41 protein-coding genes and 1 pseudogene (1 of these 42 running past the window's edge) are annotated in these 57,671 nt (G+C 55.7%); 13 read left to right on the plus strand and 29 right to left on the minus strand.

What is annotated here, in order from left to right:
* The 5 genes from KHU33_RS08560 to KHU33_RS08580 form a co-directional block, all read right to left on the minus strand.
* Positions 1-427: hypothetical protein (locus KHU33_RS08560; RefSeq protein ID WP_211462424.1), on the minus strand; the 427-nt coding region annotated here is incomplete at its 3' end.
* 298 nt (positions 428-725) lie between these two features.
* Positions 726-2,156, minus strand: a complete 1,431-nt coding sequence (locus KHU33_RS08565) for an IS1182 family transposase (protein ID WP_211462425.1) — start codon at positions 2,154-2,156, stop codon at positions 726-728.
* 239 nt (positions 2,157-2,395) lie between these two features.
* Positions 2,396-3,082 (minus strand): SDR family NAD(P)-dependent oxidoreductase, encoded by a 687-nt coding sequence (locus KHU33_RS08570; protein WP_211462426.1) that lies wholly within the window; start codon positions 3,080-3,082, stop codon positions 2,396-2,398.
* 283 nt (positions 3,083-3,365) lie between these two features.
* Entirely contained in the window at positions 3,366-4,184 is an 819-nt protein-coding gene (locus KHU33_RS08575) for a DMT family transporter (protein ID WP_211462427.1), read from the minus strand.
* A 4-nt stretch (positions 4,185-4,188) separates the two neighbouring features.
* Complete coding sequence (locus KHU33_RS08580) at positions 4,189-5,004, minus strand: putative hydro-lyase (RefSeq protein WP_211462428.1); 816 nt, start codon at positions 5,002-5,004, stop codon at positions 4,189-4,191.
* 108 nt (positions 5,005-5,112) lie between these two features.
* On the opposite strand from KHU33_RS08580, the gene KHU33_RS08585 reads away from it, so the two are divergent.
* A complete protein-coding gene (locus KHU33_RS08585; RefSeq protein ID WP_211462429.1) occupies positions 5,113-6,042 on the plus strand; it encodes a LysR family transcriptional regulator in 930 nt (309 codons plus the stop codon).
* Between the two features lie 205 nt (positions 6,043-6,247).
* Here the strand turns inward: KHU33_RS08585 and KHU33_RS08590 are convergent, their stop codons facing one another.
* Positions 6,248-7,750: an arabinofuranosidase catalytic domain-containing protein gene (locus tag KHU33_RS08590; protein ID WP_230414136.1), complete on the minus strand. Its 1,503-nt coding sequence runs from the start codon at positions 7,748-7,750 to the stop codon at positions 6,248-6,250.
* 248 nt (positions 7,751-7,998) lie between these two features.
* Entirely contained in the window at positions 7,999-8,595 is a 597-nt protein-coding gene (locus tag KHU33_RS08595) for a hypothetical protein (protein WP_211462431.1), read from the minus strand.
* A 671-nt stretch (positions 8,596-9,266) separates the two neighbouring features.
* Here KHU33_RS08595 and KHU33_RS08600 point away from each other — a divergent pair.
* Positions 9,267-10,226: an alginate lyase family protein gene (locus KHU33_RS08600; protein ID WP_211462432.1), complete on the plus strand. Its 960-nt coding sequence runs from the start codon at positions 9,267-9,269 to the stop codon at positions 10,224-10,226.
* A 317-nt stretch (positions 10,227-10,543) separates the two neighbouring features.
* On the opposite strand, the gene KHU33_RS08605 is transcribed toward KHU33_RS08600, so the two are convergent.
* Genes KHU33_RS08605 through KHU33_RS08615 form a run of 3 tightly spaced genes read right to left on the minus strand, consistent with a single transcriptional unit; the run spans position 10,544 to position 13,112 of the window.
* Positions 10,544-11,386, minus strand: a complete 843-nt coding sequence (locus KHU33_RS08605) for an SDR family NAD(P)-dependent oxidoreductase (RefSeq protein ID WP_211462433.1) — start codon at positions 11,384-11,386, stop codon at positions 10,544-10,546.
* Between the two features lie 46 nt (positions 11,387-11,432).
* Positions 11,433-12,206, minus strand: coding sequence for an SDR family oxidoreductase (locus KHU33_RS08610; RefSeq protein ID WP_211462434.1), 774 nt, complete (start codon positions 12,204-12,206; stop codon positions 11,433-11,435).
* Between the two features lie 24 nt (positions 12,207-12,230).
* Positions 12,231-13,112, minus strand: a complete 882-nt coding sequence (locus KHU33_RS08615; protein ID WP_211462435.1) for an alpha/beta hydrolase — start codon at positions 13,110-13,112, stop codon at positions 12,231-12,233.
* 160 nt (positions 13,113-13,272) lie between these two features.
* Between KHU33_RS08615 and KHU33_RS08620 the strand changes: the two genes are divergently transcribed.
* The gene (locus KHU33_RS08620; RefSeq protein ID WP_211462436.1) at positions 13,273-13,941 is read left to right on the plus strand and encodes a TetR/AcrR family transcriptional regulator; all 669 of its coding nucleotides are present in this window, start codon (positions 13,273-13,275) and stop codon (positions 13,939-13,941) included.
* A 234-nt stretch (positions 13,942-14,175) separates the two neighbouring features.
* Here KHU33_RS08620 and KHU33_RS08625 read toward each other — a convergent pair whose 3' ends face one another.
* Positions 14,176-15,087: a LysR family transcriptional regulator gene (locus KHU33_RS08625; protein ID WP_211462472.1), complete on the minus strand. Its 912-nt coding sequence runs from the start codon at positions 15,085-15,087 to the stop codon at positions 14,176-14,178.
* A 166-nt stretch (positions 15,088-15,253) separates the two neighbouring features.
* Between KHU33_RS08625 and KHU33_RS08630 the strand changes: the two genes are divergently transcribed.
* Together KHU33_RS08630 and KHU33_RS08635 are read left to right on the plus strand one after the other, a co-directional pair.
* Entirely contained in the window at positions 15,254-16,018 is a 765-nt protein-coding gene (locus tag KHU33_RS08630) for an SDR family oxidoreductase (protein WP_211462437.1), read from the plus strand.
* A 111-nt stretch (positions 16,019-16,129) separates the two neighbouring features.
* Complete coding sequence (locus KHU33_RS08635; protein ID WP_211462438.1) at positions 16,130-17,059, plus strand: alpha/beta fold hydrolase; 930 nt, start codon at positions 16,130-16,132, stop codon at positions 17,057-17,059.
* A gap of 200 nt (positions 17,060-17,259) precedes the next feature.
* On the opposite strand, the gene KHU33_RS08640 is transcribed toward KHU33_RS08635, so the two are convergent.
* On the minus strand, positions 17,260-17,610 hold the full coding sequence (locus KHU33_RS08640; RefSeq protein WP_211462439.1) for a helix-turn-helix domain-containing protein: 351 nt from the start codon (positions 17,608-17,610) through the stop codon (positions 17,260-17,262).
* A 263-nt stretch (positions 17,611-17,873) separates the two neighbouring features.
* Between KHU33_RS08640 and KHU33_RS08645 the strand changes: the two genes are divergently transcribed.
* Positions 17,874-18,656, plus strand: coding sequence for an SDR family NAD(P)-dependent oxidoreductase (locus tag KHU33_RS08645; protein WP_211462440.1), 783 nt, complete (start codon positions 17,874-17,876; stop codon positions 18,654-18,656).
* 191 nt (positions 18,657-18,847) lie between these two features.
* Here the strand turns inward: KHU33_RS08645 and KHU33_RS08650 are convergent.
* Positions 18,848-19,105: pseudogene (locus tag KHU33_RS08650) on the minus strand (gallate dioxygenase); the annotation flags it as partial.
* Positions 19,106-19,249: 144 nt separating this feature from the next.
* Positions 19,250-20,293 (minus strand): LacI family DNA-binding transcriptional regulator, encoded by a 1,044-nt coding sequence (locus KHU33_RS08655; RefSeq protein WP_211462441.1) that lies wholly within the window; start codon positions 20,291-20,293, stop codon positions 19,250-19,252.
* 112 nt (positions 20,294-20,405) lie between these two features.
* Between KHU33_RS08655 and KHU33_RS08660 the strand changes: the two genes are divergently transcribed.
* Positions 20,406-21,602: a phytanoyl-CoA dioxygenase family protein gene (locus tag KHU33_RS08660; RefSeq protein ID WP_230414137.1), complete on the plus strand. Its 1,197-nt coding sequence runs from the start codon at positions 20,406-20,408 to the stop codon at positions 21,600-21,602.
* Complete coding sequence (locus KHU33_RS08665) at positions 21,584-21,775, plus strand: hypothetical protein (RefSeq protein ID WP_211462442.1); 192 nt, start codon at positions 21,584-21,586, stop codon at positions 21,773-21,775. Before KHU33_RS08660 ends, KHU33_RS08665 begins: the two co-directional genes overlap by 19 nt.
* 42 nt (positions 21,776-21,817) lie before the next feature.
* Here KHU33_RS08665 and KHU33_RS08670 read toward each other — a convergent pair whose 3' ends face one another.
* Entirely contained in the window at positions 21,818-22,735 is a 918-nt protein-coding gene (locus tag KHU33_RS08670; protein WP_211462443.1) for a LysR substrate-binding domain-containing protein, read from the minus strand.
* A 114-nt stretch (positions 22,736-22,849) separates the two neighbouring features.
* Here KHU33_RS08670 and KHU33_RS08675 point away from each other — a divergent pair, with 114 nt between their 5' ends.
* From KHU33_RS08675 to KHU33_RS08685, 3 genes are all read left to right on the plus strand, one after another.
* Positions 22,850-23,947 (plus strand): tartrate dehydrogenase, encoded by a 1,098-nt coding sequence (locus KHU33_RS08675; RefSeq protein ID WP_211462444.1) that lies wholly within the window; start codon positions 22,850-22,852, stop codon positions 23,945-23,947.
* A gap of 163 nt (positions 23,948-24,110) precedes the next feature.
* The gene (locus tag KHU33_RS08680; RefSeq protein WP_211462445.1) at positions 24,111-25,439 is read left to right on the plus strand and encodes a glycerate kinase type-2 family protein; all 1,329 of its coding nucleotides are present in this window, start codon (positions 24,111-24,113) and stop codon (positions 25,437-25,439) included.
* 77 nt (positions 25,440-25,516) lie between these two features.
* Complete coding sequence (locus KHU33_RS08685) at positions 25,517-26,827, plus strand: MFS transporter (RefSeq protein WP_211462446.1); 1,311 nt, start codon at positions 25,517-25,519, stop codon at positions 26,825-26,827.
* A 33-nt stretch (positions 26,828-26,860) separates the two neighbouring features.
* On the opposite strand, the gene KHU33_RS08690 is transcribed toward KHU33_RS08685, so the two are convergent.
* From KHU33_RS08690 to KHU33_RS08715, 6 genes are all read right to left on the minus strand, one after another.
* Positions 26,861-29,779: a sensor histidine kinase gene (locus KHU33_RS08690; protein ID WP_230414138.1), complete on the minus strand. Its 2,919-nt coding sequence runs from the start codon at positions 29,777-29,779 to the stop codon at positions 26,861-26,863.
* A gap of 646 nt (positions 29,780-30,425) precedes the next feature.
* The gene (locus tag KHU33_RS08695) at positions 30,426-32,696 is read right to left on the minus strand and encodes a TonB-dependent receptor (protein WP_211462448.1); all 2,271 of its coding nucleotides are present in this window, start codon (positions 32,694-32,696) and stop codon (positions 30,426-30,428) included.
* Between the two features lie 171 nt (positions 32,697-32,867).
* Positions 32,868-35,957, minus strand: a complete 3,090-nt coding sequence (locus KHU33_RS08700; protein WP_230414139.1) for a sensor histidine kinase — start codon at positions 35,955-35,957, stop codon at positions 32,868-32,870.
* Positions 35,958-36,138: 181 nt separating this feature from the next.
* On the minus strand, positions 36,139-37,092 hold the full coding sequence (locus KHU33_RS08705) for an SAM-dependent methyltransferase (RefSeq protein WP_211462449.1): 954 nt from the start codon (positions 37,090-37,092) through the stop codon (positions 36,139-36,141).
* Between the two features lie 181 nt (positions 37,093-37,273).
* Positions 37,274-37,684, minus strand: a complete 411-nt coding sequence (locus KHU33_RS08710) for a CesT family type III secretion system chaperone (RefSeq protein ID WP_211462450.1) — start codon at positions 37,682-37,684, stop codon at positions 37,274-37,276.
* A 56-nt stretch (positions 37,685-37,740) separates the two neighbouring features.
* On the minus strand, positions 37,741-40,134 hold the full coding sequence (locus KHU33_RS08715; protein WP_211462451.1) for a hypothetical protein: 2,394 nt from the start codon (positions 40,132-40,134) through the stop codon (positions 37,741-37,743).
* 1,102 nt (positions 40,135-41,236) lie between these two features.
* Between KHU33_RS08715 and KHU33_RS08720 the strand changes: the two genes are divergently transcribed.
* The gene (locus tag KHU33_RS08720) at positions 41,237-41,761 is read left to right on the plus strand and encodes a hypothetical protein (protein WP_211462452.1); all 525 of its coding nucleotides are present in this window, start codon (positions 41,237-41,239) and stop codon (positions 41,759-41,761) included.
* A gap of 720 nt (positions 41,762-42,481) precedes the next feature.
* Positions 42,482-43,261: a response regulator transcription factor gene (locus KHU33_RS08725; RefSeq protein WP_211462453.1), complete on the plus strand. Its 780-nt coding sequence runs from the start codon at positions 42,482-42,484 to the stop codon at positions 43,259-43,261.
* 48 nt (positions 43,262-43,309) lie between these two features.
* On the opposite strand, the gene KHU33_RS08730 is transcribed toward KHU33_RS08725, so the two are convergent.
* From KHU33_RS08730 to KHU33_RS08765, 8 genes are all read right to left on the minus strand, one after another.
* Positions 43,310-44,653 (minus strand): type III effector protein, encoded by a 1,344-nt coding sequence (locus KHU33_RS08730; RefSeq protein WP_211462454.1) that lies wholly within the window; start codon positions 44,651-44,653, stop codon positions 43,310-43,312.
* Positions 44,654-44,786: 133 nt separating this feature from the next.
* The gene (locus KHU33_RS08735; RefSeq protein ID WP_211462455.1) at positions 44,787-45,590 is read right to left on the minus strand and encodes a hypothetical protein; all 804 of its coding nucleotides are present in this window, start codon (positions 45,588-45,590) and stop codon (positions 44,787-44,789) included.
* 574 nt (positions 45,591-46,164) lie between these two features.
* Positions 46,165-47,244 (minus strand): SET domain-containing protein, encoded by a 1,080-nt coding sequence (locus KHU33_RS08740; RefSeq protein WP_211462456.1) that lies wholly within the window; start codon positions 47,242-47,244, stop codon positions 46,165-46,167.
* A gap of 26 nt (positions 47,245-47,270) precedes the next feature.
* A complete protein-coding gene (locus KHU33_RS08745; RefSeq protein WP_211462475.1) occupies positions 47,271-47,723 on the minus strand; it encodes a lytic transglycosylase domain-containing protein in 453 nt (150 codons plus the stop codon).
* A gap of 216 nt (positions 47,724-47,939) precedes the next feature.
* Positions 47,940-48,134: a hypothetical protein gene (locus tag KHU33_RS08750; protein ID WP_211462457.1), complete on the minus strand. Its 195-nt coding sequence runs from the start codon at positions 48,132-48,134 to the stop codon at positions 47,940-47,942.
* Entirely contained in the window at positions 48,124-48,366 is a 243-nt protein-coding gene (locus KHU33_RS08755; RefSeq protein WP_211462458.1) for a hypothetical protein, read from the minus strand. The genes KHU33_RS08750 and KHU33_RS08755 overlap by 11 nt, the downstream gene beginning before the upstream one ends.
* 170 nt (positions 48,367-48,536) lie before the next feature.
* Complete coding sequence (locus tag KHU33_RS08760; protein ID WP_211462459.1) at positions 48,537-53,327, minus strand: hypothetical protein; 4,791 nt, start codon at positions 53,325-53,327, stop codon at positions 48,537-48,539.
* A gap of 112 nt (positions 53,328-53,439) precedes the next feature.
* A protein-coding gene (locus tag KHU33_RS08765) for a coiled-coil domain-containing protein (protein ID WP_211462460.1) crosses the window boundary here: on the minus strand, positions 53,440-57,671 show its 3' portion. The gene runs 160 nt beyond the window's last position; 4,232 of the gene's 4,392 nt are visible here — the last part of the coding sequence; the start codon falls outside the window, past its right edge; its stop codon occupies positions 53,440-53,442.

Raw genomic sequence — 57,671 nt, forward strand, 5'->3', positions numbered from 1 at the left:
CGTCTTTGCGCAACGCCGCAGCCATCAAATACTCAGGCGGCTGAATCGTCCAGATATCACGAAGAAAAGGCGTTACCATTTCTGGGCTTGCGCAGACTTTAAGCCATGTCCCCGGAACCGTTAAGCTACTGGATAGCTCGCGCAAAGCTTGCGTATCGAAATTGGTTACTACATGGCGCTCGAGGTGGTCGGGCGCGCCTAAGTCAATTTTGTATCCATACGTCTGATTTACGGGACGAGGTTTCCCCCTCGTAAGGGTCCATCCTCGCGCCCATGCTTCTGCAGTGGCCATCTGGTTAAACGCGCACTGACTATTTTCCAATGTTGTTCTCCATTTGCAAAAAGACGACCGACCGCAATTGGCCCAGAGTGTGTAAAAACATAAAAATTCGTTGGCACGATCAATAACATGTTCAACGACCGCCATCCACGCCACAAGAGCGGTTTATTCTGACCAGTTTTTCCGGCTGCGGCACGAAATATTTTTTGAGTGGCAGTCTAAAAACCACTGCAATGCGCTCCAAATCGCGTTCAATTTCACAGCAAAAAGAGCCCTTCAGGCCCTAATGCCGTTCAGTTAGGCGGCACAAATTCCCCGTTGCGTCATTCCCGCGAACGCGGGAATCCATTTTCGCCGCCATACTCAGCAACCTGGATTCCCGCGTTCGCGGGAATGACGGGGCTGCCATATGAGGGAATTGCCCCTAACTGAACGGCATTACCCTTCAGGCCCGAATTTCCCGCATCAATCGGCCGACGCCCAATATCTGCATTACACGCTTCAAATTGTACGCAAGTACATGCAGACTCATCTCGGTTTTGACCCGTTTCAACGTCTTCGTCAAGAAGTGCGCCGATCCCATCCACAACTTGATCGTCCCGAACGGGTGCTCGACGGTTTGGCGTCGAATTCGCATCGCATCTGGAAAGTGATCCAGGCGCGATTGCATGGCTTCGAGTACAGCCTCGTCCTCCCAGCGCGTAACACGTCGCTCTTTACCCTGCGTGCATTTCTCCTTGATGGCGCAATTATGGCAGTCTGAATACCAGTAACGATGGAGGGTCAATCCGCGCACAGTAGTGGTCGTGCGCCTGATCAGCGGTTGACCCGCCGGACAGCGATACTCATCGTTCTGCGCGTCGTAAATGAAATCGTCCTTGCCGAATCGCCCGTTTGCAGTGCCGCCGGAGGTGTTGGACTTGGCAACAATGACGGTAATGCCGGCTTTGTCGCACGCCAGAATTTCTTCGCTTTTGAAGTAGCCCCGGTCTGCAATCGCGGTCAACTTCTCGGTTCCAATGGCAGTACGTGCTTGTTCGGCCATGGAGGACAATTGGTCCCGGTCCGAGCCTACGTTGGTGACCTCGTGTTCAACAATGATGTGGTGTTTCGCATCGACTGCCGTCTGGACGTTGTAGCCGACCATCCCGGTTCCGCGCGTCTTCATGGAGCGGGAATCAGGGTCGGTCAGGGAAATCTGCCCATCTGGCGCATCCTTGAGCTGGACCTCGATTTCCTTGAGTGCCTGCATTTGCTTCTTGAGGGCGGCAATCTTGTCTTGCAAGCGTACGGTTCTCAATTGCGCTACTTCGGGTTCTTGACGATCGGCGGTGTCGAGGGCCGTGAGATATTGATTGATGCTTGTTTCAATCTCCTGCATCCGCCGTTGCATTTTATCTGTGGTGAAATTCCGGTCACGATTGTTGACTGCCTTGAACTTGCTACCGTCGATGGTAACGAGTGCGTCGGAGAACAGGTCAAGCTTCTTGCATAGCATCACAAACTCACGAGACGCATTGCGAATCGCCTTGCCATTGTCTTTACGAAAGTCGGCAATGGTCTTGAAGTCGGGCGCCAATCGACCGGTCAGCCACATCAGTTCAACGTTGCGTTGCGCTTCCCGCTCAAGACGTCGACTGGATTGGATGCGGTTGAGGTAGCCGTAGATGTAAATCTTCAAAAGCATTGCAGGATGATACGAAGGCCTGCCAGTTTCCGCTGGAACGACGCCACCAAATCCGAGCTTGGCCAGATCCAGTTCGTCGACGAACACATCGACGACGCGCACCGGATTGTGTTCGGTGATGTAGTCATCCAAGTGTTCGGGGAGCAGCATGCCTTGGGTGCGATGTTCTCCCTGAATAAAGCGCTTCATCTAGCTACCCCGCCGTTTGATGAGATAGCCAAATAACGTTTCGGGATTGATTACGTTTACACTGATGGCCGGAAAACGGTGAAAATATGATTCCCAAGGAGCGTCGCGTTTTTACACAGTCTGGGCCGGACTAGGTCATTCGCGAAAGCCAGAATTCGACCCACAGCGGCCTTTCGAATTTCCGTAGAGCGGACCTTCACGTGGAGCAAATCGGCATTTTCTCCACGTGCTGCGGCAGGCTAGCGGTAGTTAGTGCCATTGTTCATATCAATGACTTCACCGTTGATAAATGTCGGTGCATCAGTCGCGAGCCAGCAAACTGTTGCTGCCACTTCTTCTGCGGAACAGAATCGCTGACTGATTGTGGCTGCCTTCAAGCGGGTCTTTCTATCTTCAGGAATGTTCTTCATCATTTCCGTCTCCACGGGGCCCGGTGCCACCGAGTTAGCGACCACGCCTCTCGGTCCATAGGTTCGTGCGAGGGAGCGCATGGCATTCATGATCCCGGCCTTTGAAATACCGTACCAAATGTCTGGATGGCCAATTTCTCCTGCAATTGACCCCATGCTGACGATCCGGCCGCCGCTGCTGTTGGCCATTTGTTCGGCCAAGCGAACGCTAAGCCGCACGGCAGAGATCAGGTTTACATTGAGCATGTGTAGAATCTCGTCGCTGCAATAATCGCTCGCCGTCTTCGCGTTCATGATTCCAGCGTTATTGATTAATACGTCTGGTGTTCCGATCTTGTCGACAATCCGTATTGTCTGTTCGAAATCTGAAACATCTGCCGTCCAGGAGATGATCCCTTCTGGAGGCGAGGAGATTCCGGATCTGGATAAGACATGAACTTCGTATCCTCTGCTCAAGAGATTTTTCGCTATTTCGAGTCCGATTCCTCGATTGCCGCCTGTAATAATCGCTTTCATTTTTTTCTTAAGTTATTAATGGTTGAATTCGTGGTGCCCTTGAACTTGCGCTTTTGCTTGCAGCGCAGGCCCAGTTTGAATTGATAGCTGACCGCTAGCCATCGTTGGCGAGAAACGCGCAAGATCATTGCTGCACTGAACGGATGCATATCGGAGGCCGCCGTGTGTCGCAACTTTTACGCTAAACGTATCACGCCAATGGAGACTTTGGTTCGTGTCGGTCGGCCTTGCGCACGACACCGCTACGGCCGGGATCTTTGCGGTTTCCGAAATGAACAATACGCTAGCAGACTTTGCCTTGATGGCGCGGCGCCGACGCGGCGCGCAGTGACAATACTAGGCCAGCTACAATGATGAGTGCTCCGATCAAAATGGGGCCACGCAGTGGCTCTCCCAATGCAAGCGCCGAGGCCGCCATGCCGAATAGCGGGGAAAGCGCACCCAACATCAGCGCTTTTACGCCCATCTGCGCCACGACCCAGTTGAACAGCGCAACGCCGACGATGCTCACCAGCAGTCCGTGGTATATCGCCTGCAACCAGAGTGCACTCGTCGGTTGTTCGAAGGTCCCCATTCCGAAGAGCGCCAGATAAGGTAACGCGCAGCTCAGCGACAGCACCTGCACCAGTGCCACCACATCCAGTGGCGTCGTCTTCCAAGCCTTGTTCAGCACCAGATACCATGCCCACATGAAGGCCGAGAGCACAAACAGCAGGTCACCGCGCCATGCGCCGGCCGACGTCACCGCGTCAGGAGATCGCACGCTGTCGATGCCAATCAAGCCCAGTCCGCCCAACAACAACAGCATTCCGAACAGTGAGAAGCGCTCCGGGCGCTTCAAGGCGAAGCGGCTGATCAACGCCCCGAACAACGGTGTGAGCGCAGGATGAATCAAGGCCCCATGCGAAGCCGGCGCGAAATTGACGCCGCCGATCAAAATCAGACTGAACAATGGACCCGACAGCAAAAACAACAAGAGCGCACGGCGCCAGCCGATGCCACAAGCATCGGCCAGGCCGAGTTGAAAACCATAGCGAGAGACTACCGGCTGGATGCCCCAGATTAGAGCAACCAATATGCCATACAACAGAGGTGCGCTCATGGCTCTATAGCACCGCGTAGTCGATGTTGAGCTGATCGGTGATCAGCATGTACCCCGGTGCATGAGTGATACACACAGAGGGTTTGGCCTGCAGCAGCGCTACCTGCGGGGTGGCGCCACAGGCCCAGAACACAGGAAGTTCGTCGGCGGCCACCGTGACGGCTTCTCCGAAATCGGGGCAGCCCAGGTCGGTAATGCCGATTTGCGCCGGATCGCCGATGTGCACCGGGGCACCATGCACGCCCGGAAAGCGTGAAGTGATCTGAATGGCGCGAATGGCGTCGGCCGCCTTCAGCGGGCGCATGGTGACCACCATGTCTCCGCCAAATTTGCCCGCCGACTGGGTCTGGATGCTGGTGCGGTACATCGGCACGTTGCGTCCCTCGTCGATATGACGAATGGCAATGCCGGCGTCGAGAAGCGTATGTTCGAACGTGAAGGAGCAACCGATGGCAAAGGTCACCAGATCGTCGCGCCAAAACTCGGAGATGTCGCATACCTCGGCCTTGTATTGACCGCTTTCGAAGATGCGATAGCGCGGCACGTCACGGCGCAGATCGATGTCGGCGCCCATGGAAGTCAGCGTGAATTCACCTGGTTCGCTCACCGCCAGCACCGGACAGGGCTTCGGGTTGCGTTGGGCGAAGCGAAGAAAGTCCGCAGCCTCGGCATCCGGCAGCATGACAAGATTGACCTGAACGTGGCGCGCCGCCAAGCCTGCCGTAGGGCGATCCCAGGATCCGTTTCGTATCAGGCGGCGACAATCGGCGGCGCTAGAGTGGGCATGCAGGGCGGGATGTTGAGACGATACGGGTGACATGGGTGTTCTCCAGAAAAGAATGGTGAGTATTTCTAGAAAAAATTGTATGCTCGTAACATAATTAAAGATAATTACAATTTAAATGTATCTTGATAAATAATATTGATCATGCGACCTAGCCTGCAACAGCTGGAAAGTTTTTATTGGGTGGCCCGTTTGGGCAGCGTACATGCCGCAGCACGTCACCAGAATTTGACGCAGCCGGCCGTGACTGCGCGCTTGCGCGATCTGGAGGAAGTCGTTGGAGACCAGTTGTTCGATCGAGGCGGTTACAAGCTAGAGCTGAAATCGCAGGCACGCGAATTGTTCGAACTGGCAGAGCAGATTCTGACGTTGGCCGATCATTTTTCTGGCGCCATGGATACCGGAGCGCCTGGCTTGGGCCTGCTGCGCCTGGGCGCCAACGAATCGTCAGCTATGATAGGTCTACCTACTTTTCTATCCCGCACGCGTGAGCAGTTTGCTGGCCTGAGAGTGCAACTGCATGTCGACATCGGCAGCGAATTAAGCCGCAAGCTCAACGCGCGCGAATTGGACATGGCCATCCTCAGCAGTCCAGTGTCGGCAGCACACATTGTCGATGAAGCGTTGGGCAGCGTCGACCTGCAATGGATCGCACCATCGTCATTTCATCCTGCATCCGACCCGGCTACACCGCAGGACTTTGCCGCATTGACTGTGCTTAGCCTGCCGGCGCCGTCGTCGTTACATTCGGCTACTGTCAACTGGTTCGGCGCGCATAGGATGCGGCTTCCGAGTGGAGGAACCTGCAACTCGATGGCTCTAATCATCAAGTTGGTCGCAGCTGGCCATGGCATTGCGTTGGTGCCCGGGCCGGTGGCGCGGGAAGCCCGCGACACCGGAGCAGTGAAGCTGTTGAAAGTCCGCCCCGCAGCACCGGTAATCGATTATTACGTTTCTTATCTGCAGGAACTGGCACCGGTCGCGCGGGAAAAGTTGGTGCCGTTGGCAAGAAAAGTATTTAGTGAGTGCGGGTTGATTTGTACGCAGCGCAAGAAGCGGGTTCCGGTTATCTGATAAGACAAAGATATATGTCGGCTTCTTGGATGTCCATCACATACTTGGTGTCGAAACGAGTGACGACTTTGGACTTGTGTCGCGCTTTGCCCATCTGGGCGGCACACCGCCAATAAAAAGCGGTGGCGGCCCATGAGGACCAGCCACCGCGTCTTGGTTTAGTTCAACTGGACATTAGTCGAATCCATTCTTCATAAAAGAATAGTTATTGCAGCTGCCATTGTTGGCAAGCATTATTGAGCCAGTCCCATTGCTGGATATTGGTCGTGTCGGCTGTGCCACAGTTGGAAACATCCAACACCTTTCCGCTATTGCGCGAGGTCAAGCGGAACCAGGGAGCGGTGGTCGTTGTTACCTGCCATTGCTGACTGGTGCTACTGCTGCAGGTATTTTGGATCACGTTGCCGCCATTGGCTTTGGAAGATCCGCTGACATCCAGGCACATGCCACTGTGCTCGCTATAAATACTGGCGTATCCGTTGCCCAAGTCCACCATTTGCCAATTCTGCCAAGCAAACCCATTGCATGTGTAGAGGTCGACATTGCTACCCGCACTGGTATTGGGTTGCTGAACGTCCACGCACTTGCTGCTGTTTTGGTTGACGAGTTTTTTATAAGAACTCAGGGCATTTCCGCTGTAACCCGCTGCAACGATATTGGCCTGCACGGCGTTTTCGGTCGCATCAGAAGGCTTGCCTTTTGTCATTGCGCCTTCATAGAAATTACCGACTGCCACCTTGCTGTTGTCGCCGCCAATACCCAAAATAATGGCACCTTCTTTGTGGAAAGGCACATATCCTGGCGTAGTAGGTAGCGGCCCCGCATAATCGGTTTTTAACGCGCCAGTTTGGGCATCGCCATCCCTAATGGAATATGTCGTGGCGTCTTGTTTAATCATGGCCGTGACAAAAGTGGTATTGCGGCCAGTATTATTCGTATTGCTTCCGTTGCCGCCCAGGAATAGACCATTTTCAAGGTCTGCCATGACCCAGGGGCCGGATCCGGTACATGCGAACCAGCACAGCGTGCCAAAGTAGACCGCATTCATGTGTCCATTGCCAGTATCAAGGTTATTTGTCTCGGCATTACCATAATCAAAGCAGCAACCATTATTCACATGGGTAGCACTGGTAACCATGTATACGCCTTCTGATGCGCTGCCGGTTGCAATGCCTGTGGTGTTGTTACGCCGATACCCGACGCCCGCGGAGATATAGACCGCATACGCAGACTTTCCGCCTATCGTCACCTTCAATGCGGTGGCACTGCCTGTGATGTCTGCGCTACCGTTCCCCCTGGCCGGCGCAACAGTCAAGTGATTTCCATTTGCGCTCTGGTCATAGATCGTTTCAATGGTACATACAGAACCTGCACAGAAAGTATCTTGTGCAGCAGCATTGGCAATACCACCGGCTGTTAAAGTACCAATATCCATGGTGGCGCCGTCAGATGCGCGCTTGACCTGATACAGCTTTCCGTTATACGCCCCACACAAGGCTCGCACTGTGCTGTGGGCCGCAGAGCACGGCGTACCTCCCGCAGCGTAAATATCACAAGTGCTTGTGGCGGCCGAAGCCTTTGGCAACAAAACCACGCTGAAAAATACGATAAACGCCAAAAGCATTAAAAAGCGATTTATTGTACCTACGGCATGCCTATTCAACGGGCGGTGCCCATTCAACCCCAACTGCACGCAATGATTTTTCATTTCAGTCTCCATAGTTATTTACTTTCATAGTTATTTACTTTGATACCATGTCTCTCGACACGCCATTCCACAGGCCATTACTTCTCAACCCGTAAAATCCATTGCGGCAAAAACGTATTGTGTTAAGTGCCTAATAATGTGAACGTCAATGAAGTGAGGCGATGCCGGCAAACCCGCCACACCCCGGCTTGAGCGGACCGCGTCAGCTTGGTCTCAGGTGAGCGAAATACCCTTGTGTCGCCCACGGGTCATACGCCATCGACGGAAGCCGGGGACGGCCGAGAAATCTGTTTCTCCGCTTCTATTCCGCCACTGATCGACCTGCGCGAGATCCGGGCTTCTGCGTGGTCAAGCGCATCTAAATATTCACCGGTAGCGGTTTTTTTCCGGCTCTGCACCAGATTCGACAGATCGGTGCTTGCTTGGCTGTCGCCCCGCTCTGCTAGCGTTTCGAGCTGCCTGACCAGACTTGCCGCGTCGGCGTTGATCTTGGTGCATTCAGACGATGCCGCATTCGGTTGCTGGATTCCCTGGCATGGCCATACCAGATCTAGCTTGGCGCGCAAGATCTTCGCGTCTCCATCCGCGGTAGGGACCAACGGTTCCGGATCATTCAAACAGTTCGAGGCGCCCCGCCCGTATGGGTTGCTCAGCACCATGTCGGCGCAACGCAGGTTGCCTTGTGCCGCAACATCTGACGAATCCGCCATTGCCTGGAACTTGGCATCGGGCGGCGGCAATGGCATGGTGCCTTCCGACTGCCGGGCGCTTATCAGTAAGTAAAAGCACAGGCACGCCGCGGCAATCATGCAGCATCCCGGGAATACTTTTTGAGCAACAGACATTTCTTCTTTTCCTTCTTTGCTGAGCTTCCAGTGACCACCTACACCGAACAATTAATGCTGGAGAGGGCCATTCAGTTCGGGCGCCAGGATCAACCTCCACACAAGCCCGACTATCGCCGTCGCTCAAATCGATTGTTCCTGGGCAATATTAGCAATCATCATTTCAGGAATCCAATCACATGTTGCATCGGATTGATATCTATTTTCTTATTGGTGGTGTCTTCTGTGATCCTTAAACGGATCGGTAAACCAGAGAGGGATGTACTTATCAAAGAACAAAGTGCTTGTTCGACTTAACGTTTAGCCAACACCGGTATCGCATGAATCTGATCGCCGGTAGCATCACCGCGTTGCACAACGACTTGGGCATCTTCGCAGCCCATCTGTCTGGCTCAGCTCATTCCTACGCGGCTACCTATTTGTCCGGCGACGAGGGAAGACCTTAGAAATTCCTTGATGAGAGATACCCTTGCCGAGGTCGAGAAAATTGCATAGCGGCCGTTTTAAGAAGTCGATGACTATTACAATCGATACCGGGACACAGCGCGCGCTGCTTTCGCCTGCCGCGGTGACCTGTTACATCTTCACGCGTTTTTTTCAGACGGAAAGTGTTGCCGCCGACACGTACCGCGCTAGTATTCGCATGAAGATAAAGCCTGACAGGAATAGTTATGCATAATCGATTCATTCGAATGCTGGGCGCTGTCTCAGCGGCGATGCTCATGGGTCTTGGCATTAACCATGCCGGCGCTGCGTGTACCGTACCCGCGCCGGTGAAGTCAATCGATCCGGCAGGGTTCTACGACGATCCGGCCGCCTATGCACAGGCGGTCAAGCCGATGCGGGACTATATCTACCAGCTCAACAAGGCTGCGGAATCGAACCAATGGACCTGCGTTCTCGCGCTTTTGGAAGGTTGGGCCCGCGCGGATTCCTTGATGGGGCCGATCAGCGGATACCAGGGCTACTACGAGCGCTCCTGGGCCGGGACGGATTTCGCGCTCGTGCTGCTGCGGCTGCCCCGGGAAGCCAGCGAGGCTAATGCGGACCAGCTGCGCGTCATTATGCCGTGGCTGACCCGTATCGCCATCGCCACGCGGGACGCGGATGCGATCAACCATTTGCACAACAATCTGGTCTATTGGGCAGGACTGAATCTTGTCGCTATCGGCACGCTTGCGCAGCAGCAGGGGTTGATCGATGCCGGACTCGCGCGTGCCAGGGAGGGCATCCACGATATAGGTCCGCACGGCGAATTGGAGCGGGAGATCAAGCGCGGCGATCGCGCTCTCCATTACCACACGTTCGCGCTGATTCCGCTGGTCTTCACGGCGGAACTGGCCGAGCGGCAAGGTGTGAATCTCTACCAGGAGAATCACGGCGCAATCGGCCGGCTGGCGAATCTGGTGATCAAGGCGGTGCAGGATCCCGACAGCTTCGCCGAGATCACCCCGGTCAAACAGAATCTCTTCCCCTGGACATTTCAGGACGAGCTTTCGTGGATGGAGCCGTATTATGCTCGCACGCGCGACCCGCGGCTCCCCGCCCTGATTGCTCCGCGCAGCCCGTTCCGCGAATGGCGTCTTGGCGGCAACGTCACCATCGCGTGGGCCGTTGCGCCGCCCCATTGAGCGTTGCGTGGATATACGCCGCAAACCATAGCCGTCCCGGGATGGCCAACGGGCGTTTTAAGATCTCGCCAAGATCGCCGACAATTATATGACGCGGTTATTGATGTCGACGGCATTAGCCTTCCTCAGATGTAATTCTGAGCGGCGGCTTCACATAGCTGCCGTTCGCCGATTCAAACAACAAATACTTTGGCGTCGCTTTTTTGAATGGCCGGCTTCTAAACTTTGGAAGACCGGGTCCGACCCGTTGCGGCCACACGAAAGATTAAGACACTGTCTCCGCTGTAACAAGGAGACCGGTCAGTCGCAGTTACGTCCTATTTCTTCTCAACAGCCCGAACCAACTTATGGACTTTTTTGTCGCGATCAAGTATGGCATCGCTCATCGCGTTCAATATGCCGCGCAACAGTGACATAGGCACCCACCGCTTCGGCGCAATGATGCGCGGCGCCCGAGATTCGACGCCCACTATTACCGCGTTTGCGATTAAATCTGCTTGAACAGCGCGACCAAAAGGGCCCGGCATGGCGCGCTTGACGAGTTCGGTAGCTTCTTTGTGGCCGCCAAAGGCAGCATTTGCAATCGGCGTTGCCACCCACCCAGGATATAGAACACCCGCCGTCGCCCCGGTTCCAGCCAGCTCAGCTCGCAATGCCCTCCCAAGTGATTCGACTGCCGCTTTTGACGCTGCGTACGGTGCATTCACCATTCCATTAATGAAGGCGTAGACGGACGCGGTAATCAGGATATGCCCCTTAGCCGCAAGAACGTGCGGCAGGCTGGCCTTTACGGTGTTCCAAACTCCGAACAAATCGACTTTCACAACGTTCTGAAACTCATCCTCGCTCATCGTCAGCATCGTGGCAGGAGTTTTCGTGCTGATCCCAGCATTGGCGAATGCCATATCGAGTCGCCCAAATCGTTTGATTGCGTTAGCGACAACCGCTTTTGTGGCGGTCATGTCGGTAACATCCATGGCGCTTAATAGAATCCGTTCCCTTGCCATTCCGGCGAACGCGGCGTCAAGCGTTTCTTGGGACAGGTCCGTCAATACCAGGTTCGCGCCGCATGCATAGAACCGTTCGGCAACTGCCTTGCCAATTCCTCCGGAAGCACCAGTTATGAGAACTGTTTTATCTTTTAGATCAAACTTCTTCATTGAATCTCCTTTCGGCTTTCATGGTGCGGCCTGTCTCAATATGACTTCAGTAGCCGGACACGCGCTTGATCATGGTCCGCCGCAACGTTGCTGGCAGAAGCTTGCTAATCGAACGCATCAGTATCGGCCGCCATGTATCGACTTCCCAATGTACTTTCCCTTGTCGTTGGACTGCGCGCCATACAGTTTTTGCGACATCAGCAGGTGTCAAACGGATGCCGACGGAATCAACAATCGGTCCATGTGCTGCGTCCATCATGGGTGTCGCGACAAAATTGGGCATCACGCCGCAGACATAGATGCCATGCCGCTCCCATTCAATATTCAGCGCCTCGGTAAAGCCTTTGACCCAGAATTTGCTGGCTGAATAGGAAGCTTCGCTGGGAACCCCATACTCGGAACTCAACGAGCACATGTTCACCAGCGCAGCACGTTTCGATTTTTTCAGATAAGGCAACGCATGGTAGCTACCAATCTGTACCCCCTTGACGTTAACCTCGGTCACTGCGAGATGTTTTTGCAATGACAGTTTTTCGAAATCGTCTATGAAGGCAATTCCCGCGTTGTTGACGACAACGTCTATAGCACCACCGCTCATGGCGGCAAATTCAGCAAGCGCTGACTCAACCTGTTCGGAGACAGTCACATCAAGTTGCCTGTAGAAATGCTGCTGTCCAAGTTCTGATCTGAGCGCAGCCAGATCATTCTGGTTGATATCAGTTATCCCAACAATCCATCCCTTGCTTGAAAACAGGCGAGCCATTTCGGCGCCGATGCCTTTGGCGGCACCGGTGATGAATACACTCATTCGTTGCGTCATGCATTTCTCCTTGAACGGGGCGCGTCATTTCAAAACGTCGTGCAGAAACCTCAATTGATCGCCGACGAACGTTTCAAACAGAGGATCGACATAGGGCTCGAAGTGTCCGGTGTCATATGTCTTTAAGGTGGCTGTCTTGGCACCCCGGCACGACTTCAACGCCCCGGACGCAGGGGTTGTGCTGTCCTTTAAGCCAACTTGAAGCAAGGCCGGCATCGACAAAGTGCGTAGTTTTCTGCCGGGCGAATAAGACATCGCCGACAGGGCGAAGCGAGCCGCAACACGCTGATCAAACGACTTACCTTTTGGTACAAGATGAAGGTAACCGTCAGCAGCACCGGTGGCGGTCATGAGAGCCAACTCGCCTGGTTTGCCCGAGGCATTCACATAGTGGGGTGAACCACGGATCAGACCGGCGAAGACGTCCGCCATCGCGTGCAACATCAGGCGCGTTCCACTGACCAGTCCTCCTGCCAGTCCTGAGGTGAGTCCAAGCATATGGGGTACCTGTGAAATGACTGCGGCGACAGAACGATCCTGATCGGCAACCGCAATGACATGACCACCGCTCAGCGAAGAGCCCCACAAGGCGATTTGTTTAGGGTCGACGTTCGGCTGACTGCGCGCGAATTTGATTGCTAAATGCCAATCCTGATGCTGCTTCGCGATATCCAGGAGTTGACGCGGCACGCCGTCACTTTCTCCGAAATGCCGGTAATCGAACACCAGCGCGTGGTAACCGGCGGTTGCAAACCGCTCCGCATACGCATCAAGGCGCATCTCCTTGATGCCGGCCAATCCGTGGGCGAGGACAATGCAGGGACGTTTTCCCGGAAGGCCGCACTCGAAGAACCAGGCCGCACATCGCGTCCCGTGAGAATCAAAATGGATGGTTTTGCGGTGCATCGAATTGCCTCCTCCCTTTTTGCAGTTTTTGATGAGATTGCAGCGATTCAAAAATCAGACCTCAAATCTGACATGCACACATGTCATACCTCACTTTACATCTGACACGTTATCGTGTCAATATATGACTGCACCTTATTTTGAAAGAGGATCATCCAGAATGTCGGAAACAAGTTTGCAAAATGCAAATAGCGCATCGCAAAAGCGATATCGGGGAGTGAGCTTAGACGAGCGAATAGCAGAGCGTCGTCGCCGTTTGATCGAGGGCGGCATCGCCCTGTATGGCAGCGCGGGATTCCGTGCCACATCGGTCAAGACAATTTGTCTGAGCACAGGACTGACTGAGCGATATTTTTATGAATCGTTTGCCAATGGCGAGGAGTTACTATGCGCGACTTGCACTGCCGTCATGCACGATCTCCGGGTGAAAGCGCTCGATTCCATGGCAAGAAAAGACGACACTCCTTCGGAAAAATTCATGGCAGCGGCCCAGTCCTATTTTTCGGAAATTCGTGCCAATCCGGCCGCAGCACGATTGACACTGTTCGAGATGGAAGGAGTAAGCGCATTTGTCGATGCCCATTACGCGAAGGAGCTGGCCGCGACGACAGACCTGTTAGTCAATGTGCTTTTTTCCGGGATAACGCCAAAAGGCCACCCTAAATTTCAAACGGTAGTCCTGGCGCAAGGAATCGTCGGCGCGCTCTACCAGATCGCCAAGGAATGGGTGAGAACGGACTTTGCGTTGCCGCCGGACGTGATGGCCAGACACATGCAGGCTATAGCGATCGGTGTCGTGGCAAGCTACTCAGGGTCTATCCCTGAGTAGCTCTCACAAGCCAAGTGCCATTTTCATCGGACTGCGTTTGGCTGATCTAAATGCCGGCAATGTGAAGACATCCTGCCGATCAAACGTCGTTACCCCTGCATCGACCTATCCCCGTCGTGACTACGCTTTGAAAAATCGGCAAAACCAATCTGTGGTCTTTCACATCTGCACCGCGCAAGAAAGGCAAAACGGATTTTGCATAGGAAGGCGGCCGGTAGTAACTAAAGTGCCGAACTAGGCATTGACGTCCCATGGCGGTGTCCCTTTGAAGGCGTCGGCGAGGAAATCGATCATTACACGAACCTTCGCGCTGAGATGACGGCGGCTCGGATAAACAGCCAGAACATCAATGTCCGGCAACCGGTAGCCCGGCAGCAGCGGTATGAGTCGCCCGGCGCTCAAGTCGGCGCCGATCAGGAAGCTGGGTTGCCAGATGATGCCTAGCCCTGCCAGCGCCGCCGAACGGGCAGTATCGCCATTATTGGTGTGCATGACGCATGACACTTTTACCGGGTTCGCCTTGCCGTCGGCATCCATGAAGTTCCATTCGTCGGCGGTCGCAGCGTAGCTGTATCCGATACAAGCGTGCCGCGTCAGATCAGATGGAACTATCGGCGTCCCGTGTTTGCGCAGATAGGCAGGAGAGGCACAGACGATGTTGTGTGAGGTGGCGAGTTTGCGCGCCGCATAGGAGCTCGAACCGGTACGTGAGATGCGAATCGCCAAGTCATAGCCTTCTTCAACGATATCCACTACGCGGTCAATCAGTGCGATATTCAGCTCCACTTCGGGATACCGGAGCAAAAATTGCGGCCAGAGTGGCGCCAGATGGAGAATGCCGAAACTTAGCGGCGCATTGATACGTAGCACTCCGCGCGGTTTCATGGTGGCCGATGATGCGATCAGTTCAATTTCGGCGACTTCTTCAAGTAAGACCTTGGCCCGTTCAAAGAGCGCCTCGCCGCTTTCCGTCAGTGACATTTTCTGTGAACTGCGATTGAGCAGCCTGGTGCCTAAATGGGATTCCAGATCGCGGATATAACGCGTCACGTTGGCAGGAGAGGTCTCCAGGGCGTCAGCCGCGCGAGCAAAGCCATTTTTTCGTACCACCTCTACAAATACCTCAAGGGCACGCATGCGATCCATCGTTTTCTTCCCGGTAGTTGATTCATAAATGCTGAACGTATTATGCATTTTTATCGTATTGATGAATGTATTTGTGAGTCATATAGTGTTTCCACGGGCCGAGCTAACGCGTTACTGCCCAATCAGTAAGCCAACTGTCAATGAATAATTTCTTAGGAGCAACATCATGAATCGATTAAATGGAAAAGTCGCTATCATCACAGGCGCAAGCGCAGGGATTGGTCGCGCCACGGCAAAGCTGTTTGCCAGCGAGGGCGCCAAACTGGTAGTTGCAGCAAGGCGTCAGGCCGAACTCGATAGCTTGGTTGCCGAGATCACTGCAGAGGGTGGCGTTGCCGTCGCCCTGGCTGGCGATGTCACCAGCGAAAGCTATGCACAAGCCCTGGTTGAATTGGCATTGGCAAAATTCGGGCGTCTCGACGTGGCTTTCAACAATGCCGGCATTCTGGGAGAAATGGGGCCAACTACCGGCGTCTCGGAACAGGGTTGGACTACGGCGCTAAACACCAATCTCACCAGTGGTTTTCTGGGCGCCAAGCATCAAATCCCGGCGATGCTGAAAACCGGCGCCGGCTCTATCATTTTCACTTCGACCTTTGTTGGCCACAGCTTTGCATTCCCCGGGGTGGCAGCCTATGCAGCCAGCAAATCCGGCCTGATTGGGCTGACCCAGGCGCTGGCGGCCGAATACGGCCCGCAAGGGATCCGTGTCAATGCGATTTTGCCGGGCGCAGTTGACACGCAAATGTATCGCGACATGAACAATACCGCCGAATCGCAAGCGTTCATCACCAACCTGCATGCACTGAAACGCGCCGCGCAGCCGGAGGAGTTGGCGCGTTCGGTGTTGTACCTGGCTTCGGATGACTCTTCTTTTATCACCGGTACGGCTTCGTTGATCGATGGCGGCGCATCGATTACCCGCACGTGATCAGCCTGTTTAATCATGTGTGGAAGCGTTTCGCTTTAGAGATGCTATGGTTAATCGGAGTTGACGCCATTTCCGAGGAATTTTTCACTATTTTGAATAGGGAGTCTGATCATGAGAAGAGGCGCAATCATCTTTGCCGCAATATTATGCGGCGCATTCATTGCCCAAGTAACGGCAGCTGCGGAGCCCACTCTGCCAACTGGATTTCAGACTCGCACCATCACCACACCAGACGGAGTAAACATCTTTGTCCGATCCGGCGGAACCGGCCCGGCGGTAGTGCTGATTCATGGCTTTGGCGATACCGGCGCCATGTGGGGGCCGCTGGCAAAGGAACTTGCCAAGAGCCATACTGTGATCGTGCCTGATTTGCGCGGAATCGGATTGTCTTCGAGACCGGCCGGTGGATACGACAAAATGACGCAGGCGGCCGACATTCGGGCTGTCGTTGTGAAATTTGGACAGGACCATACCGCCGTCGTCGGTCACGATATCGGCACCATGGTTGCGTATGCCTATGCCGCAAGATACCCGGACAAAGTGGGAAAGCTGGTTGTCATGGACGCTCCTGTTCCGGGAGTCGCCCCCTGGGATCAGATCGTTCTCAGTCCACAGCTGTGGCATTTCAATTTCGGAGGTGCGGATGCCGAACGCCTGGTGGCCGGGCGCGAACGGATCTATCTCGATCGATTCTGGAATGAGTTCGCGGGCGATCCGTCTAAAGTGGATGAGGCGACACGCGTTTATTACACCAAGCAGTATGCGCAACCCGGCGCGATGCGAGCTGCCTTTGCTCAATTCAACTCGATCGCCGCCAAGGACGTTGCAGATAACCGGATTGCATCGCAGACCAAGCTCACCATGCCCGTGCTTGCCATCGGTGGCGAGAAGTCGCTCGGCGCCACCATGGCGGTTGTCATGCGCAACGCGGCCGTCAACGTCCAGGAAGCGGTAGTCCCCAAGGCTGGCCACTGGCTGATGGAAGAAAGCCCCGATGCTACCATCGCGCTCATAGTAGATTTCCTTGGTAGCGGGCGTTAGGTGCAGGTAGTCAGCCAAAGCAATTACCTCTGCCTTAAGGCGGCCCAGACAAAGGGACTCATCTGCATTGATGCGATCACCGACATCGCTGCGGGTTTGGTCGCTACTGCAATCAATGCCTCCGACTACTCCACTGGGAATGACACGATCATTAGGTGGTTTTGCGGCGACCGTTAAGAAGTTGAACACTACGCAATCAGCTAACCTTCCGTCAAATGAGATGACAGTTTTTCCAAAATTTCCAATACAAAAGTTCTATTTTCCTCAGATAATTTACTTATCATACTAGCAATCAACATGCTTTGATCTTCAGCCCGATTACTTGATTCAATCAACAGTTTTCCTACTGAGCAATTAAAAATTTCAGCCAATTGAATCAGCTTCCCCACCGTGGGCATACTTAGCCCACGTTCCATGCGTGAAACAGCCTCATACCCAACCCCCAATCGTTCGGCAACAACATCTTGCGTCAAGCCGGCTTCATCTCTCCGTTTGGCGATCATCTTGCCCACAGCTTTTGCCAACTGGATATCTTTCTGTGTTTTTTTCATCAACAAATCTCCATTCGACCCATATGGTCGAACAACAACCTGTTGACATGAAGTGCATTTTAGGTTGAACTACAAGACCTAAAAAGTCTTATTTTCTACCTGTCAAAATATTGATTTTCATTAATATCTTTGCATGCACTAGCGCAACGATCGGTGGAGAAAAGTGCGCATAGGGCTTTGATCCGACAAATTGTCGACGTCACCAAAGATGCGCGGATAAATCGTCCGCATTATTTGCAACCGAAGATCACAAGGAAAGCCCAATGAGCCATTTGTCGACATACTTCCCCCTCGCAAACAAGGTCGCCCTGATCACCGGCGCGGCACGCGGTATAGCCCTGCACATCGCCTGCGCGCTGTCGGCGGCCGGGGCGCGCCTGGCGATTCTGGATGTACGCGAAGGCGAAGGGCGCGCCGTCGCCGGCTTGCTCGGCAGCGGACAGGGCCAGGCAAAATTTTGGAAATGCGATGTCAGCGACGACGACGCAGTGCGGCGGGTGGTGGCGGAGGCCGAAGCCCATTTCGGCCGCATCGACATCCTGGTCAACAGCGCCGGCGTCGATGTCGATCATCCGTCCGCGCCGGGCCTGCCGCTGCGGCAATGGGAAAGGGCGGCGCAGCTCAATCTCAACGGCGGCATCGTCTGCAGCAAGCATGTGCTGGCGGCGATGGTGCGGGTTGGCGGCGGCTCAATCGTCAACGTGCTGTCGCTATACAACATGGCCGAAGGCCGCCAGGACCGGAGCGACTATGCATCGACAGAGGCACTGCGTCTGGCCGGGCTGAACGCGCAGCGCTACGCCTCGTGCAATATCCGCGTCAATTCCATCCAACCCGGCTTCCTTCGCCCACCGGCGCTGGCGGAGGCGATGCGCGACGCCGGCGATCTGACGCAGATGTTGAGCGACCGGGCCGAGTTGCAGATGTTAAGGGAGAGCGGGGCCGCTACCGATGTGGCGGCGGCGACTCTGTATCTGGTGTCGGACGCCAGCCGCTTTGTCACCGGCAGCGAATTGGTGATCGATGCCGGGTATGGCGGGCAGTGATGCGTCGGGTTAACCGAAGCAGCGGGATTGCGTTGCATCTCAGCCCGTAGCTAACATTGTGGCTGTTGACGTTGAAGTTGGCCTATCTGACTCGCACTATTTGTTGTACAAGTGCTTGCCGCGCTGAACCGGACAGGCGCAGGAGCTACCATATCAGGCCGTCCGGGATCTGGGGCTCATACCTTGCTAGCTCAACGCTCGGCGGCGGGATCAGCTCCTTTTTCCCAGTCTGCAGCGCTTGCCGAAGCTGACGACGCGACTGAATAGAGCGCTCCCGGTGCGTTGCGGGTCTTCTGGAAATCTGCCAGCGATTCGCCACGCATGGCGGCATAGATGTGGAGATTGGATACGCCGACCGTGGCGCCAAGTTTCTCCAGCAAGAAGAAAATCACGCCGTAGCGGATCAGGGCTCGCCAGTCCCGCTGCACGATCATGTCGCGCTCGACAGGCGTTGTATTAAACGCGATCTGATCTGACAGTTGCCAGATTTGAGGAAGGCGATTGTCAGGTCAAATCAATTATTCAATGCGGTGATTTTATCGGGCCACATCATCCCCATAACGACCCCGGATAGATTTAAAAGTTCGGACTGTTCACGGCTGGCCGACAGCCGGAGTCGGCATATTGAATGGCGTGACGATCTGGATACTGGACAAGGGCATCGCTTTTTTTAATGTCGGCAGCGCGCCTTGCGCTCTCAGTATGTCCTGGCATGCCCGTCGCATATCCTGGCGCAGATCGTGATGTAGCACGGCATTGATGCCCCCCGACTTGAGCAGCGTAAGGTTATCGGCATCCAGATCGTGACCGACGAAGACTTTGCAGCGCCGGCCGGCATTCTGGAACGCCTTCACGATGGCGGCGTTTCCTCCGCCGATCGAGTAGACGGCTGTAATGTCCGGATGATCGGACAATGCCTGCCGTACCAGTGACTCGGTGGCGCCGTTGATACCATTGCCTTCGCTTACTTCGACTATCCTGAGATGGCGGTGATGCTCGCGTAGCGCACGCCGAAATCCCATCTCCCGCTCTTCTTCGCCGTGAAAGCGATTGCTGCTCAGGTTAACCAGCACGTCCTGCTTTTTCCCGACGCCAATCCACTGGCCGATCAGATATGCCGCAGTTTCTCCTGCCGCACGGTTATCCATGCCGACATAGGTGCTGCGGGCCGAGCCCGGGATGTCTGTCACCAACGTTACCACCGGGATGCCGGCCGCGGCCAGTCGCTCAACCGCCGCTATCACCGGGGGCAGGTCCGGCGCCTTCAGCAGCACGCCGTGGCAACCGTTTTTCCTGATGCGATCAAGCAATGCGACGATCCTTTCCGCATCAAGGGTCTCATGCAGATGAAAGCGCGAACGCAAAACCGCCGGATGCAGCGATGGCAGTTCCGCCTCTAGAGCGAAGCGGACTGCATCGGTAAACCGTTGCGGCGCCACCATGACCACATCGATCATGAATTTCCGGCCGGACAAGCCGACCTGCTCGCGTTGCCTTCCCAGTTCATCGAGTGCCTGCAGCACGCGTTGCACCGTGTAGCGGCGTACGCCGCCGCGTTGCTTTAACACGCGGTCGACGGTGGCGACGCTGACGCCGGCCTGCAGCGCCACGACTTTGAGTGGAAATTGATGCGCCATGCGGTATCCGTTTGCGGTCGATTTTTGAGGGATTTTTGAGGGATTTCCTGATGTGGAATATGGGCTCCTGTCCCTATACTGATTGTACATTTTAAAAACAGGGGAACAAAACATGATGGCAACAAAAGCCGGTGCAAAACCGCCGTCGGACGCGTTCTGGCTGTCGGAACAAGCTTGCAAGCTCGATGACTTCATCCGTATCGTCAGCCGGCATACCGAGCTGGCCGACTATCCGCTGGCTGCGGCGGTGCAATCGAATATCCTGATCTACGATTGCGATGCCGTGCGGGGGCTGTCCTCCAGCGCGGCTTCCCTGCGCGCCTTGCAGGCGGAATGGGGGGATGCGCTGATGAACGGTCCAGGCCTGGTCGTGCTAAAACGCGCGGTGAGCGATCTGGACACGATGGAAGAAGTCAACAGCGTATTCCGGACCCTGATTACGGAGCAACATGCCAGCGGCCGCGCCGGCGGCGATCACTTCGCCAAACCCGGCGCCAACGATCGCATCTGGAATGCCCAGCAAAAGCTGTGTCTGCGCGCACCTTCTGCCTTCGCACGCTACTATGGCAATCCCATTTTCGCCTTGATCTGCCAGGCCTGGCTTGGTCCGGCTTACCAGATGACCTCACAGGTCAACGTCGTGAATCCGGGCGGGGCCGCCCAATCACCGCACCGCGACTACCATCTGGGATTCCAGCCGACAAGCGCGTGCGCCAGCTATCCGGCGCATGTCCATCAGATGTCCGCCGCCCTGACCTTGCAAGGCGCCGTCGCGCATTGCGACATGCCGCTGGCCACCGGCCCAACGCTCTACCTGCCTTACTCGCAGAATTACAAGGCCGGCTTTCTGGCCTATCATCAACCCGGGTTCCGCGACTACTTCGAGCGACACCATGTGCAACTGCCGCTATCGATGGGGGATGCCGTGTTTTTCAACCCTGCCCTGTTTCATGCCGCCGGCCACAACCGTTCGCCCGACGTCCGGCGCATCGCCAATCTGCTCCAGGTGTCATCGCCTTTCGGGCGAGCGATGGAAACACTGGACCGCAAGCTGATGAGCAAGACGCTCTACGCCGCCCTGCAAATGCTACGCACACAGGGAAATTTCTCCGACGGCGAGATGCGAAATGCGATCGCAGCCTGCGCTGAAGGTTATGCGTTTCCGAGCAATCTCGACCGCGACCAGCCCATCGACGGCATGGCGCCACAGACGCAGCAGCAAATCATGCTCCAGGCGCTTGAGCAACAGTGGCCCGAATCGCGTTTTATCGCAGCGCTGGAAAGCAAGGCATGGCAGCAGCAAACCTGAGTTGCCGCCCATCGCTACTGCCGCCTCGGACGGTTTCCGGGATCAATCTGCGCCAGAAAAAAATCGACATAAAAAGAGAGAACGGAGACAATGGAGACAACGGAGAAATACGTATCGGACTGATCGGTGCTGGCTACATGGGCAAGACCCGCAGCTGGATTTCCTTGCGCTGACGGTGCGGCGATTAAGCCGTTTTCAAAGATCCCGCAAAGTCTCTATTGCGTAGCAGGCGCCAACTCTTCCGCAATAAAGTCCACGAACGCACGAATGCGGTTCGACATCTGATGACGCTGTGAATAGACCGCAAAAATATCTGCGTTGGGCGTCTCGCAATGAGGCAGCACCTGAACCAGCTTGCCGTCCTGCAGATACTGTTTGATATCCCATTCGGCTCGCAACAAAATCCCATGGTCATCCAGAGCCCATTTCACGGCGATTTCGCCATCATTGGTTGTCAGATTTCCGCGGATCTTCACGGTCTCCGTCTTCCTGGCCGCCCCGCTTCCGGTCGTCAGGCGCCAGACGCCGTAAGCTTCATCCCCTTGCCGAATACCGATGCAATTGTGCTTCGCCAGATCGTGCGGGGTGATTGGCGTACCACGCCGCGCCAGGTAAGCCGGCGTCGCGCATAACACGCGTCGATTGGGAGCCAGGCGCCGCGCGACGACGCGCGTATCCGGCGGCTCGCCGAACCGGATGCAGACGTCGAATGCGTCGTCAGTCAGCGGCGGCGGCGTAACCGAAAGTTGCAGTTGTACCGAGACTTGCGGATAAGCAGCGACGAATTTAGAGATCGCCGGTGCAACATGACTTCTCCCGAACCCAAGTGTTGCGTTGACGCGCAGCAGACCTTCCGGCCGCTTCTTGGCGCTGCCAAGCAACTCCGAAAGTTCGTTTATTTCATCCAGAATCCGGCGCGCATGCTCCAGGTAAAGCTCGCCCTCCGGCGTCAGCATCATGCGCCGAGTCGTCCGATTAACCAGCGGCACGCCAGCGCGGCTCTCCATTTGCGTCAAATGCTTGCTGACTGCAGCTGCTGTCAGCCCCAACTCGCGGGCGGCAGCGCTGAGGCTTCCAGAGGCTGCCAGCGTCGAGAAAAAGCTCAAATCGGACGGAAGAACGGTATCTTGCATGGTCTCTCACTTGTAAATTAAAGTTAAGAATGCTTTAAGTTTAGCACCGGTTTTTGCAAATAAATGGAGGGTAAAGTGCACGCACACCAAACATTTTTTGAAAGGGCAGGAGGCATGAAAACCTATCGCATCGCAACTATTCCGGGTGACGGCATCGGCAAGGAAGTCGTTCCCGCGGGCCGACAGGTGCTCGCAGCGCTGGCCAAGACAAACAAGACATTTGCATTCGAATTCCAAGATTTTGACTGGGGCGGCGATTACTACCGCAAGACCGGCGCGATGATGCCGGCCGATGGTCTGGATGCGCTGCGTGACAAGGACGCAATCTTGTTCGGTTCGGCAGGCGACCCGGATATTCCTGATCACATTACCCTGTGGGGCCTGCGCCTGAAAATCTGCCAAGGCTTTGATCAATACGCCAACGTGCGCCCGACCCGCATTCTGCCGGGCATCGATGCGCCGTTGAAGCGGTGCAAGCAAGACGACCTGAACTGGGTAATCGTCCGTGAAAACTCGGAAGGCGAATATGCCGGCGTCGGTGGCCGCGTGCACCAAGGCCATCCGATCGAAGCAGCAACTGACGTCTCGATGATGACGCGTGCCGGTGTGGAACGCATCATGCGCTTCGCGTTCCGTCTGGCGCAATCCCGCCCACGCAAGTTGCTGACCGTCGTCACCAAGAGCAATGCGCAACGTCACGCCATGGTGATGTGGGATGAAATCGCGGTTCAAATTGCAAAAGAATTCCCTGATGTGACTTGGGACAAAGAACTGGTCGACGCGGCAACGGCGCGCATGGTCAACCGTCCCGCAACGCTCGACACGATCGTCGCCACCAATCTGCACGCAGATATTCTGAGCGATCTGGCAGCGGCACTGGCCGGCAGCCTGGGTATTGCGCCGACCGGCAATATCGATCCGGAGCGCCGCTACCCATCGATGTTCGAACCGATCCATGGTTCGGCATTCGACATCATGGGCAAGGGCTTGGCCAACCCGGTCGGTACTTTCTGGTCGGTTGTGATGCTGCTCGAACATCTGGGCGAATACGACGCCGCAAAGCGCGTCATGCACGCTGTCGAAGCAGTTACCGCCGACACTTCCTTGCATACCCGCGATCTGGGCGGCAACGCCACAACAGCGCAAGTGACTGCCGCTGTTTGTGCATTCCTTGAAAAGGCCGCAGTTCCGGCAGAAAAAGCTGCTGCGTAGCCATCAGCCGCCCGGCAAGTCCGGGCAGACAAAACATAAAAATATGGGGAGCAAACCGGCCTGCACTGAGCCGCGGTTTCATTACTCCTTGCAAAAATAAAGCTGGAGACATCATGTTTATTGCACTTACTGCGTTCCGGTTGCTTTCGACGAGGACCGGGAAATGAGCACTTCCAACGATCCCAAGCTTTCCGGCAGTTTCGACGCCCAATCCGTTACGCGCATCGATCGCTTGTTGAAAGACATGTTTGGCGCCGCTGTTGCGGTCGCGCAGCCGACTTCGCGCGTTCCGGAATTCTTGCCGGCGCCTCCTCGTGGACGTTTGATTGTCATTGGCGCAGGCAAGGCGTCTGCGGCAATGGCCAAGGCTGTCGAGGACAACTGGAGCGGGCCGCTGGAAGGCATCGTCGTTACTCGTTACGGTTATGCGGTTCCTTGCCGACGAATCGAGATTCTGGAGGCATCGCATCCTGTGCCTGACGCAAACGGCCTGAAAGCCGCTGAAAGAATTCTCAAATGCGTCAGCGGACTGACCGCGGACGACATGGTTCTTTGCCTGATCTCTGGCGGCGGCTCTGCACTACTGCCATTGCCGGCTGAAGGCCTGACGCTGCAGGACAAGCAGGAAATCAATCAAGCGCTGCTGGCCAGCGGCGCCAGCATCTCTGAAATGAACTGCGTGCGCCGCCATCTCTCCGCCATCAAGGGCGGCCGTCTGGCGGCGGCTTGCTATCCCGCTCGCGTCGTCAATCTGATTATTTCCGATGCGCCGGCAGACGGCTTGAATGACATCGCCTCGGGTCCGACGGTAGCAGATGCCTCTACCTGTGCGGATGCGCTTGCCGTGCTGCGCCGTTACGCCATCGAGGTGGCGCCGGCAGTGATCGCCTTGCTGGAAAGCGGGCGCTCAGAATCCTTGAAGCCGGACGATCCTCGCCTTCCGCATATCGAAACGCATCTGATTGCCACGCCTCAACTTGCCCTGGAAGCCGCGGCCAAGCTTGCTAAAGAGGTCGGGATCAGCGCCCATATTCTCAGCGACGCCATTGAAGGCGAAGCACGCGACGTCGGCAAAGTCATGGCAGCGATTGCCAGGCAGGTCAATCGACGCGCTCAACCATTTACGCCTCCCTGCGTTTTGCTGTCGGGTGGGGAAACTACTGTCACGATCCGCGGCAACGGCCGCGGTGGGCGCAACGTCGAATTCCTGCTGTCGCTAGGCATCGCCCTGGACGGAGAAGATGGCGTCTTTGCTATCGCCGGCGACACGGATGGCATGGACGGCCAGGAAGCAATAGCTGGCGCTCTGCTGAGACCCGACACCCTTGCACGCGCAAGGAAGCATGACATCCATCCGCTCGCAAGCCTTGAAAACAATGATGCTCATGGTTTTTTTCAGGCACTCGGTGATTCGGTCGTCACCGGCCCCACGCTGACCAACGTGAATGACTTTCGCGCCATTTTCATTGCTGCTCAGCCAGACAATATCTAAAGGAATATTCAAAGCAGGAGCGGACGCCTTTCGTCTGAATTTAACAATGCAACGCTATAACCTCCAAGGAGGAGACAATGAAATCAGATCTCGAATCACGCGTATCCCGCAAGCTCATGTGGCGCATCATTCCGTTTGTCATGGTGCTTTACTTTGTCAGCTTCCTCGACCGTGTCAACGTTGGCTTTGCTGCAATGACGATGAATAAGGCAATCGGCCTCTCGCCCACGGCATTTGGCTTGGGCGGCGGCCTGTTTTTCATCGGCTACTTCCTGTTTGAAGTCCCGTCCAACCTGATACTTCATCGTGTCGGCGCACGTATCTGGATCGCACGAGTGATGGTCACCTGGGGCATCATCTCTGCAATATCGGCCTTTGCTGTCGGACCGAACAGCTTCTATGTACTGCGTTTCTTGCTGGGTGTTGCCGAAGCAGGCTTCTTCCCCGGAATCATTCTCTATTTGAGTTTGTGGTTCCCGGTGAAACAACGCGCAGTCGCGGCAGCCTGGTTCATGGCCGCGGCGCCGATTTCTGTCGCGATCGGCTCCCCATTGTCAGGCGCAATCATGCAGTTGCCCCCCGTCTTCGGCTTGGCTGACTGGCAGATGCTGTACATCATTGAGGCAGTCCCGACAGTGATTCTTGGCTTTTTCGTATTGAAGTATCTAACCGATACACCTTCGAAAGCGGAATGGCTGGCAGCCGATGAGCGTGATTGGCTGATTGCCAAGCTGAAGAGTGAAGCAGATGCCAAACAATCCAATACCGGCCACACTGCCGGGGCGCTCAGCGCATTGAAAGACCCTCGTGTTCTGGCTCTCGCGCTCATCTATTTCGGCACCTCCGCCGGCCTTTATACGCTGGGCCTTTGGGCGCCGCTGATCATTCGTGAATTTGGCTTTACTCCATGGGAAACCGGATTGCTGACCGGTGTGCCGAGTGTTGCCGCTGTGGTCGCCATGATCCTATGGGCGAAGCATTCGGATCGCACGGTAGAGCGCACCTGGCACGTCGTGATTCCTTGTGTACTTGCATGCATAGGTCTTGTTTTTGCCGGCCTGGCGACGACAGCGTTGTTGGTGGTTCTTGCACTTGTCGCGGTAAATGTCGGTATCAGTTCCGCCAAAGCGCCGTTATGGGCAATGCCAAGTTCCTTCCTTTCGGGAGCAGGTGCTGCCGCCGGCATAGCAATGATCAACTCCGTAGGCAATCTTGGCGGCTTCGTTGGCCCGTTTGCGATCGGCTGGCTGAAGAATGCGACCGGCGGATATGCTGCCGGCCTCTACGTAGTTGCGGCAACGCTGGCAGTGTCGGCAGTAGTAACACTGCTGCTAAGCCGCCAGGCAAGGCGAGTATCTGCAGTCGGTCGTCCGCGTCACGGCCATTAAGTCAGAAAAACTATTTCTGGCAGCGAACTCCGTTCATTTGGCCTTCCCGGCATCTTCGACCGGAATCTGAACCCGGATAGTGGTGCCGGCACCCGGTACGCTGACGATGTCGACACTGCCGCCGAGCATAAAAGCCCGCTCCCGGATGCCGGTCAGGCCGAATGATTTTTTCTTGCGCAGGAGAGGATCGAACCCCCTGCCGTTGTCGCGCACTTCCAGCAGATATTGCGCATCTTTTCTATGCAACCGGATTTCCACCTGGCTGGCTTGTGCATGACGACCGATATTGGTCAGGGATTCCTGCACAATGCGAAAAAAAGTTGTCGCGCGTTTCTCGTCCAGGACGATTGTTTTTTCATCGATCTGCAAAGTGCATGGAATACCGGTGTTTTCCGAAAATTCATTCGCCAGCCATTCCAACGCTGGCACCATCCCCATATCCAGCGCCCCCGGACGTAGCGCAGAAACAATGTTACGTACTATCTTGATGGTGCTGTCGACCAGCGACACTTGCCGTTGGACTTTTCCTTGCAGTGCCGGATTGTTCTCCCCGAACTCGATACCGATCACCGAAACCCCCATGCGCATTGCCGACAGGTATTGGCCAAGTTCATCGTGAATTTCGCGCGTCAGATGCTTGCGCTCCTCTTCTCGCGACTGTTCGAGTTCATAAGCGCGCTCACGCGCCAATCGTTCCTTCAAGCGCTGCCGAGCGAGCAATCGGCGGATACGATTACGCTGCAGCAAGAATGGCACCAGCAACAAAAGTGCAGCGCAAACATAATAGAAAAACGTGGTCTGCCACCAAGGCGCAAGAATCACGATTTCAATTTCCACCGCCGGTGAAGACGCCTGCATGGCAACGTTCTCTGCCGTAACTTGAAAACGATAACGGCCGGGCGGCAAAGCCGAGTAGCGTACCTCAGGCGTGGCGGTCTGCGACCACGCCTGCTCCAGACCTTGCATTCGATAATGAAATTCGATTGCCTCATGATTCTGAAACGAAAGCGCTGCGAATCTGAAATTCAGCGCTCCGGATGTCCATGGCAAACGAACCGGCTTGTCCGAGGGCAGTTGCCGGCCGTCGCCGGTGATGCTTTCCACCAATACGTTCAGGGAAAGCGGTAAAAACAGGGATTCCGGCCGCAGAATATGTGAAGCGCCATTGCTGGTTCCTACCCATATCGAACCATCGCTATCTTCATACAGGGCGTCGGTATTGCTGTCGCTCCAGACCATGCCGCTTTGCTGATTAAAAAACCGCCATTGATTGCGATTCCATACAGCGACTCCGGCGTCGCTGGAGACCCACAGCCAACCGCGGCTATCCTCAAGCAGCGCCAGAACGCTTTGCCTTTGCAGCTGCGGCGGGGTAATGTCATGGATCGCCAACGTGCCATCCTGTTCCGTAGCACGCCAAAGTCCTGCGTCCAGGCTAGCCAGCCATAAATTGCCCTTGCTCGAACAGGCAACGGTATTCAGCTCTCCGCGAGGAGGGCGGTTTCCGGCAAAGCGGGGATTGCTCCATTCCTTGCCATCGAACCGCAGCAGGCCTTTGTCGGAGACGAACCACAGCACGCCGGAAGCGCTTTGGCAGCCGTGGAAAACATTGACGTCTTTGGCTCCGGTCACCGACGATATTTCCTTCACCTGCAACGGCAAGCTGCTGACATCAGGTTGCCTGATGACATACAGTCCACGCTGAGTGTTCAGCCACAGCTGTCCGGATCTGTCGAAGAACATGCCATTGCTCACGGGCAGTTTGGCGATCACCGTGTCTTGCGTGGCGCCAGGCTCTCGCCGCACCAGAGTTCCTGAAAGTGTGGTGGCCCAGGCACGCCCTTTGCCATCTTCGATCATGCCGATCCACTCGTGTGAACTGCCGCCGTAGCGGCCTTGCAACGTGGCGAAGCCGCCCGTTTTCTGCAGTACAGCCGATCCGGAGCGAGTGCCGACATGAAACCGGCCAGCCCGATCGCGCAAAAAAGACCATACGACGTTGTGAGGCAATCCTTGCCGCGAGGTCCAGTTTTCCCAGTCGGGGTAGCCAAGCCAATGAATCAGGCCATGTCCGGCGGATCCTAGCCAGAGGCCATTGTTCCCCCCCTGCAGGATGGCGCTGATGCCGTCGCCCACGGTCAGTCCATTGCCTTCGGCGAAGGATTGCCAGTTCCGGCCATCCCAGCGAATCAGGCCGCTATCTTGCTGGCTCAAAATCATGCCGTTGTGGTCCTCGGCGAGAAGAGGAACGCGTTCTTGTTTCTTTTGCTCGTCCTGCGGTGGCGAGCGATTCAGGAACAGTCTGGTGTCGGCAGGCAATGCAAATACCTGTTTTTCACCGCGTAGCCACAATGTCCCTTGGCGGTCGTGCAGCATGGCCATCCATTTCTTGGCGGGCAGGCCGTTTTTTTTGCCGAGGACGACTAGCTTGCCTTGCTCGTAATGGCATAGCGAATGGTCGCATCCCATCCACAAATCCCCCTTCGGCCCGACATGCAGACTGTGAAGGGCTTGCATCTCCGGATGCTGCAGCAACTGCTCCGCGCTGAAAAACGGTTGCGCCTGCCAGGTCGCTCCGCCGTCCGCAGACATGATCTGCCATATGCTGTCGTGGCTTAACGCCAACAGACGGTCCGGGCCAAGCTGTGCAAAAACCTGGCCCCAATGAAAAGCAAGCTCCGCATTGTTAAAGCGCATGGGCGCGAGCCGTTGGCCCTGCAACTGATACAAGCCTTTCAATGTCCCGATCCACAAGCGGTCGCTCGCATCGACATGCAGCGCGGCGATATAAAGGGCGTCAGTCTCGTCGCTTATGTCAAGCCGCTGAAAGCGCGCACCGTCATAGCGGAACAAGCCGTTTTCCGTGCCGACCCAGACATAGCCGTTCGCTTGCCGCGCGAGAGCGGTAACCCCGAGATTGCGTAGTCCATCCTCTTGGTTGTAGTAGTGCAATGGCAATTGCTGGCAAATTCCTGATATCGGGAGAGAGATTTGGCACAGAAATACGATAACTCTCAGCCAACAGCGCAGCGCCTTCATTATTTCAGATTGTTCTGACATTCTTAGGAAACATCGTCGCTGTATGGCATCTCGTTGGCGTTCGTTCGATTTTTTCTGGCAGGTGCAGTGAAGCACAGCAAGCAAACTCCATACCATTCCAAGGAAGAAGGTCGAAAAGCTAATTTTTCCCGCTCATCTTTACCCGGTCTGGCCCAGTCGCATGGGTCACACCAGAAAATGGCCGGTTTTAGATGCATGCATGGACCCGACAGTTACGGTCCGGAATGCGTCATTTTGCGTCACGATGACGCAGTCGATTTACGCCCGGACGTCACGTGGCGTTAGAGGCTGGCATTTATTGCACTGCTGTTTGCTTCGATGTTGGGAATCCAACTTCGCGATGCGCCATGAAGGTTGTTTAAAGAAAGGGGGCAATAAAGGTATCTGGATCAAATGGAAAAAACATATCCGATCAACAGATGGCGCTGCGGCCATCTGCTTATTTGGCAACGGTATCGTCTTACCAACACCGGTCCCATGGACATTGCTGCAACAGTTCGCACGGCCTTGACATAAGTCAATCGCGTTTCTTACAGCATTAAAAGCGAGTGGTGAACTGCAGGCCGAAGATCCGCGGATTGGTGTCGTTGACAAAGCCTGTCAGGTTATTGAAATCGAGGCCGCCGATCAATTGCACGCGATTGGTGATGTTGCGGCCAAACAGCGCTAGTTCGTAACGCTCATGGTCCCACTTGTAACCGAGGCGCAGGCCGCCGGTTAGCAAAGGCTTGCCGACATATTCGGCGGAACGGTAGAGCGTGAAGTTGACTGCGCTGCGATATACCCAATCGGTGTAGGCGAAGAATTCACCGTTCTTGTATGGCAATCCGTAACGCAAAGTGAAGTTGGCGACCCAGCGTGGCGCTTGCGGCAGAGGATTGCCGTCGATGCGCACCAGGGTGGCGCCGGCGGCATTCACGAAGGTCGGGTTCTGTATGGTACAGGCCGCACATGCGCCGACGGTAAGATCCTTATCTTCGATCTTGGTGAAGTTATAGCTGCCGCCGAGCGTCATCAGCAAATTTTCCGTCAGATAGGTTTCGAGGTCCAGCTCCGCTCCCCGTCCCACGCTCTTCTTGGCATTGAGAAGAATGGTCGAGTTGGAGGTGCCTCCCACGGCGCTCAGCTGCTGGTTCTTGACGTCGTAATTGTAGATGTCGAAGTTAAGGCGCGCGCGCCGGTCAAACAGGTCGGACTTGAATCCGACTTCGTACGACGTGACCGTTTCCGGATTGGCGACCGACATCGGATTGAAGGAGCCGGCCGGCTGGATGGTAGCGCCGCGGAAACCGGTGGCGATGCGGGAATAGAGATTGGTTGTGTCGCTCAGCTTGTAGACACCGCTCAGGTCCCAGTTGATTTTCGAAACGCTGGTCGACGCACTCAGCCCGTTCGATTTGTCAAGGTCGGAGCTGCCGTCAGGCTTGTTGACGGCGGCCGTTTCCAAATCCTTCTTGTCGTGGGTATAGCGCAGGCCGGCGCGCAGGTCGATGCGATCGCTCAATGCATAGTTGAGCGATCCGAACACCGCCAAGGCATCGTTTTTCTGCTGCGACTTGACATCGCCGGTAAGCACGCCGTTGGCCAGAGAGTTGTAGCTGTAGCTGTCGACCTTATATTTCTCGTCGAAGAAAAAAAGGCCGGACTGCCAGCTCAGCTTCTGCTTGCGGTCAGACTCCAGACGGAATTCCTGCGTGAATTGATGATGGCCAGAGGTGCCGTCGGCAGATTCGACCGGAAAAGGAATCAAGCCCGGACCGGACGGCGGTGCGAATACCGCGCCATAACCGCCATCGACGTCGCCGCGGCTGAACATGCGCACGGTCTCGTAGCCGGTGGTCGAATGCAGGGTGTAATCCCCCAGTTTCCATTGCAGACGCAAGCTGCCGCCGTAATTATCGAGATGCTGGCCGTTCTGGCCATCCGTCGCGATATTGTTCTTGTCGAAGCCGGGAATCAGGTTATCCGTGCCCTTTTGAATGATATTTGCGCGGAACAGCGATGCGCTGCCGTTCATCGTGCGCTCATGCAGATTGGCCAGGGCGCTGAAATCGGCATTGGGCTTGTAGAGCAGCTGCAGCCTGGCCGCGTTGTCATTGTAGCCGCCATATTGATCGGCTTTTCCGGTATGGGAATTGCCGACCCAGTCGTCGCGATGCTGGTCGAGCACGGAAATGCGCGCCGCCAGCTCGCCGTTGATGGGCAGGTTGACGGCGGCCTCCAGATTGGCCGTGTTGTAGCTGGCATCGGAGACGCTGACATATCCCTCCTGCTTGAAAGACGGCTTGACCGAATCGAACTTGACCACGCCGGCTGGCGTGTTGCGCCCGAATAGCGAGCCCTGCGGGCCGCGCAGCACTTCAATGCGATCCAGGTCGAACGCCGGAAAACCTTTAAGTACAGGGCTTTCGAGAACGATGTCGTCATACACCAGCGACACCGGCTGCGAAGCATTCTGATGGAAATCGACGTTGCCGTAGCCACGAATATAAAACCGCGGAAATGCTCTTCCGAGAGAGGATTCGACATTCAGGCTCGGTACCCGGCCCGCCAGCATTTGCATATCCTGACCGCCGGAATTGAGCACATTGAGCGCTTCATCGCCGATGATCGATGCGGACACGGGGACATTCTTGATGTTTTCCTCGCGACGCTCGGCGGTGACGGTCACCGATTGCAATTGTCCCGCAGCGGGCGCCTGAGCGGGCGCTGCCGGATTGGTCTGGGCATAGACACCGATGCCCGGTGCGAACAGTCCTGCCACCAGGCTGAATTTGACGGAAAAACGCTTTGCTGCAAGTTCTCGCATGATTACTCCAGTTTCAGATTAAGGTTGTCCGATCACCGCAACATCAAACGGCATCCGCGGTGGAAATAACCTGTTCGCATGCAAGTTTCGCGCCGTAGAGGTACGCACCAGATGAATGCATAAAAAATAGTCCCATCCATACGGCGCATGAAGCAACTCTCGGGCGAACATTCAGCCGCTAATCGGGATAAATACCTTGATTGTGGTGCCGACATTGGGCACGCTGACGATGACAATCTCGCCCCCGAGCATGGAGGCCCGCTCGCGGATGCCGACCAGGCCGAATGACTTCTTTTTGCGCAAAGCAGGATCAAACCCCTTGCCGTTGTCGCACACCTCCAGCAGATAATGCTGATCTTTTCTCTTCAGCCGGATTTCCACCTGGCTCGCTTCCGCATGACGGCCGATATTGGTCAGGGACTCCTGCACAATCCGGAAAATGGTCGTCGCTCGTTTCTCATCCAGGGTGATTGTTTGCTCACAGACCCGCAAAGTACATGGAACACCGGTGTTTTCCGAAAATTCCTCCACCAGCCATTCCAGCGCCGACACTATCCCCATATCCAGCGCCCCCGGACGTAACGCGGAGACGATGTTGCGAACGACCTTGATGGTGCCGTCGACCAGCGATACCAGGCGCTGTATTTTTCCTTGCAGCGACGGATTTTTCTCTCCAAACTCCATGCCTACCACTGAAACCCCCATGCGCAGCGCTGACAAATATTGACCTAGTTCATCGTGAATTTCGCGCGTCAGGCGCTTGCGCTCCTCTTCCCTCGACAATTCAAGCTCATAAGCGCGTTCACGCTCCAATTGCGCCTTCAACTGCTGCCTGGCGAGCAGTCTGCGGCCACGATGGCGCTCTATCAAAAACAGCAGCAGAAGAAGAAAGACGCCACAGGCGACATAGATTGTCGTGGTCTTCCACCAAGGGGGGAGAATCACGATCCCGACCTCAGCCGTCGGAGAAAACGCCTGCATGGCGACATTATCGGCGGCCACCTGGAGGCTATAGTGTCCCGGCGGTAAAGCCGAGTAACGGACTTCAGGGATGGCAGTCTTCGACCAGTCCCGCTCCAGCCCCTTCAATCGGTAACGAAATTGGACTGCCTCGCGGTTCTGATACGAAAGTACCGCCAGCTTGAAGTTGAGCGGACCGGTCGTCCATGGCAGGCGAATGGGTTTATCAGTGGGAAGCACCTGACCGTCACCGGTCATGCCTCCCACCTGCACTTCCAGGTGTACCGGAGCAAAAAGCGATTCAGGGCACAAAATATGGGAGGCGCCATTGCTGGTTCCCACCCAAATCGAACCATCGCTATCTTCATACAAAGCGTACTGATTGCTGTCGTTCCAGACCATGCCGCTTTCCTGATTGAAAAATCGCCATTGCGCGCGATTCCAGACAGCGATGCCGTTATCGGTAGCTAGCCACAGCCAGCCGCGCCGGTCTTCAAGCAATGACATCACTGCCTGGTTTAGCAACGGCGACGGGGTCGCGTCGCTTATCTCCAGCGCATCGTCCGTATTGCCCTGCTCCCTGGCACGCCAAAGCCCGCCGCCTCCGGTACTGAACCACAACTCGCCATTGCCCGAGCAGACGATGGATTCCAACCTGGCAACAGGAGCTACCGGGCTCAGTCTAAGCTTGTGCCAAGCTCCACCGTCAAAACGCAGCACCCCTTTACTGGAAACAAACCAGAGTGCTCCGGATTTACTTTGACATCCATGAGAAAAACGGATGTCCTTACTTCCTGTCATTGACGAAAATTCTGTTACTTGCAACGGCACGGCGTTCGCATCGGCATGCTTGATGACATAGAGCCCACGCCGGGTAATTATCCAGAGTTGCCCCGAACGATCAAAGAACAATCTAACGATCTTGGGGAGCTTGGCGACGAGGACGTCCTGCTTTGCTCCGGGATCGCGGCGAACCAGAAATCCGGAAATCGAGCCTGCCCAGATACGGCCTTGACTATCCTGGACCATGCTGTCCCATTGGTGGGACCGGTCGCCATAGCGCCCCGGAAAAATGGAAAAACGGTCGGTTTTCTGTAGCACCGCGGATCCGGAAGCCGTGCCGACATGGAGAAAACCTTCCTGATCACGCAGAAAAGACCATACGACATTGTTGGGTAAGCCCTGCGCTGACGTCCAGTTCTCCCAGTTTGGATAACCCAGCCAATGAATCAAGCCATGACCGAAGGATCCAAGCCACACTCCGTCATCCCGGTCGACCAGGATCGAGTTGATTCCTCCGCCTATCGTCAAGCCATTCGATTCGGTAAAGGATTCCCAGCTATTGCCTTGCCATCGAATGATGCCGCTATCCTGCTGGCTTAGAATCCTGCCGCGGGCATCCGCTACAAGGAGCGGGACATGCCCCGCCTTTTTCTGTTCGTCCTGCGCCGGAGAGCGATCCAGGAAGCTATTCGCGTCCGCCGGCAACGCAAATACATGGCGCTCGCCGCGCAGCCACAACGTCCCCTGCCGATCATGCAGCATGGCCACCCAACGCTCGGCAGGCAGGCCTTCCTTCTTCCCCAAGACAACCAGCTTACCTTGATCATAATGACAAAGCGATTGGCTGCAACCGATCCACAAGTCACCCTTCGAGCCAACATGAATACTGCGAAGGGAACGCATTTCCGGATGCTGCGATAGTTGCTCGGCGCTAAAAAATGGCTGTGCCTGCCATGTCACTCCCTGGTCCGCCGATTTCACCAGCCACAACTGGTCCTGGCTTAGCGCCAGAAAACGATGCGATCCAAGGGAGGCAAAAACCTGCCCCTTGTCAAACGTGAGCTTAGTGTTTTGAAATTGGATGAGAACGAAGCGTTGCCCCTGCAACTGATGCAACCCGTTTGACGTGCCGGCCCATAAATGGCCATCCGCATCCACATGCAATGCGGAGATATTAGGCGCGGCAACGCCATCGCCCAGTTCAAAACGTTCGAAGCGCGCGCCGTCGTAGCGGAACAGGCCGTTTTCCGTGCCGATCCAGATATAGCCGCTTCTCTCCTGCACAAGAGCGTTAACGGCCAGATTTCCCAAGCCATCCACTTGTTTGTAATAGCGTAAAGGCAGTTGCTGGCAGATTGCCAGCAACGGGAAGGAAAGCAGCCAGAGCAGTATGAAAATTTGAGGGCGAAAACGCAAGACCATCACAACTCCGGATTCCCTGTTATCTCTCTCCAGGGTGGGCTGATATTTATTTCGTCCAAAGCACAGAAGCGGCCAATGCGATAAAGCAAGCGTCAAGCCAGGCTGCCGTGGCGAGTTGCGACCCCGTCGGCTTCTCCGCAAACAACGGCCACATTGAAGAGAATGGTCAAACAAATTCCCATTGATGAAAATCAGGATATTCCTATTTCTGCATAGGGATTTCCTTGCACCTCATTGCGGACAGCGCCATGATCTCAGCCGGCCTTCTCACCATTCATCAGAACGGCTTCCGCGCGACGACCGTTGGAAACATGCAGCCGCGATCATCAATGAACCGAATATCGGCAAAACCGGCATCAACGAGTTGCGCCATGGTCTGTGCATGGGTACGAAATGCGCTCCATTTCACCTCGATGACGCGTACAAACAGAAGATGCTGAAGCGATAACGACTCCTGGTCGATTTCCGCCATATTCCACGGAGATTCCGCGGACAGGCTGGGCGGCGGCGTCAGGAAACTGGTGACCAGCGTGCCACCCGGTTTCAGCATGTCGAAGAACGAACGGTACAGCACCGTTACACGGGTATTGTCCGGTTCATAGATATTGAGGCCGTTACTCGTCAGCACGTCGATCTCGCCTTGCAGACTCGGAGTCCATGCGTCCTCGCAACGAAGCGACAGACGGTCGGCTAACCCGCGTTCTCGTGCCAGTTCCAACGCGCCGTTCAAAGCATGTTGATCCAGATCTATGCCCACCAGCGTGATATCTGGCTGCTGGTCATAGTCGAGCAGCAGCAATTCTCCCATCAAGCCGCAGGGGATTGATGCCAGAACAAGCCCTGGACTGAGCAAAGCTTGCAGTTGCTGCCGGAAAATTCCAAAACGTTCTCGGGTTGCCAGCACTGTCGGCAACTTCTCAAATATCCGGTGTTCCATATCGGACACTGAGTCTGTCGACGCCTGTCCTTGACGGTAGGTCACCAATTGGTGCGTCCAGTATGCGTTCAGGCCACGATTCTCCAGCAAAAACCGACCGAGTTCGAAAGCGGATAATTCATCAAGCAAGCGAATTTGCTGCTCAACCGTGACGCCAGGAAGGTCCCCCGCCAAGCTTAGCCTTGACCTGATGGACTCCAGCAAATCGCCGTAGCCATTCTGTGGATCAACGCCGTGAGAAATCAGCTGATGGCGGCTTGTGGCGTCGGCCACGGGAGCATTTGCATTCTTCATTCTTCCCTCATAGGACACGATTACTACCGAAAAAAATTATAGAAGAACGCTTTCAGCTCGCACTGCCGTTTCAACACAAGCCTTTGCTTCTTTTGCATCACCAGGCTCCGCGAACGCCGGCGCCAAGACGGCGAATCCAAGTTACTGATTTAAGTCAGGTGTTGCGATTTGCCGGCATTGGTTATCTGGCTTCATTCAGATAGTAAGTCTTGCGCCAGTCCTTGGAATGCGCCGCATGCTCTGACAAGGTATTCATCAGATCAAGCGCCGATATCTGTCCGATAGGAATGCGCCGCGCCAACAGAACATGACGGGTTTCGAAGTTAATCGTAAATACTGGTGTATTTACACCATGCATCGTCAAATTTATTTCCAATAGCCGTTCCAGTACATCGGCACGATTTTTTGCCGGCAGCGCACCAAAATCGCAGTACATGGCCAGGCCTTCTTCTTGTTCAGTGCTACCGTCAATCAAAGTGAAATTGACGCCATCGACGGTCAGATCGGCAGTCGTATAAAACAGCTTCGGATCCGCGATTTTCGCGATCGCACATATTTCATCTATCAGTTTCCGATAATTTTCTGATGCCATATATTTCTCCAGTTCTTTTGTAGGAAGTCATCGACCTCCATGAATACAATCCGGCTTCAGCGCGGTTTTGGAATCAGCGGCAGCGGCGATTCGCGGATATCATGCGCAACGTGTTGCCCGCTCGTGTCAGCGGCGATATTCAAAGCATGATCAGCTTGCGCCCTTCCATTTTTCATCTGCACCAGCTCTTTCTGCTTGCCCTCGGCTTTCTCGAACGCTGCCCTCGCCTTTGAGGCAGAAATTCCATCCCGCGGCATAAAGGCCATTCCCTTGAAACCCAGCTTCAGCGCGTCCAGGCAATAAGTGGAGAGCGATTTAATGCTGACGCCGACGTAGGGATATGCTCCCTTTGCTGTCGCTTCACGAATTTTGCGCCGCTCGTCCAGTTTATTGTTTTGATAGACGGTTTCCGATATGGACGATGTCGGTCCGGAAGCGACCTGCCCCCACAATTTACCCAGCGGCTTGGTTTTGGCGTTCGCAACCTGATATGCGGCAGCAACATTGACCAGCACCGCGCTCATGGTGACGCCCAGGGAGAGGTAGCGTTCCCAAAGAGGTTCATGGTAGGTCGGGTCGTAGGTCTTTTTCTGAGCACTGACCAAGCCCAGCAAGGAATTGATCATCAATGACCCGTTTATGCCTGCGACCCCTAATTGGAATGCTCGCCAGGAGGCTGCACCGTAAGTCGCCGAGACCTCATCCGGCAAGCCGCTGCGTGTGTTGCCGGCCTTGACGAATCCCACTTTGAATTCCGGTGAGAGTTCGAGCAATTTCGAGTGTTCCGTGACTTGCATGCCATCATGGACGGTACGTTTGTTGTCGTTGTAGTCAGAAACCTCTGTAAACCGTCCCTCGCGTACGTGCTGAGGATCATGGCGGGTCGACTCCCAGGCAGAGACCAGTGTATCCAACTTGCTCTTCTGGCCATCCGGCAGATTGCTGGACGCCGTCTCGATCTTATTGCTCAATTGTTCCAGTTGCTGTTTTTCCTCATTGCTCAATGGCGGGAACTTGTTCGCCTGAGCCTGAAGGCTGGTGTGTTTCTTGAGAGCGCCGGCATCGATCTTTAACCTGCCGGCAATGACCGCATTCAATTCGTCCGCACGTTCATAATTCCGAATGACCATCGCCGACGCCAATTCGATCTCGAGAGCTTGAACCTCGGCCTTCGCGGCGCCTCCCAAGGATTCAAAAGCGGCGCTCCTGATATCGCTCACTGCTGCGAGCCGCGCCGGGTATTCCGCTCTATCCTTGAGCGCCACGTGAGTCCGCCAGTCGTTCGGTCCGTTGGCGCCCATATGCAATGTATCTGCAATCTGCTGCTCCAGTTCCCGCACCTGCCCCGTGAATATCTGATCCAGTGTCTTTACCCGTATTTGCAACGGGGTTCGCATGAGTTCCTTGAATTTGCTCGGATCATCCGCCGTCAGCATTTTCAGATCGATCATCAAATTCTGCTTGTCCACCTCGTCCGATGGCGCGACCAGCCGCTGCAACACCAGTTGCGAGAGGGACGTCGCTATCTGGATCCCGGCCGCGACGCGGGGATCCTTCGCAATATACCCGCCCCACCCGGCCAAAAGATTGCCGTAGAATTTCAGCGTCTGCAAACATGACTGCCGTTGCAGCCCTTCGAAATAGACACGGTTGAGCTGGCAGCGCGTGGTGTAATGATTGATGGCGTGATCAAGTGTCTTTGCAACTTCATCTACAGCGTGATTCGCCGCTTCCCTGAGCTCGTGATTTTCCGGATCTGCGACAGAACGTGTTAAAAGCTCCTGTAGTCTTGGAGATTCATCCTTCACGTGTTGCAGCACCTGTTTCAATTCCGTTTCGATCTTGTCGAATGTCGGGGTATTCAATTCTGGAGCAATATCGGCCGCGTTTCGAAACGCCATATCCTGATAGGGCGTTACATGCAGCAAGGTATAGGTATTTATCAAGCTGCTGACCGTGGAAGCCGCCATCACGCTGCCAAAGTAGCCCGCTGCCCAGTTCCGCGCAGGAACCGGCGCCTTGCCATGCGCCTTGAAGGTGCAAATCGTAGGCAGCAGGGACAGTATCGAGGCAGGTGCATTGCGCCAGGAATACGCTTTCCCGCCCTCCCTGAACCCTGCATCCATAGCATGCTGGTCCAGATTCAGCATCGTGTGAAAGCACTGTTTTGCCTGAGTCCAGTCACCGGTTTTAAGCGCCTGCGCCCGAGTTTCGACGAATGCCTGGACATGTTCCGGATTCAGTACAATCCGGTCCTCATCGATAAAGGCCTTGCTATGCGCCATCAGGTCTCGATGCAGTTCGTGCTCGGTCGGCATATCGATCACAGTGGCATTCCCGGCTTCGCCAAGCGGGGTTATACGAGATGAAGCGTTTTCCGCAGTAATTTCTTCATTGTGAATAGCGGCATGCGGGCCGGTTGAATGGGAACTTGAAGCGATATCTTGCACGTGTTGCGGAAGCACCCTAGGCGCTTCATTGCTCGCGCAAGAGCTCTCTGGTGCGCCGAAGTCGCCTGTCGATCTCGAACGGGCGCCGGCGGCCCGCCCCTGGTCGAACGTAGCGCGAATCGCGACAGGCGGTTTTAGTCTATTCGCAGACAGCCTCGGTCGTTGCGATGTCGTCGCGCTATCCGATTCCCCCATGGCTGAACTGCCAGTGGCGTCTACGGCCGAATTGCGCAATGGCCCCAGATTTCTCAACGCAGCGCTTGGCTCGCTCGATGAGCGTCGCACAGAACGGTGATCTGCTTCGTCAACTGCGCCAGATCGCTCATGTGATACCACATCATCGGCAGCTGCCGGTTTGCTCGTGGATGTAGGGATATGCATAATGGTTTTCGTTTTTTTTCGACGATTGCAGATTACATCTTTGACATAACCATTTTTATCGCGCCGCGAAACACCGTTCGTTCTTGCGAAATTTTTCACAGATCGAAATGGCCCCGGTTCCATAAAATCTGCCGCAAACAGGGCTAACGCATATCTCAGCGCAAGGAAGGATTGCGCCGGAATGGCGAACTATTTATAACGTGAGAATCCTCTCTTACTGCATCGATGTCTTGGCGCAGGTTACCCCAACCTTGGGTTAAATTATTCACGGCATCAAGCGTGCTCCTTAGATTCTCCGCACCCAGGCTGATGCCGGATTCTCCCGGCAATGCGTTAGCGGCTTGAGTAGCGGCCCTGCCAAAGACCGGCTCGCCTGCCTTGACTTCGGATTCCGGCCCGTCCATTCGCCTGGTACCCGCGGGTTGGAAGCGCATACTGTCTAATGGTTTCCCCTACACCTTATAGTTTGAAAGGAAAGACGATGGGAAATCTATGCGCGCGTGGTATTGGCGATTCTCATGCGCCCACGACCTACGACGATCACGTGCAAATGACGCCTCCTCGGCAAAGGCCAGCAACACCCGCCCCGGGTCAATCGCCATTGCATGAACTAGGTCGTCGCCCAGTGCCCTCCTCGCCCGGGGCGTCTCGGCCCATGACTCCGACGCGAACGCCGATCGGAACGCCAATGAGGTCCCCGACGAGCAACGTGGAGCAGCGGATGCTTCGAGATATCCAGCACATGGCTCTGGAGATCAATCAGCTGGTTGGCGTCACCAGAGGTATTCCCGCCCTCAGCGCCCAACACAACGCTGCAATTCAGGTGCAGGGCCAGATCCGTCGTCGTCTTGACGGCGACATCCGCGCCGGCGGTGGCGACGATTTCCGTCGACGCCTGGGTCGAATTCGAAATCAGATCACCAATTACTATGCGCGCCACCCAGACGCAGCTCTGCCTCCGGCGCAACAACCACGTGGGGGCGATGCAGGCGTCAGTAGTGACGTCCTGCAGACGGCCTCGAACATGCTGACCGGCTTTGAGACCGTGGTCTTCCAGGGTGCGAATGGCATGGAGTCGCTCAAAGTGCTCGACCACCTTCAAGACATTGCCAGAAACCGGGACGTGGATCCCGCAGTCATTGACGCTGCTCGTCAGGCAGGCAACGTCCCCGCTGCCTTGGTCAATAATCTGCTAGCGCTGGTACAACGCAATCCGCCTATCCTGTCTTCTCACACACGTCGGTAATTCCGCTACCCGACCGGCGATCTCTCTGATCCCGGTCGACGTCATTGTGTGCATATTTATTTGATTCAATATTTCATCAGCAAGTAACAAAATTTCTTCCGGCACGTTCTTCCAAGGATGGCTGCCACATAATTTCAAGAACCGCATGCCACAACACCATTCTGTGCAAGCGCACAGTCGCAAAATTGCGCGGAGTAAGGAATAAGCGGAATAAGCGGGATAAGCCCCGCATCAAATTGGAACGAAAGTAATCATCGGTTCTTCATTTCGCGCAACTCGCCGATGGACGGTTGAGATACCGCAGCCCCTCACGTTATCGGGGCGACTGTCCGGTTGCCGTAATCATTCACACAACAATGAAGGAAATGCCTACCTGCAATTCAGGAAGGTCTGATTGAAATTGCATTCGAATCTGGCAATTATGCAAAAACGGCAAGCGTATTCAATACGCATTAATACGAATGGGAATTGGCGCTTGAATAACTAGCGTGGAAAAAAATTCGCACTGCATGCATCATCTTTCGCACGAAATGGTACTCACTGAGAGAAAACAATTTTTTCCGGCACACGACTTGCACAATAAACGATCGTGGTGCGCGAAGAAAAGGAACAGATGTTCGATAGATCATCCAGCGTCCGATGCCAGTTTGCTTGCATCGGAAAATTTCAGAAATGCTCATTCACCCTTCATTTCAGGGTGATTCCGATAGAGGATTAGGCATGCGATTTGCAATTTTGACTGACGATTCTGTTTTAGCGCAGAAATTGGCGAAATATTTCGAGAAATATTCAATCACCATAGACGCTTACTGTACTGAGCTGCTGATACTGCGTGCGATGCGCACAATCACTTATGATCTGGTGCTGCTTGACGCCAAGAGCAGCGTCGGACTCGCCAGCAGCTTGCTTTCATGGCGAAACTGCAACGCCGATTTTTATACACCGGCGATCATATTGACCTCGCTCCTGACATGGAACGTGATGCAGGATTGGATCGAAGCCGGCGCGCACGACGTCGTAAGCCGCATAGACGTTGACCAGATCGGGCTGCGGGTATGCGTTGCCCTGCGGCGCCTGGCGCATTGCACCCGTGTCGACAGGATACAGATTGGCGATTATGTACTGAATCGGGGAAGCGACATGGTTACCTGCGACGGCATTGACGTCAGCCTCACTCCGCGCGAATTCTCTATCGCGTGGCTGCTTTTCTCCAATCCGGGAAAATTCCTGAGCCGGTCACAGATCACTACCAGCGTCTGGGGGAATTCCGAAGAGGTTGCAGCGCGCTCGCTGGAACAGCATATTTACAAGCTGCGCAAGAAATTGGGCCTATCGTCTACGGCTGCCGGCGCCAGCCTGCGGACGGTGTACGCACTAGGCTACAAACTTGAGATTTCTCCGGACCTGCGGCAAACTGAAAAATCCGCTCCAGAACAACTTCCGTCGGCGGTTCGCGCAGAGGGCGAGGGTAGCGATGTCCGTAACTCCCTGACAGCCTGATCAGGTCGCATCAACTCCGGGCGAGCTTCCCCGGCTGGTCAGTGCACGCTATTGCCGTGGCTTCGCTGCTCGCTGAACGTCGAGGCGCAACATCACTTTGTCTTTGCCGTCATCAAGTTCGTAGCGAACATTCGGGTTGCCGTTGTAGGTTGCATCGAACATCGCTGCCGTACTCGACGTATCGGTCAGACTCCCATACATCATTTTCTCGGGGGTCGAGAAATAAATTTCCTCTCGGTAGACGGTGAACGGATTGCGCGCATCTCTCTGGTACTCCGGCTTTTCGAGTTCAATCTGCGGCAATTGCGTCCCGGCGGGTTTGGAATACATGATCTTGTTTTTGGGTTCCACCTCGGGACGCAAGCCAATCCGTCCAAGGTCGGCGGCGGCATGGGCGACAAGACCTGGCACGGAAAATATTGTCCAGGGGTCGACCACGATGTCGTGTTCCGGCTGCTCGCCGCGAATCACGACCAGCGTATGCTTCAGTCTCGTATTGGCAACGCAATCAATCTGCGCATCCTTCAGGTCAGGATGCGAACCCAGCACGGCATAGGCCAACGCGGCCTGGTGATCGCAAAAACCCGCTTGCCACTTCAATGCCGCCCTGGCCATTGGTAAATGAGCTTCGCCTGACGCACGATTGCGCCTGGCGGCCGAACCTGCACGCTCGGCGAGTGCGGTTCTGACATAACTCTCCCCGCCGGTACGAGCGACATCCTTCACTTGATTGCCAGCGCCAAAAGGCACAAGCGCCTTCACCAGATCGATGGTTGCGCGTGCGGTGGCAAGACGTCTTGCAGTCGGCGCATCGATAGTCACTACACACGGTTCCAGCGGTTGCGGCGAGGGATGCCACAAATGATGCTGCACGCTCGCCAGAGGCCCGGCATCGGCAGGCGCAAGCTGATACGCTTGTTCACGGCTCAAATAGCGGTCAAATACCCCGTCTGTCCTGGTTGGCGAGACCTCTTGGCCGCGACCGTCTACCAACAGCCCGACGATAGCCGGGGCGATGGCGACATGTGCCTTTGTTGCCGGAATGGGTATCCGTCCGGTCGCATCGATCTCGCTATTGCCCATCAATTCTTTTTGCAACACCTGGATCCAGTCGAGCTCGTTCAAGATGGCTGGCGGCTGGTTTTCTCTTTTGAAGCCGTTCGCAGGAACCATGTTTTTGCTGCCTGACGCTGCGGCGACGTGCCCGGTGCGAGGTCGGGCATGCGCTTTGCCGGCGCGCTTTGGACTGCCTGAAGGCAATCCACGCAACGCCGGACTCTTAACCGGCCTGGCGCGATTGGCCGCACCTTCTGTCCGTGATGCAGAAACTTCAATTTCCGCATCATCGCTGGTTTTTGGAGCGATGCACGCGCCAAAGATATGTTTCAACATCTCTCTCTCCCTTCTTTGACTCTCTTCGACAGCCTGCTCAGAAGCGGCGCGGGCGACCCTTGCGCGATCGCGTATATTTATCCGCTTCGCCCGCCAATAGCGGCGGACCGTCCGTCAACAATATTAGAGCCTGTCAAATACCTTGCAGCATCCTGGCGTACGAGGCATAGCTTTTGGAAGAAGTAAGATCATCCGAGACATATGCTCCGTATTTCTTATTGAGCAACTGGCCGCTACGAGCATCGCCATGGTTGACATGCTGATGGAAGTCGAATTTCATCTGCTTGAACTTCTCCATGTTCATTCCCCGCTCCTGTAGGGCTTGCCGGGCCGACTCTTTCCCCATGCCGACGATGGAAATCGGCGGCAAAGTCGAGGCCTTTGCTTCCGCCGCCGCGCCTGCCCTGTCGGCGGGCGGACGCGCGGTGTTAGATTGCGTGCCTGTTCCGCTTCGCTGCTCTTGCTGACCGGCCCGAGGCGGGCTTTTCGGAGATTTTGGAGGCTCCAGCAAAAGTTCCAAGACTCCGCGCGTATTGCTGAGCAATAGCTTGCCTGCATCGACCGCATTGAACTCGCTGCGCAATCGTCGCCAGTTGCTGGCCAGCGGCGCACCGGACATCGCCGCAGCGTGCGGCACACCGAGCAGCGCAAGCGTACTTTGCCAGTGCTTGTCAGTCATGGCGTCCAGCTCGCGTATGCTGAATTCATGCAGCATTTTTTTCGCCGGCGGAGATTTGGGCGGCTGCAGCAGAATTTCCACGACTGCCTGCGTATTGCCGCGCAATATCTTGCCCGCATCGACCGCGTTGAATTCACTGCGGAATCGTTTCCAGTTGCTGGCCAGCGGCGCACCGGACATCGCCGCAGCGTGCGGCACACCGAGAATCGCAAGCGCACTTTGCCAATGTTGATCCGTCATGGCGTCCAGCTCGCGCATGCTGAATTGACTCAGCAATTTTTGCGCCGGAGTTCCTGCTCCAGCTTTCGCCGTCCCGGCTCCCCTGCCCGCATAGGTGCCGGCCGGACTTTGCGAACGGTGACTGGCTCTCCCTGTTGGCGGCGTTTGCGGCCGAAATTGAGGGCTTGGTCCGCTACGGCTTGCCTGCCGTGCGCCACTTGCGGCCGAAGCCGATGGATGGCCGCCTGTGAATGAAGCGCCAGCGGGCTCCCGGCGCGGAGGAAAACGCGGATCCGCGGAAAATTTTGAGGATCGGCTGTGAGGTCGCTCTTGCGCGGAGTTTTTCGTGTCGTTCGAGTCACGACTGAAATAGCTTTTGAAAAAATCACTTGGAAATTTAATGTTCACTCCGGCCTCCCATGTAAAACGCGATTTGGATAGCTGACAGTCTCGCGTACGAACCAGGCGGTCTTACTCCGTCGAGCGAATCAGCGTCGCCCCAAGCGAACACAGGACTGATTTTCTTGAGCGCCGGCCGGCGCCGGCAAACCATTTCATCATCCTGCACATTCCGGTTTGCAGGCAAGCCGCACTGAACGAAGGTGCGGCTGGCTTACAGCCGCTTGCCAAAAACCTGGCGAACCATCTCATCGGAATATCTATAGTTCCATCTGAGTTCAACTCCGGCGGGAATATCGCGGGTGGCAAAAAACGCCCGGATCGAAAATTTTCGGCCGATATCCGACTCGACGTCAAAAGCAACCGGCTCGACATTGTAAGCGTCGGGCGATTGCCTGACGCAATGACCGGATGCGTCATAGTCGAGGGAAGTGTTCATCATCGCCAGGATATTTTCGCCATCCAGGAACGAGACTGCCCCCCCGCTGATCGATGAAATCGCAAACGAGTCGGAGCGCAGCATGAAATACATTGCAGGCGTCATCAGGCGGCCGCCGTAGACCCCGACGCACTCCCCTTTCTGCACCGGACGGATCGTAAAAACGCCTCTTTCGCCGACCAGGCTCGATTCCCTTGGGTCCTGCAGGTCGCCGGATTCGATGAGCCGGCATTGAATCATCGAATGATAACGCGCCATTCTCGCCTGTGCAGTTGCCAGCGGGTCAATCGACGGCCAGACTGCCTCGGGCGAATATACTTCCCCCGACGCGGTGGGCTGCGATTGCCATATTTTCCGAATCATCACAGGCCGGGATTCGGCGTCGCGGAAAGGATATCTGCCATCCAGCTCGGGGGAATACGGCAGACGCTCGATGGCGCAGTGCGCTTGCAACATACGGAATTCCTTGAGCAGCCGGTATGCCCCGTATCGGACCAGCAACCACATTTCGCAAGCTCTCTCAAGTTCGGCGTTGCCGCTGAAATTGTCTATCATTTCGCAGCGGATGCTGTTCTCGTCGTCAGTCAATTCTCCTTCAACCTGGGCGCCCGCCTCCCAACTGACGTCTACGCCGGCAGCTTGCAGCGCCGCGCGCATTGCCGGCGAGAGTATCCCCTGAATTTCGCCACGCAGAGCTGGAACCATTTCGAAGAGAAATTCATGCTGTTCCGCCAGGTTGGAAAATTCATCGGCGTCATTCAGGCGCTGATGGATGTATTCACGCAGTTTTCTGCATTCAGTCGCGATCCGTGATGCGCGTACGCTGTTTTCACTAATTGAAATTACAGCACTCATAACAATTCTCCCTGCCTTTTTTAGAACTACGGTTTCACGTTTAATTTTTGATCGGCTGCACGGCGTTGATCCGCAGCAGCTTGCGGGATGTCGCTCCAGGCGGCGACGATGCGCTTGATACGCTGCGCATAGGCGTCGCGTTCCAGCAGCTGCTCCGAATGATAGGCCCCGACCGCCTTCCAGCTGTTGCCGTATTTGCTTACCATCCGTCGCAGATGCCACGCCGCGATGTAAACATTCTGGCAGGGTTGCAGCAAGGTCTGCCGATGAACGCCGTACTTGGCGAGTTCGGCAAGATGAACCGAGTTGATCTGCATGACGCCATAGTCGGTAGAGCCGTTCGCGTTGACATGAATCGCATCGGCCTTGTTATGGGATTCTTGCCAGGCGATTGCCCGCAGTATGGTCGGATTCACGTTATGGTAAAGCGCCGCGTCGTCGAAGCAATCGGCGCGCGCGACGTCAGTCGGAAGCAGCATCGACGCCAGACCGGATAAGACGATCCAGCCGATGCGGCAGGCAGCACAACTTTTTTTTATTTTCACGATTGATCTACGCTGTCATGTACTTCGATGAAAACTGAAATTGGGGCATAAAAAACAGGTGACGCGTTCCTCGGCAGCACGACACGGCCGACGTGCGGATTCCGAAGATTGACGCGATCGCTATCGCGCCCGGTCACCTGCTGGTCCAGCTCAGATGGCGATCCTGCCATCGACGTTCTTGCTTTTCAGCCGATTTCTCGGCCGATGACTAAGTTCAATCAACAGCACGCGATCATCGCCGGTACGGCATTTCGGCTGCTCCGATTCGAACCGTGTCATCTCGTCGAAGATCGAAATGAACTCAACCTGGCGATACGGTCTCAAATGGATGCTGTCAAAACGCATCTGAATCCTCTGCCTTAATATCCGCATTTACCTCTTTCGCTTGCTGTATCGATTTCTGCATGAGAGAGATGGCGAAGTTAACTATCAAGGCATTTAGCTCGTCCTGATTCTGGGTACTGGCATCATCCTTGTTTTTATTTTTTTTAGAATTTCCCGTTTCGTCAGGTTTGTGCGTAGTGTCAGTTTGGTGCGTAGCAGGTGACGAATGATTACTTACGGAATGGTGGCCCATGTAAATCTCCAAGAGTTAGAAGGAACTCAAAGATCGCAGATTGACGCCGCAACCGGCACGCAAGCACGAATGCAGGGATGTCAAAACGAAACTGAAAATGCTGGCCGGCGTTGTCCGGATATTCGACATTTCTCTTAGGGAGAAAAACCCTGAACATGCGCATGGCCGCATCATGCTTTCTGCTTTCCTGACGCTGTCATATTGTCCGCCGGCGCAGCGGGATTGCCGCCTAGCGCCGCGAATTTGTCCACCAACGCTTGTTCCCACACCATGTAGGACGAGGTTTGCGCAAAACCCTTGAGTTTGGTCAGCAACCGGTCAACCGTGTTTTTCTCTGCCTTGCCAGCCGACAGGTGGCTGCTGCCATCTGCCTTGGTCGCCAGCTTGTATTGCCGGTCGTCGGCATAGGCGGCACGGTGAAATACATGCAATAGATTGCCGGCGCTGTGTCCCTCTCCGCTGACATCCATTTTAAGCGCCGTATGCTTGCCGTCCTGGTTGCGAATCGCATAAAACCCATCGTCCCCGACGCCTATCATTACAGCCGGCTCTGCATGCAGCGACACTTTGTCGTAAGTCTTGTTTATGTCGATCCGGCTATCCATATCAATTTCATGTCCGGGCTCGACCCCGCCTCTGATCCTGACCATGCTGATCGGCTTGCGCAACATGCTGGCGGCGGTCCAGGCAAGCATTTCGCCTGGCATGCCGTCGACGGCCGTCAGGATCTGGTCGGACCGGTCAGGAAAGGCCGCAGAAATATCGGCTGCCTGTTTGCGGACGGCAGCCTTGCGCTCCACTTCACGGACGCCGGTTGGCGTTTCGTAGTACCCGTTGAGCAGCCGGAAATGCTCGTGGTGGATATTCTTGGTGGCGTCATCCAGATGCGCTACGATGGGATCGCCGCGCAAGATCGCGGCATGGATCGCGTCCTTGGTGGTGCGCGGCGAGAAATCCGAGGTATACGGGTGTCGCCAGCGTGCATGCTGGGTGCTCGGTGACGAAGTTTCGAGAGGTTTGCCAAGAAAATAATTCTTGGTCGGTGCGACATAGACGGCTTGCCTGCTTGGGGCATCGTAAGTGTGGAAATGCCCGGATTCAGGATGAACCATTGAGGCGCCGTCATCGGCTTCAGTTAATTTTCCCTCAAGAAAATCGCAATATCTTTTTTCCAGTTTCCCGGTATCGATGCTGTCCATGTACACCACCTGGCCGATGTCTTTTTTCAGATCCTGCGATTCGCCAGGCTGGAGTTGCGGTTTAGGCGGCGACTTGTCGACATGCCGGATGCTGTACAGAGCGCCTGGCAAGACAATCACTTCGGCTTGTCCCAGATCGGATTCCGCGGAAATATTCAGGGCCGTTTGCTGACGCATCACCAGGCGCTGATTTTGTGCTTTTGGCGCGGCGCCAAAGCCAAGCGCTTGTCCGAATGCCGCTGCCAGGCGGCTCGACATCGAGGCCGACAATATTTCGGTCAGCGTGGCGACGTCGCCGGTAGCAACATGCCAATCCGGGGTATCTGCAGTTTTGCGTTCGACGTAGGGAGCTTCGGTAACCACGGCACGCTGCACGATGGCGGGAAATTTTTTTGAATGCAATGCGCCCAGATTGATATGGATCGCCTCGATCGGATCGAAATGCTCTTCCCCGCCCATGCGATGACTCTCTGACGGACCATCGATATTGCCCGGCTTGTTCATGATGTTGTAGACAAAGTCGATGCCCGGCACCACCTGCTGATGCTTGGCCTGGCCGGTGGTTTCCCAGCGCAGCGGATAATGAAAATATTGTGATTCGATGGTGTAGTCGCGTACTGCCTGGATGATGTTTTTCTGCAGCTCCTGGGACAGGTCCGGCTTGGACATGCGCATGGAATCAAGTCCCGGGCCTTTCAACATCGCTTCGTGCGTCGGCAAGGCGTAGGCTTGCGCATTCCAGCTCCAGGTGGTGAGCGTCTTGGGAATCTTCGCCGAGTCGCTCAGGCCGAACGGCGCTGCGGTGGCGCCCGCCGGATGGGCCTTGCCGTCGAAGCTGACATTGACCGGATAAGCGCTGTAACCCGGCGTATCCTTGGTCGCCTGTTGCATGTACAGCGCGTGATCCTGGTCCAGCCGGGCCATGTAGGCTGCCGACTTTGGAGGCAATTGACTGCGATTGTTTTGCACCGGTTGCGCCGTCGGCATATTGCCGGGTCCAGGCTGGCTGCTGCTAGAGGCTGCCTGCGCGGTCAGGTTGGCAACCATCTCTGTCATCGTCTGTTCCAGCTGCCCCAGATATTCCTGTTGCTGCTGCGGCTCCATCTCGTGAAACTCGATGGCGTCCTGCACGGCCTTGATTTCGCCATCTATCCGTCCTTTTGGCTTGAGCATGATGCGGTTGCTCCACTGCTTGACTTGTTCGAGGCTGTCGGTAACGGAAAAAATGGCGTCGCGAATCTTCTTGACGTCGCCAAAATGGGCGCCCATCCGGTCGCCGATGGCGGCGACGTCGTTGGCAAAGCCAAGCAGCACTGAAATGGCATTATTGAACCCCCGTTCGCGCTCGATCTGGCCGTCATAGGCGCCGGCGTTGCGCCCCACGATGCCCAGGCTATTGAGCACCGTTGCCACGATGGGCAGCACCAGCTTGTCCAGGCTGCGGGTTGCCAGGCGCGTCACGATAGCTTCGCGATAGTCGGCAACCACCGTATCCGGATTGAATTTCGTCGAATTATAAGTATTGCCCAAAGAGCGGAACGTCACGTCGTTGATGAAACGCACAATGGCTCTTGCACTGTGCGCGGCCGGATGGTTTTCTTCTTCGCCGACGCGATTTTTCCACAACTGGTCGATACCGGCGTTGACCAGCGAGGCGGCCAGCAGTCCGGCGACGTCTGCCTTGCTGCCGCGGTTGAAGCCGAAGCCTTTCTGCACCAGGAGATTGCTGACCAGGCGGGTGAACTCTGGAATGGCGGGCACCAGCAAATCATTGAGCAGAACGGAGGCCTTGGTTTCGCGGTCCTTGGTTTGCGCCGGAACAAATTTGCTGACGAAAGAAAAAACGTGGGTTAGCGCCTCCTGCACCACGACCATCGAGGTGATCGCACAAAACAGCACTTCAGGGTTGACGCTTTGTCCGCCGGCCGCGCTGAAACCGTGCGAACCGCCTGCGATGGCGCCATTCGGCGAGTGTTTGTAGAATTTCAGCGCATCGTTGAGTCCGACCACAACGGCGGCAGTGACAAAGGATTTGGTCGCCAGGTTCAAGGTATAAGTGACAGCGCCCCTGCCGCCAGCCAGCGTCGGCGCCATCGTTGCCGCTCCTAGCATCAGTTTGGCCAATGATTGCCCATGTCCCGCCAGCACCTCGGTTGCAGCGGTCGCAGCGTCGGCGACGGTGTCGCCGGTAAACCGCCTGATGCCGCCGGCGGCAGACGCCAATGCGGCAGCAGGAGGTCCTTTCAGCAAAGGCCCGGCCTTGAGTTTGTCGCCGGTCGACAAGATCAATTCCGAATCGGGAAAACCGTCCTTGCTGCCGGTCTTGCCGGTATCGCGGCCCTGATACGAATAAACATCGACATCGACCCGTGCATGCACCGTCTCATCCAGGCCGAACGCCCTGCCCGACGAATGGCCTAAAAGCGCCGGCTGCGGGTTGATGAGCGACATCTTGATGCCGTTGTCGCCGAGAACAAGCCGATGCACGGCCTCATCTTCCGTGGTGATATGCAGCGTGACATCCGCGCGCGGCGCACGGCCTCGTTCCAGATCGACCCAGCTGCGCAGCTTGGCGCCCTTGACGCCCATTTCCTGCCCGGCCGGCCCCATCACTTCGATGCGTTTGATACCTTGAATGTCGGCCAGCACCGCGCCATCCATGTTGACCGAAGTCGGATGACCGGCTTCGTTCTTGCCGGGCGTTACCTGCTTTTCTTTCTTGAAGATCAGCAAATGGTTTTCAATCTTGTTGTGGTCCATATAGATGGGGAAAAACCCGTCCCCATCGCGCGTCCCGACGCCGTGCGGCATTGCATGCTCGGCATTGGCCCAGGTGCTTCTGCGCGGCAGCGGCGAAGGATTCGGCGGCAGGAGCATGAACTTGTCGTCGGATTCCTTGCGGTCTCTGCGAGTCGACAGCGGCGAACGCTCGGACAGAGCCATGATAGCGCTGCGCAAGGGTGTTTCCATTTCGGTGACCGGAGCTTTTCCCTTGCCCTTGACGGCGGCGCCCGGCGCTGCGTTGATTTCTTCCAGCGCGAGATCCAGCTCATCCAGTTTGACAGGCCGGCCGCCGTAGCCCACTACAAATAGGCGCTGCTCGGTCCCGGTATTGCTGACGCGCACGGTGTCAGCCACCACTTTCAGCCTTTCCATCACGGTAAATCTGCCGTCCCTTGCCGGGATCATCAGCACGCCGGCGGCGTCATTGAGGCTGCGCAAATCCCGTCCGGCAGAGGCGGATGGCGAAAACACTGCCTGATGCTTGCTCATGAATTGATCAAACCGGGCCTGCGTAACGCTGTGATCGCTTTTCTCTTGGTCCAATGCGGTCGGCATTGCATCCAAGACAGCGGGAGCGGCCGTAAACCTGGTGAAGATGGAACTGGCGAAATTGGCGATCGAATGGTAGGCGGCGTCAAGCGTCTGGCCACTCTGCGCGACTGCGTTCCAGCCGCCGTTTGAAAGCGCCCTCAGGTGGCTGCGCGGCGCAAAAGAGGAGATAGCCGTGACACTTCGCTGGAGATAGCCGGCCGGCAAACCGGTTGCGCTTGCCGCCGATTCGGATGCGCGCTCACGGGCCCTGCTCGTCCCGGCCTCAGATCGCACATCGGGGCTGGGGGTAGCTTCGGCAAGCAGCAAAGGCGTTGGGGAACGGATTCGATCGATGGTCATGAGTAAAGTGAAGACGCGGCTTTTGGTCACGCCCCAGACATAGTTAATCGGATTGATGAACTCTAGCTTTACGCGCCGCGTACGCATGATGATCGCAACGAAGGCAGTTATCTGCCAGCGAAACTACATGCTGCCGGTAAGCGTCTTCTGCGCGCGTCTGGACGCTGAGCGCTCAATGAACCGGTCGACGGCGGTTCGGCTACGCTAGAGGAAATTGAGCCGCAGTGCGTTGTCCGTCAACCGTAGCGACACTTTGCACTCGCAATCCATAGTTGAGGCCAAGATTTGTTGCCTCCTTGCCCCTTTCCCGGACGATCAGCATGAGTGGGCGCCACGTAGCCGGTTGCTGCAAAACGGCATCAGCCAGTTTTACTTTTTCGTTCACTCGGCCCGCATCGCCAAGAGTTTCAGCCAGCCCGCCGACCAGCCGTGCGCCATCGATGCGTCCGGATGCCTGCGGCCGCATTGAGTAATTGACGTTGAACTGGCAATACTTGCCCTCTGCTTCCAAGGCCACGATATCCTTTTCAAACTGGGCGAGCAGTCTCTGAGACTCGGCACGATTTTCCGGCGTGTCCTTGGTCCCGTTGACTTCCGGCAGCGTCTCCAAGGCACGAGCGCACCATTGGTCGCGGTTTGCAGAAATTTCCGCCAGCATCTCCTTGGCGCCAAAGTAGTGCCGATCAAGGTCGCCATCCTGCTTGTCATTGATGCGGAACGGCGACAATCCATGTTTCTGCAGATGCTGGGCAAACTCCCTTTCAAACGAAAAATCAACGGGTACGCTGCCTCCGCCCAATGCGCCGCTCTTGCCGTGCGCCAGGGGAAGCGCTCTTGCATTGCGCGGTAGCGGCAACTGCACGTCCAGTGAAGCGGCGGCGGTTTGCTTGCCTGTACTTGATTTGTCGGACACCACATATACCGCCGCTTTGTCTTCCGTCCGGTACTCGAACGCCCTTTGCGCTTTCGCCTTGGCGGTCAATATCGCGCCCAGGCCGAATTCAGCACCACGGCTATCTGGTTTGGTTTGAAGCCGGGCCCCGGCACTTGCTCTCGCCTCGCCCTGGGTTGCGATAGATCCGGCGTCAAATCCGGTAACCACCGCGTCAGGCAGTCGAGAAAGGATGGCCTCCATCGGCCCGGAGAAACCTGCGTCGCTTTTCGTGGGCTTCAGGTCCTTCCACAACACAGTGGACTCCCATGCCTTCAGCATATTCTGGCGCTGCGCCTCATCCTGGCCCCGTGCACGCAGAAAACGTACAACAGTGCCATTCATCTTCATGCGCTCGTGAGTCGCAGCAATCGTCGCAGTTCCTCCGGCAAAGAGATGCTTGCCACGCGTCTTGCCGACTGCAACACCCATGCTGCCTTCCATGGTTTTGCTCTTGCTCTCACCCACCATCATCTCGAATCCAAGAAGAGGCTGGAAGAATTGAACAAAGGCTTCCTGTTTCTGAGAGTAGCCGGCAGTTAGCAAAGGGGTGACAATCTTGGGGGATATATAAGGCAGTAGAGGCAGGCCTACTCCTAGAGTCCCGCCATTTGATGTCTTTAATTTATTGCGCAGCCCCCATTGCGCGAACATCGGCCTGTAAAACTGGACCAAGTCCTGGTTATCGTCGAGGCGTAATTTCTGGCCTTGGCCATAACGCGAAATGTGTGAAAGGCGGAAATTATCCTGAACCTCTGCTGCGTCCAAACCAAGCCCTCCCACGATGGAATCAATCTGTTCCGGACTCAAGTGTTCGGCATTCCTTTGCAGAAATTGCTCTGACACATCGCGCAAGACAGATTCTGCGCTAACGCCGATATTGGCTTTACGCCGCAAAGGAAAGGAGCTGCTGCTACGTGCCATGGCATTGGCTTCCGCGGCAAATTCCTCCAACGATTCAGGCAGAGCTTGCTTGTTCGCCGTTCTGCCGGCGGCGGGTGTTGGCAGCGCATGATTGAAGCGTTTTCTGATTGCGTCGAAATCCGCCGGTGTCAACGCGCGAAGCTCGGCGAAGTTTTCCCTTATGTATTCGCACAAAGCCGTCACAGCCAGACAATAAACTTGTTCATCGCCATGTTGGGCGCTCATCGGCAAGCCTTTGGCAGCTTCGCCTAATGACGCAGCTGCAGCCGAGATTGCCGCAGCGGCCTTGGTCGCATGAGTCGTGATGCCGAAACGGTCGGCCATCTTTGCCGTACCTGCCAGAGCGTGAGATGTAAACGGTGTTTTTGCGCTAGCTGGGTTTAGCCCCCGCAGCAAGCCTTCGCCATAGCGGCTCAGCCTGCGTTGCATCCATTCTTCGCCGACTTTGCGCAACTCCTTGTCACGGGCATCGTAGGGCGAGCCAGGCGCGTTGCTGACATAGCCGTTTCGGACCGCATTGTAAGCGCCGAGCTGGCGCTCGCCGAACCGTTCAGACAAATGCTGGTCCAGATTCGTGCCGGTATCCAGGTGCAATCTATCCGCAGCTACCAGCTTGGCGTCATTCAGCCATGCAACGACTGGCGCCGGCTTCGACTGGGAAATTGCCATGTCGGCTTGCCAATACACCCGCAGCGCAACCAGCTGTTTGCCGGAAATAGGTTCACCAGCGTTATTGCCTAGCGATTGCAATACTTCGACCCCACGCGGCATGGCGGCCATCAGGTGGAATAATGCCTTGATATCGGCCGGGGCTTCCCCCGACGATGAGCTAGACGCTCCCCCGCCATCTTCCCGCATGACCATGGACAAGGTGGGGCGTGCTCTCAATTCCCGCAACAGCACGGTGGCGCGTTGGGCATCGCCGCCGCTCACTATCGCCAAGGCATACGAAAGGCTTTCGGCAATATCCGTCTTCGGCAGAGCGTCGGCTGCTGAATTCGCCGGTATCGCATGCATTGCGATATTCAATTCCCGGCTTAAAGCCCGAAGCGATTCCGAGGCTCCGAAGCCTGGCGGGTGCAGCAGCAATTTGACGACTGACTCTGAGCTCACATCATCCGATATCGAATGGATTTTCTGGTTCTCGGTGGCCGTGACGCCAAGCCGTTCCTCAACAACAGCCTTGGCTGACGTCAGCGCTTCCTGGGCTTTTTCAGCCCCCTGGATGCCAGCCTGCGCAGTGTGAAGGCCGCGCATCACCATATCCAGTTGTCCAAGAACCCGTTCAGCATCGCCGACCATATGCTCAACTCGGGCTTCCGCAGCGGTGACAAGCGTTCCGATTTCTGCAATCAAGCCGTTAAGGGCCTCTTCCAGCTGCCCGAAATGGGCGCACTCGGCCTGGATAGAGCTCAGTTCATCGGCATTGGCCTCAGGCTGCCCGGAAATTGCCGTCAAACGATGTTGTAAAGCGCTTTTGTGCCCGAGTACCAAGCTTAGGTCGTTCTTGAGGGAGGCGTGAGTATGCTGTTGCACGGCACATTCAGTCTGCACCAATTGCAGGTTTTCACATATATGCTGATGCGCCTCTACCAGCGCTCCAAGAGCAGGTTCCAGACTGGCCTTGTCAGTCTCGCATTGCTTAAGCAGTCCCTGGGAAATATCGCTTAGCCGGCCCAATTCCGCCTGGGTAAAGTCCAGGTGCTTGACAGTGATGTCTGACGCCAGCACAGCTCCAGCTATGTCATTTGCCTCACTGGGCGTCACCAGCGCATGCAGGCGCGAGGCTGCGTGCAGCATCCTTTTTTCAGCTTGCGAGCTTGCGTCTGCTGCAGTTTGTTCTCTCTGCAGCAATGGCGCCAAGCGCCTGCTGTGGGATGATTGCTGCAATCGGCATTGCTGAAGCTGCGCTTCCAGGCGCTCGGCTTCATGTCTCAGGCTTACCGCCTCCAGCCGTTGCGGGGAAAAGCTTGGCGCGTGCTGCGCGGCCGTTACCCGGCTTTGGATGTTGTCTATGTCCTGCCCGGCTTTTTCACTCAAGGGGGTCAGCATGGCAATCTTCTCTTCGAGCGCTTCACGCTGCGCCTTCAATTGCTGATGCTCATTTGCCTGCGCTTGCCAGTCCTGGCGTGCCTCCTGGTATTCCTGTCCAAGTTCTTGCAAGTTTTGCGCTAAACGGGTTTTGATGGATTCGGCTTCTTCAGTCGTCAACACACTTGAAGAATTGGTTTGCTTCAGGGGTTTTGCCTGGAGCGTCTGCATTTTCGGCACTGCATGCGGCTGGAGCACAGGGAAGCATTCGACTAATTTTTCCCAGGCGGTAGTCGGACCACCCGGTCTATCCGATAAGCTGTGGGATGGTTGCGTCAGACGTTTCTGCAAGGACCTCGCTTGCTGGGCAATGTCGTCAAACTTGCTTGGAATATCCTGAGGTTCGGATGAAGAAGCTTGCTCGGGTTTCTTATTGAGCTGAGTTCTGGACGGGCGTTCCAATGCCACAGAGGTGCCAGGTAAAGGGCCGCCAACGCTAACTGGCCGCCCCATGATTGTCTTGACTCCGGCACGATAAGCGCTAC

This window comes from Collimonas silvisoli, assembly GCF_018305005.1.
Classification (GTDB): domain Bacteria; phylum Pseudomonadota; class Gammaproteobacteria; order Burkholderiales; family Burkholderiaceae_D; genus Collimonas; species Collimonas silvisoli.

Bases quoted from the DNA above. Each gene is read 5' to 3' on its own strand.
- KHU33_RS08745 (WP_211462475.1), bottom strand. From the start codon at position 47,723: ATGCTGCTTCCGACTGACGTCGCGCGCGCCGATTGCTTCGACGACGCG.
- KHU33_RS08635 (WP_211462438.1), top strand. From the start codon at position 16,130: ATGAGAAGAGGCGCAATCATCTTTGCCGCAATATTATGCGGCGCATTC.
- KHU33_RS08685 (WP_211462446.1), top strand. From the start codon at position 25,517: ATGAAATCAGATCTCGAATCACGCGTATCCCGCAAGCTCATGTGGCGC.
- KHU33_RS08660 (WP_230414137.1), top strand. From the start codon at position 20,406: ATGATGGCAACAAAAGCCGGTGCAAAACCGCCGTCGGACGCGTTCTGG.
- KHU33_RS08695 (WP_211462448.1), bottom strand. From the start codon at position 32,696: ATGCGAGAACTTGCAGCAAAGCGTTTTTCCGTCAAATTCAGCCTGGTG.
- KHU33_RS08595 (WP_211462431.1), bottom strand. From the start codon at position 8,595: ATGTCTGTTGCTCAAAAAGTATTCCCGGGATGCTGCATGATTGCCGCG.
- KHU33_RS08630 (WP_211462437.1), top strand. From the start codon at position 15,254: ATGAATCGATTAAATGGAAAAGTCGCTATCATCACAGGCGCAAGCGCA.
- KHU33_RS08645 (WP_211462440.1), top strand. From the start codon at position 17,874: ATGAGCCATTTGTCGACATACTTCCCCCTCGCAAACAAGGTCGCCCTG.
- KHU33_RS08710 (WP_211462450.1), bottom strand. From the start codon at position 37,684: ATGGCATCAGAAAATTATCGGAAACTGATAGATGAAATATGTGCGATC.
- KHU33_RS08605 (WP_211462433.1), bottom strand. From the start codon at position 11,386: ATGAAGAAGTTTGATCTAAAAGATAAAACAGTTCTCATAACTGGTGCT.
- KHU33_RS08570 (WP_211462426.1), bottom strand. From the start codon at position 3,082: ATGAAAGCGATTATTACAGGCGGCAATCGAGGAATCGGACTCGAAATA.
- KHU33_RS08665 (WP_211462442.1), top strand. From the start codon at position 21,584: ATGGCAGCAGCAAACCTGAGTTGCCGCCCATCGCTACTGCCGCCTCGG.
- KHU33_RS08730 (WP_211462454.1), bottom strand. From the start codon at position 44,653: ATGTTGAAACATATCTTTGGCGCGTGCATCGCTCCAAAAACCAGCGAT.
- KHU33_RS08680 (WP_211462445.1), top strand. From the start codon at position 24,111: ATGAGCACTTCCAACGATCCCAAGCTTTCCGGCAGTTTCGACGCCCAA.
- KHU33_RS08575 (WP_211462427.1), bottom strand. From the start codon at position 4,184: ATGAGCGCACCTCTGTTGTATGGCATATTGGTTGCTCTAATCTGGGGC.
- KHU33_RS08615 (WP_211462435.1), bottom strand. From the start codon at position 13,112: ATGCACCGCAAAACCATCCATTTTGATTCTCACGGGACGCGATGTGCG.
- KHU33_RS08580 (WP_211462428.1), bottom strand. From the start codon at position 5,004: ATGTCACCCGTATCGTCTCAACATCCCGCCCTGCATGCCCACTCTAGC.
- KHU33_RS08590 (WP_230414136.1), bottom strand. From the start codon at position 7,750: ATGAAAAATCATTGCGTGCAGTTGGGGTTGAATGGGCACCGCCCGTTG.
- KHU33_RS08585 (WP_211462429.1), top strand. From the start codon at position 5,113: ATGCGACCTAGCCTGCAACAGCTGGAAAGTTTTTATTGGGTGGCCCGT.
- KHU33_RS08670 (WP_211462443.1), bottom strand. From the start codon at position 22,735: ATGCAAGATACCGTTCTTCCGTCCGATTTGAGCTTTTTCTCGACGCTG.
- KHU33_RS08565 (WP_211462425.1), bottom strand. From the start codon at position 2,156: ATGAAGCGCTTTATTCAGGGAGAACATCGCACCCAAGGCATGCTGCTC.
- KHU33_RS08735 (WP_211462455.1), bottom strand. From the start codon at position 45,590: ATGCGCGAGCTGGACGCCATGACGGATCAACATTGGCAAAGTGCGCTT.
- KHU33_RS08675 (WP_211462444.1), top strand. From the start codon at position 22,850: ATGAAAACCTATCGCATCGCAACTATTCCGGGTGACGGCATCGGCAAG.
- KHU33_RS08610 (WP_211462434.1), bottom strand. From the start codon at position 12,206: ATGACGCAACGAATGAGTGTATTCATCACCGGTGCCGCCAAAGGCATC.
- KHU33_RS08740 (WP_211462456.1), bottom strand. From the start codon at position 47,244: ATGAGTGCTGTAATTTCAATTAGTGAAAACAGCGTACGCGCATCACGG.
- KHU33_RS08600 (WP_211462432.1), top strand. From the start codon at position 9,267: ATGCATAATCGATTCATTCGAATGCTGGGCGCTGTCTCAGCGGCGATG.
- KHU33_RS08755 (WP_211462458.1), bottom strand. From the start codon at position 48,366: ATGGGCCACCATTCCGTAAGTAATCATTCGTCACCTGCTACGCACCAA.
- KHU33_RS08655 (WP_211462441.1), bottom strand. From the start codon at position 20,293: ATGGCGCATCAATTTCCACTCAAAGTCGTGGCGCTGCAGGCCGGCGTC.
- KHU33_RS08750 (WP_211462457.1), bottom strand. From the start codon at position 48,134: ATGCGTTTTGACAGCATCCATTTGAGACCGTATCGCCAGGTTGAGTTC.
- KHU33_RS08620 (WP_211462436.1), top strand. From the start codon at position 13,273: ATGTCGGAAACAAGTTTGCAAAATGCAAATAGCGCATCGCAAAAGCGA.
- KHU33_RS08705 (WP_211462449.1), bottom strand. From the start codon at position 37,092: ATGAAGAATGCAAATGCTCCCGTGGCCGACGCCACAAGCCGCCATCAG.
- KHU33_RS08640 (WP_211462439.1), bottom strand. From the start codon at position 17,610: ATGAAAAAAACACAGAAAGATATCCAGTTGGCAAAAGCTGTGGGCAAG.
- KHU33_RS08760 (WP_211462459.1), bottom strand. From the start codon at position 53,327: ATGCGTACGCGGCGCGTAAAGCTAGAGTTCATCAATCCGATTAACTAT.
- KHU33_RS08625 (WP_211462472.1), bottom strand. From the start codon at position 15,087: ATGGATCGCATGCGTGCCCTTGAGGTATTTGTAGAGGTGGTACGAAAA.
- KHU33_RS08725 (WP_211462453.1), top strand. From the start codon at position 42,482: ATGCGATTTGCAATTTTGACTGACGATTCTGTTTTAGCGCAGAAATTG.
- KHU33_RS08720 (WP_211462452.1), top strand. From the start codon at position 41,237: ATGCTTCGAGATATCCAGCACATGGCTCTGGAGATCAATCAGCTGGTT.